At 61.8% G+C, this 52055-nt stretch carries 67 protein-coding genes and 2 pseudogenes (2 of these 69 running past the window's edge); 21 read left to right on the top strand and 48 right to left on the bottom strand.

What is annotated here, in order from left to right:
* The 4 genes from C4K39_RS07730 to C4K39_RS07715 all read right to left on the bottom strand — a co-directional run.
* A protein-coding gene (locus C4K39_RS07730; RefSeq protein WP_068586110.1) for a D-2-hydroxyacid dehydrogenase crosses the window boundary here: on the bottom strand, positions 1–812 show its 5' portion. 121 nt of this gene lie to the left of the window's left edge; only the first 812 of its 933 coding nucleotides appear in the window; its start codon is at positions 810–812; its stop codon lies beyond the left edge, outside the window.
* Between the two features lie 119 nt (positions 813–931).
* A complete protein-coding gene (locus C4K39_RS07725) occupies positions 932–1225 on the bottom strand; it encodes a YcgL domain-containing protein (protein WP_068586113.1) in 294 nt (97 codons plus the stop codon).
* A complete protein-coding gene (gene rnd / locus C4K39_RS07720) occupies positions 1222–2355 on the bottom strand; it encodes a ribonuclease D (protein WP_124346042.1) in 1134 nt (377 codons plus the stop codon). The genes C4K39_RS07725 and rnd overlap by 4 nt, the downstream gene beginning before the upstream one ends.
* 121 nt (positions 2356–2476) lie before the next feature.
* Positions 2477–3139 (bottom strand): class I SAM-dependent methyltransferase, encoded by a 663-nt coding sequence (locus tag C4K39_RS07715; RefSeq protein WP_068586164.1) that lies wholly within the window; start codon positions 3137–3139, stop codon positions 2477–2479.
* A 175-nt stretch (positions 3140–3314) separates the two neighbouring features.
* Here C4K39_RS07715 and C4K39_RS07710 point away from each other — a divergent pair, with 175 nt between their 5' ends.
* On the top strand, positions 3315–4097 hold the full coding sequence (locus C4K39_RS07710) for a transporter substrate-binding domain-containing protein (RefSeq protein ID WP_068586118.1): 783 nt from the start codon (positions 3315–3317) through the stop codon (positions 4095–4097).
* On the opposite strand, the gene cynR is transcribed toward C4K39_RS07710, so the two are convergent.
* The gene (gene cynR, locus C4K39_RS07705; RefSeq protein WP_124346041.1) at positions 4076–4963 is read right to left on the bottom strand and encodes a transcriptional regulator CynR; all 888 of its coding nucleotides are present in this window, start codon (positions 4961–4963) and stop codon (positions 4076–4078) included. The genes C4K39_RS07710 and cynR overlap by 22 nt on opposite strands.
* Before the next feature lie 108 nt (positions 4964–5071).
* On the opposite strand from cynR, the gene C4K39_RS07700 reads away from it, so the two are divergent.
* The 5 genes from C4K39_RS07700 (at position 5072) to C4K39_RS07680 (ending at position 9666) form a co-directional block, all read left to right on the top strand.
* Positions 5072–5731, top strand: a complete 660-nt coding sequence (locus C4K39_RS07700) for a carbonic anhydrase (RefSeq protein ID WP_124346040.1) — start codon at positions 5072–5074, stop codon at positions 5729–5731.
* A 35-nt stretch (positions 5732–5766) separates the two neighbouring features.
* Positions 5767–6237, top strand: a complete 471-nt coding sequence (gene cynS / locus C4K39_RS07695; RefSeq protein ID WP_068586127.1) for a cyanase — start codon at positions 5767–5769, stop codon at positions 6235–6237.
* A 185-nt stretch (positions 6238–6422) separates the two neighbouring features.
* Positions 6423–7607, top strand: a complete 1185-nt coding sequence (locus tag C4K39_RS07690; RefSeq protein WP_068586130.1) for a cyanate transporter — start codon at positions 6423–6425, stop codon at positions 7605–7607.
* A 31-nt stretch (positions 7608–7638) separates the two neighbouring features.
* The gene (locus C4K39_RS07685) at positions 7639–8547 is read left to right on the top strand and encodes a DMT family transporter (RefSeq protein WP_124346039.1); all 909 of its coding nucleotides are present in this window, start codon (positions 7639–7641) and stop codon (positions 8545–8547) included.
* A 180-nt stretch (positions 8548–8727) separates the two neighbouring features.
* Positions 8728–9666, top strand: a complete 939-nt coding sequence (locus C4K39_RS07680; protein ID WP_068586165.1) for a LysR family transcriptional regulator — start codon at positions 8728–8730, stop codon at positions 9664–9666.
* A gap of 48 nt (positions 9667–9714) precedes the next feature.
* On the opposite strand, the gene C4K39_RS07675 is transcribed toward C4K39_RS07680, so the two are convergent.
* The 7 genes from C4K39_RS07675 to C4K39_RS07645 form a co-directional block, all read right to left on the bottom strand.
* Positions 9715–10080 carry a 5-carboxymethyl-2-hydroxymuconate Delta-isomerase gene (locus C4K39_RS07675; RefSeq protein WP_068586135.1) on the bottom strand — a complete coding sequence of 122 codons (366 nt, stop codon included), beginning with the start codon at positions 10078–10080 and terminating at the stop codon, positions 9715–9717.
* A gap of 85 nt (positions 10081–10165) precedes the next feature.
* Positions 10166–11347 (bottom strand): low temperature requirement protein A, encoded by a 1182-nt coding sequence (locus C4K39_RS07670; RefSeq protein WP_124346038.1) that lies wholly within the window; start codon positions 11345–11347, stop codon positions 10166–10168.
* 93 nt (positions 11348–11440) lie between these two features.
* The gene (locus tag C4K39_RS07665) at positions 11441–12367 is read right to left on the bottom strand and encodes a LysR substrate-binding domain-containing protein (RefSeq protein WP_068586141.1); all 927 of its coding nucleotides are present in this window, start codon (positions 12365–12367) and stop codon (positions 11441–11443) included.
* 130 nt (positions 12368–12497) lie between these two features.
* Positions 12498–13835 (bottom strand): MFS transporter, encoded by a 1338-nt coding sequence (locus C4K39_RS07660; RefSeq protein ID WP_178083953.1) that lies wholly within the window; start codon positions 13833–13835, stop codon positions 12498–12500.
* 76 nt (positions 13836–13911) lie between these two features.
* Positions 13912–14844, bottom strand: coding sequence for a 3,5-dioxohexanoate:acetyl-CoA acetone transferase (kce, locus tag C4K39_RS07655; RefSeq protein WP_068586146.1), 933 nt, complete (start codon positions 14842–14844; stop codon positions 13912–13914).
* Between the two features lie 98 nt (positions 14845–14942).
* Entirely contained in the window at positions 14943–15731 is a 789-nt protein-coding gene (locus C4K39_RS07650; protein WP_068586149.1) for an SDR family oxidoreductase, read from the bottom strand.
* Positions 15728–16441 (bottom strand): GntR family transcriptional regulator, encoded by a 714-nt coding sequence (locus C4K39_RS07645; protein ID WP_068586154.1) that lies wholly within the window; start codon positions 16439–16441, stop codon positions 15728–15730. Before C4K39_RS07645 ends, C4K39_RS07650 begins: the two co-directional genes overlap by 4 nt.
* A 661-nt stretch (positions 16442–17102) precedes the next feature.
* On the opposite strand from C4K39_RS07645, the gene C4K39_RS07640 reads away from it, so the two are divergent.
* The 3 genes from C4K39_RS07640 (at position 17103) to C4K39_RS07630 (ending at position 19450) form a co-directional block, all read left to right on the top strand.
* Positions 17103–17816, top strand: a complete 714-nt coding sequence (locus C4K39_RS07640) for a hypothetical protein (protein WP_124346036.1) — start codon at positions 17103–17105, stop codon at positions 17814–17816.
* Between the two features lie 639 nt (positions 17817–18455).
* Positions 18456–18743 (top strand): hypothetical protein, encoded by a 288-nt coding sequence (locus C4K39_RS07635; protein WP_053136741.1) that lies wholly within the window; start codon positions 18456–18458, stop codon positions 18741–18743.
* Between the two features lie 2 nt (positions 18744–18745).
* Positions 18746–19450 (top strand): hypothetical protein, encoded by a 705-nt coding sequence (locus C4K39_RS07630; RefSeq protein WP_124346035.1) that lies wholly within the window; start codon positions 18746–18748, stop codon positions 19448–19450.
* Positions 19451–19568: 118 nt separating this feature from the next.
* Here C4K39_RS07630 and C4K39_RS07625 read toward each other — a convergent pair.
* From C4K39_RS07625 to C4K39_RS07610, 4 genes and pseudogenes are all read right to left on the bottom strand, one after another.
* Positions 19569–19661 (bottom strand): annotated as a pseudogene (locus tag C4K39_RS07625) (DNA adenine methylase); the annotation flags it as partial.
* A 21-nt stretch (positions 19662–19682) separates the two neighbouring features.
* A complete protein-coding gene (locus C4K39_RS07620) occupies positions 19683–20204 on the bottom strand; it encodes a lysis system i-spanin subunit Rz (RefSeq protein ID WP_124346034.1) in 522 nt (173 codons plus the stop codon).
* A complete protein-coding gene (locus tag C4K39_RS07615) occupies positions 20201–20752 on the bottom strand; it encodes a glycoside hydrolase family 19 protein (protein ID WP_124346033.1) in 552 nt (183 codons plus the stop codon). Before C4K39_RS07615 ends, C4K39_RS07620 begins: the two co-directional genes overlap by 4 nt.
* A gap of 27 nt (positions 20753–20779) precedes the next feature.
* The gene (locus tag C4K39_RS07610) at positions 20780–21823 is read right to left on the bottom strand and encodes a phage late control D family protein (protein ID WP_124346032.1); all 1044 of its coding nucleotides are present in this window, start codon (positions 21821–21823) and stop codon (positions 20780–20782) included.
* 79 nt (positions 21824–21902) lie between these two features.
* Between C4K39_RS07610 and C4K39_RS07605 the strand changes: the two genes are divergently transcribed.
* A complete protein-coding gene (locus tag C4K39_RS07605; RefSeq protein WP_124346031.1) occupies positions 21903–22373 on the top strand; it encodes a hypothetical protein in 471 nt (156 codons plus the stop codon).
* Here the strand turns inward: C4K39_RS07605 and C4K39_RS07600 are convergent.
* The 32 genes and pseudogenes from C4K39_RS07600 to C4K39_RS07450 form a co-directional block, all read right to left on the bottom strand.
* Positions 22370–22576, bottom strand: a complete 207-nt coding sequence (locus C4K39_RS07600) for a tail protein X (protein ID WP_124346030.1) — start codon at positions 22574–22576, stop codon at positions 22370–22372. The two genes, C4K39_RS07605 and C4K39_RS07600, sit on opposite strands and share 4 nt — an antisense overlap.
* On the bottom strand, positions 22551–23396 hold the full coding sequence (locus tag C4K39_RS07595) for a phage tail protein (RefSeq protein WP_164487268.1): 846 nt from the start codon (positions 23394–23396) through the stop codon (positions 22551–22553). Before C4K39_RS07595 ends, C4K39_RS07600 begins: the two co-directional genes overlap by 26 nt.
* A gap of 9 nt (positions 23397–23405) precedes the next feature.
* Positions 23406–26024 (bottom strand): phage tail tape measure protein, encoded by a 2619-nt coding sequence (locus C4K39_RS07590; protein ID WP_124346029.1) that lies wholly within the window; start codon positions 26022–26024, stop codon positions 23406–23408.
* Between the two features lie 136 nt (positions 26025–26160).
* Positions 26161–26463 carry a phage tail assembly protein gene (locus C4K39_RS07585; RefSeq protein ID WP_124346028.1) on the bottom strand — a complete coding sequence of 101 codons (303 nt, stop codon included), beginning with the start codon at positions 26461–26463 and terminating at the stop codon, positions 26161–26163.
* A gap of 11 nt (positions 26464–26474) precedes the next feature.
* A complete protein-coding gene (locus tag C4K39_RS07580) occupies positions 26475–26984 on the bottom strand; it encodes a phage major tail tube protein (protein WP_124346027.1) in 510 nt (169 codons plus the stop codon).
* 12 nt (positions 26985–26996) lie between these two features.
* Complete coding sequence (locus C4K39_RS07575) at positions 26997–28163, bottom strand: phage tail sheath C-terminal domain-containing protein (RefSeq protein WP_124346026.1); 1167 nt, start codon at positions 28161–28163, stop codon at positions 26997–26999.
* A gap of 79 nt (positions 28164–28242) precedes the next feature.
* Positions 28243–28632 (bottom strand): hypothetical protein, encoded by a 390-nt coding sequence (locus C4K39_RS07570; protein ID WP_124346025.1) that lies wholly within the window; start codon positions 28630–28632, stop codon positions 28243–28245.
* Positions 28633–28641: 9 nt separating this feature from the next.
* Positions 28642–29109 carry a gp53-like domain-containing protein gene (locus C4K39_RS32160; RefSeq protein WP_437179378.1) on the bottom strand — a complete coding sequence of 156 codons (468 nt, stop codon included), beginning with the start codon at positions 29107–29109 and terminating at the stop codon, positions 28642–28644.
* Positions 29110–29613: 504 nt separating this feature from the next.
* Positions 29614–30081: pseudogene (locus C4K39_RS32155) on the bottom strand (phage tail protein); the annotation flags it as partial.
* Positions 30078–30683, bottom strand: coding sequence for a phage tail protein I (locus C4K39_RS07560; protein WP_124346023.1), 606 nt, complete (start codon positions 30681–30683; stop codon positions 30078–30080). The gene C4K39_RS07560 and the pseudogene C4K39_RS32155, both read right to left, overlap by 4 nt.
* Before the next feature lies 1 nt (position 30684).
* Positions 30685–31566 carry a baseplate assembly protein gene (locus tag C4K39_RS07555; RefSeq protein WP_124346022.1) on the bottom strand — a complete coding sequence of 294 codons (882 nt, stop codon included), beginning with the start codon at positions 31564–31566 and terminating at the stop codon, positions 30685–30687.
* Positions 31563–31889, bottom strand: coding sequence for a GPW/gp25 family protein (locus C4K39_RS07550; RefSeq protein WP_123430153.1), 327 nt, complete (start codon positions 31887–31889; stop codon positions 31563–31565). The genes C4K39_RS07555 and C4K39_RS07550 overlap by 4 nt, the downstream gene beginning before the upstream one ends.
* Positions 31890–31893: 4 nt before the next feature.
* Positions 31894–32109 (bottom strand): hypothetical protein, encoded by a 216-nt coding sequence (locus C4K39_RS07545; protein ID WP_124346021.1) that lies wholly within the window; start codon positions 32107–32109, stop codon positions 31894–31896.
* A 43-nt stretch (positions 32110–32152) separates the two neighbouring features.
* Positions 32153–32743, bottom strand: coding sequence for a phage baseplate assembly protein V (locus C4K39_RS07540; RefSeq protein ID WP_124346020.1), 591 nt, complete (start codon positions 32741–32743; stop codon positions 32153–32155).
* Positions 32740–33267 (bottom strand): hypothetical protein, encoded by a 528-nt coding sequence (locus C4K39_RS07535; protein WP_124346019.1) that lies wholly within the window; start codon positions 33265–33267, stop codon positions 32740–32742. Before C4K39_RS07535 ends, C4K39_RS07540 begins: the two co-directional genes overlap by 4 nt.
* Positions 33260–33913 carry a hypothetical protein gene (locus tag C4K39_RS07530; RefSeq protein ID WP_124346018.1) on the bottom strand — a complete coding sequence of 218 codons (654 nt, stop codon included), beginning with the start codon at positions 33911–33913 and terminating at the stop codon, positions 33260–33262. Before C4K39_RS07530 ends, C4K39_RS07535 begins: the two co-directional genes overlap by 8 nt.
* Positions 33910–34224, bottom strand: a complete 315-nt coding sequence (locus C4K39_RS07525) for a head-tail joining protein (protein ID WP_124346017.1) — start codon at positions 34222–34224, stop codon at positions 33910–33912. The genes C4K39_RS07530 and C4K39_RS07525 overlap by 4 nt, the downstream gene beginning before the upstream one ends.
* 2 nt (positions 34225–34226) lie before the next feature.
* Complete coding sequence (locus C4K39_RS07520) at positions 34227–35222, bottom strand: major capsid protein (RefSeq protein WP_124346016.1); 996 nt, start codon at positions 35220–35222, stop codon at positions 34227–34229.
* 63 nt (positions 35223–35285) lie between these two features.
* The gene (locus C4K39_RS07515; protein ID WP_068577821.1) at positions 35286–35630 is read right to left on the bottom strand and encodes a head decoration protein; all 345 of its coding nucleotides are present in this window, start codon (positions 35628–35630) and stop codon (positions 35286–35288) included.
* Positions 35627–36769 (bottom strand): head maturation protease, ClpP-related, encoded by a 1143-nt coding sequence (locus C4K39_RS07510; RefSeq protein WP_124346015.1) that lies wholly within the window; start codon positions 36767–36769, stop codon positions 35627–35629. Before C4K39_RS07510 ends, C4K39_RS07515 begins: the two co-directional genes overlap by 4 nt.
* A complete protein-coding gene (locus C4K39_RS07505; RefSeq protein WP_124346014.1) occupies positions 36766–38247 on the bottom strand; it encodes a phage portal protein in 1482 nt (493 codons plus the stop codon). The genes C4K39_RS07510 and C4K39_RS07505 overlap by 4 nt, the downstream gene beginning before the upstream one ends.
* Positions 38247–38453, bottom strand: a complete 207-nt coding sequence (locus tag C4K39_RS07500; RefSeq protein ID WP_124346013.1) for a phage head-tail joining protein — start codon at positions 38451–38453, stop codon at positions 38247–38249. Before C4K39_RS07500 ends, C4K39_RS07505 begins: the two co-directional genes overlap by 1 nt.
* A 1-nt stretch (position 38454) precedes the next feature.
* A complete protein-coding gene (locus C4K39_RS07495; RefSeq protein ID WP_124346012.1) occupies positions 38455–40467 on the bottom strand; it encodes a phage terminase large subunit family protein in 2013 nt (670 codons plus the stop codon).
* Positions 40468–40471: 4 nt separating this feature from the next.
* Positions 40472–41044 carry a terminase small subunit gene (locus tag C4K39_RS07490; protein WP_124346011.1) on the bottom strand — a complete coding sequence of 191 codons (573 nt, stop codon included), beginning with the start codon at positions 41042–41044 and terminating at the stop codon, positions 40472–40474.
* Between the two features lie 174 nt (positions 41045–41218).
* The gene (locus tag C4K39_RS07485; RefSeq protein WP_124346010.1) at positions 41219–41563 is read right to left on the bottom strand and encodes a phage holin family protein; all 345 of its coding nucleotides are present in this window, start codon (positions 41561–41563) and stop codon (positions 41219–41221) included.
* A gap of 274 nt (positions 41564–41837) precedes the next feature.
* The gene (locus C4K39_RS07480) at positions 41838–42317 is read right to left on the bottom strand and encodes a hypothetical protein (RefSeq protein WP_124346009.1); all 480 of its coding nucleotides are present in this window, start codon (positions 42315–42317) and stop codon (positions 41838–41840) included.
* A complete protein-coding gene (locus tag C4K39_RS07475; RefSeq protein ID WP_124346008.1) occupies positions 42314–42697 on the bottom strand; it encodes a hypothetical protein in 384 nt (127 codons plus the stop codon). Before C4K39_RS07475 ends, C4K39_RS07480 begins: the two co-directional genes overlap by 4 nt.
* 248 nt (positions 42698–42945) lie before the next feature.
* Entirely contained in the window at positions 42946–44439 is a 1494-nt protein-coding gene (locus C4K39_RS07470; RefSeq protein WP_124346007.1) for a primase-helicase family protein, read from the bottom strand.
* Positions 44440–45477, bottom strand: a complete 1038-nt coding sequence (locus tag C4K39_RS07465) for a PriCT-2 domain-containing protein (protein WP_124346006.1) — start codon at positions 45475–45477, stop codon at positions 44440–44442.
* Positions 45474–45680 (bottom strand): TraR/DksA C4-type zinc finger protein, encoded by a 207-nt coding sequence (locus tag C4K39_RS07460; RefSeq protein ID WP_124346005.1) that lies wholly within the window; start codon positions 45678–45680, stop codon positions 45474–45476. Before C4K39_RS07460 ends, C4K39_RS07465 begins: the two co-directional genes overlap by 4 nt.
* Positions 45673–46161, bottom strand: a complete 489-nt coding sequence (locus tag C4K39_RS07455) for a phage regulatory CII family protein (protein ID WP_124346004.1) — start codon at positions 46159–46161, stop codon at positions 45673–45675. Before C4K39_RS07455 ends, C4K39_RS07460 begins: the two co-directional genes overlap by 8 nt.
* A 314-nt stretch (positions 46162–46475) precedes the next feature.
* Positions 46476–46703 carry a transcriptional regulator gene (locus tag C4K39_RS07450; protein WP_103326989.1) on the bottom strand — a complete coding sequence of 76 codons (228 nt, stop codon included), beginning with the start codon at positions 46701–46703 and terminating at the stop codon, positions 46476–46478.
* Between the two features lie 96 nt (positions 46704–46799).
* Between C4K39_RS07450 and C4K39_RS07445 the strand changes: the two genes are divergently transcribed.
* From C4K39_RS07445 to C4K39_RS07395, 11 genes are all read left to right on the top strand, one after another.
* A complete protein-coding gene (locus C4K39_RS07445; protein WP_103326987.1) occupies positions 46800–47450 on the top strand; it encodes a S24 family peptidase in 651 nt (216 codons plus the stop codon).
* Positions 47451–47587: 137 nt separating this feature from the next.
* The gene (locus tag C4K39_RS07440) at positions 47588–47773 is read left to right on the top strand and encodes a hypothetical protein (protein WP_068577853.1); all 186 of its coding nucleotides are present in this window, start codon (positions 47588–47590) and stop codon (positions 47771–47773) included.
* On the top strand, positions 47770–48366 hold the full coding sequence (locus C4K39_RS07435) for a deoxynucleotide monophosphate kinase family protein (protein ID WP_225926566.1): 597 nt from the start codon (positions 47770–47772) through the stop codon (positions 48364–48366). The genes C4K39_RS07440 and C4K39_RS07435 overlap by 4 nt, the downstream gene beginning before the upstream one ends.
* Positions 48367–48376: 10 nt before the next feature.
* Positions 48377–48652, top strand: coding sequence for a phage antirepressor KilAC domain-containing protein (locus C4K39_RS07430; RefSeq protein ID WP_103326978.1), 276 nt, complete (start codon positions 48377–48379; stop codon positions 48650–48652).
* Positions 48649–48993: a hypothetical protein gene (locus C4K39_RS07425; RefSeq protein WP_124346003.1), complete on the top strand. Its 345-nt coding sequence runs from the start codon at positions 48649–48651 to the stop codon at positions 48991–48993. Before C4K39_RS07430 ends, C4K39_RS07425 begins: the two co-directional genes overlap by 4 nt.
* Positions 48990–49232 carry a pyocin activator PrtN family protein gene (locus C4K39_RS07420; RefSeq protein WP_124346002.1) on the top strand — a complete coding sequence of 81 codons (243 nt, stop codon included), beginning with the start codon at positions 48990–48992 and terminating at the stop codon, positions 49230–49232. The genes C4K39_RS07425 and C4K39_RS07420 overlap by 4 nt, the downstream gene beginning before the upstream one ends.
* A gap of 50 nt (positions 49233–49282) precedes the next feature.
* A complete protein-coding gene (locus tag C4K39_RS07415) occupies positions 49283–49627 on the top strand; it encodes a YfdP family phage-associated protein (protein ID WP_124346001.1) in 345 nt (114 codons plus the stop codon).
* A gap of 33 nt (positions 49628–49660) precedes the next feature.
* Entirely contained in the window at positions 49661–50482 is an 822-nt protein-coding gene (locus tag C4K39_RS07410) for a YfdQ family protein (RefSeq protein ID WP_124346000.1), read from the top strand.
* Positions 50483–50560: 78 nt separating this feature from the next.
* Positions 50561–51172 (top strand): hypothetical protein, encoded by a 612-nt coding sequence (locus C4K39_RS07405; RefSeq protein WP_124345999.1) that lies wholly within the window; start codon positions 50561–50563, stop codon positions 51170–51172.
* Complete coding sequence (locus C4K39_RS07400; protein WP_124345998.1) at positions 51169–51582, top strand: hypothetical protein; 414 nt, start codon at positions 51169–51171, stop codon at positions 51580–51582. The genes C4K39_RS07405 and C4K39_RS07400 overlap by 4 nt, the downstream gene beginning before the upstream one ends.
* A protein-coding gene (locus tag C4K39_RS07395; RefSeq protein WP_124345997.1) for a DNA cytosine methyltransferase crosses the window boundary here: on the top strand, positions 51579–52055 show its 5' portion. Its footprint extends 1605 nt past the window's final position; only the first 477 of its 2082 coding nucleotides appear in the window; its start codon is at positions 51579–51581; its stop codon lies off the right edge, out of view. The genes C4K39_RS07400 and C4K39_RS07395 overlap by 4 nt, the downstream gene beginning before the upstream one ends.

Below are 52055 nucleotides of genomic sequence, written 5' to 3'. Positions count from 1 at the left end.
GTCAGCAGCAGGCCCCAGGCAGTCCAGAACGGATGGCGCTGTGGCAATGGTTCCTGGCGACAGACATCGATCACCGCGCCAGCGAGGTGGCCGTCCTTGAGGGCCTGCACCAGGTCCGCATCGACCACCGACACACCACGTCCGACATTGATGAACAAGCCCGTTGACTTGAATTGCTTGAACAGCGCCGCATCGTACAAGTCATGGGTGCTGGGCGTGTTGGGCAACAGGTTGACCACGTAATCCACCTCGCCCACCAGCCGTCCCAGGTCCTTGAGGCCGGCGACCTCGATAAAGGGCGCCTGTTCACGGGCCTGGCTGGCGATGCCATAGAGCTTGACGCCGAACGGCACCAGGAATTGCGCCACGCTCTGGCCGATATCACCGGTACCGACGATCAAGACCTTGCGCCCTACCAGGCTCTGGCCCAGGCGGTTGTCCCACTTGCGTTCCACCTGGCTGACCAGGCGCGCCAACACTTCGCGCTCGTGGCCCAGGATGTAGGTCAGCACGTACTCGGCCATCACCTGGCCGAAGATCCCCACCGCCCGGGTCAGGCGATAGTGGCGAGGCAGGCCATCGGCCAGCAAGGGCGTGATGCCGGCCCATGTCGATTGCAACCACTGGGGCTTGTGCCCCTGGCGCAGCAGGGTCGCCAACAGGTCTGGCTGGCCGAGCCATACCGGGCAGTCCACTGCCAGGCGAGCCAATTCGGCGGAATCGCCACTGGTCAGAACATCCAGGTCCGCAGCCGCCTGACGCAACAGGCGGGCATAAATAGCGTGGTCGTGTTCGGCAATCAGAACGCGCATGGTTCAAACCTTAAAAAACGGTGCAGGCCACCGTCGATGGAGTGTCGCTCCATCGTTCAGGGTGGCCAGGTCAGTCAAGTGCACAGCAAGGGCGCCCGGGACCGAGCGCCTACCAGGAGTCAGACCGGATCATTGCGGCGTAGCAACTCTTCGGGCAGGTGCTCGATGTACTCGTCTTCGGCCGGTGGCATCTGCAGGTGATAACCCTGCTTGTCGAGATTCTCCAGCACTTTCTGGATATCTTCCCGAGCCAGCTTGCGCTCCGGGGTCAACACCAGGTCGAAGGCATGCTGCGGCTTGCCGAACGCCGCCAGCAGGGTTTCCGGCACGCGCTCCAGGGCTTCGCTCTTGAGCACGTAGAGGTACATCTCGTTCTTGCGCGGGCTTCGGTAGATGGAGCAGATATGTTTCAAGGCTGTTCTCCGGCAGTGGCCAGGCTGTCCAGCAGCGCCTGGCCCATCAATTCGCGGCGCCAGCCACGCAGCGAATCAGGCAATTGGTAAGGCCCATTGGGAAAGCCGCTCTTGAGCAGGCTTTCCAGGGTTTTCTTGCGCAGCATCACTTCCGGCGCGATGTCCAGGCGCTCCGCTTCGGCCTGGCCCACCGCCTTCAGGCGCTTGAGCAGGGCCGACGCTTCGATCGGCAACGGCTCGGGCAGGGCCGGCGGCCACTGCTCCGGACCGAGCTTGGCGGTGCGCTTGATCAGGTCCAGGAGGAACTCGCCATCCTGGCGTACGGTCCGTGGGTGCATGTCTTCGATCTTGGCCAGCGCCGACAAGGTATCGGGCTGGGTCCTGGCCAGGGGCCAGAGCGCATGTTCACGAACGATTCGATTGCGCGGCAAGTCGCGGGCTCGCGCCTCACGCTCGCGCCAGGCACACAGCTCGCGCAGCACCGCCAGCTGGGCACGGGACAGTTTCCAGGCCAGCTTGGCATCGCGGTAAACCTCGTTGGGGTCCACTTCGCGACGCAGGTTGGCCACCAGCTCGGCACCGTCTTCAAGCACCCAGCGGTACTTGTCGTCGGACAGCTTGGCACGCAACTGGCCGAATACCTGGGCCAGGTGCACGGCATCTTCGGCGGCATAGCTGACCTGGGTTTCCGAGAGCGGGCGTTGCAGCCAGTCGGAGCGGGTCTCGCCCTTGGGCAACTCGATGCCCAGGACTTCCTGCACCAGGCGCGAATAACCCATGGAGAACCCCAGGTTCAGGTAAGCCGCCGCCAGTTGCGTATCGAACAACGGCGCTGGCAGGCTCCCTGTCAGGCGCAGCAGGACTTCGAGATCCTCGCTGCAGGCGTGCACCACCTTGACCACTGCCGGGTTCTCCAGCAGCTCGGCCAAGGGTTGCCAGTTGTCGATGGTCAAAGGGTCAATCAGGTAGGCGCGCTGCCCATCACCCACCTGCAACAGGCCGGCGATGGGATAGAAAGTGTCGACCCGCATGAATTCGGTGTCGAGGGCGACGAAGGGCAGGTGCTGCCATTCGGCGCAAAACTGACCGAGGCTATCGTTGTCGCGAATCCAGTGTATATCGATGGCCACACGGCTCTCCCTTGAAGAATGGCGCGCAGTATATATCGCCCCGGCCATTTCCGAGCATTGGTCCGATAAGAGCCTGCGAGAAACCCCGGGACGAAAAACAAGAATAGTCCGGGAGCCTGGACTAGCCCTGTTTACTCAACACGTAGATCCGTGAAGGGGCGCATCCGGGAAACAGGTCATGGTGGCTGAGGACGTCGAATCCGGCTTCGGCGAACTCGGCCTCCAGCTGCACCTTGCTCACCAGGGGCAGAGCACCGGCAGCCGTGGTCGCACGCTGCCAGGACTGGAAGAAGTACTCGACCCGGGTCGCGACGATCACCGAGTCACGACTGACCCGGTGGAACTCGCGCAACAGGGCCAGGCGGTCCTCGCCATGGGTGACATGGGCGAACAACTGCATGCAGATGATGCTGTCCACCGCGTTGGCCGACAGGCCGATATCGAACGCCGAGCTATGGAAGGTCTTGATCCGCTTCATCAGGCTGACCGGATGATGAGTCTGGGCGTGGCTCAGCATTTCCTCGGAAGGGTCCGCCGCCAGGATCACCCGGTTGCCATGCTCGGCCAGCACCGGCCAATAACGCCCAGCCCCACACGCCACATCCAGGATCAACCCAGGCTCGCCAGCCACGCTCAAGGCATGGCGCACCAGCCGCGTCGTACGCCAGAGCGCCAGGCGCGTGCCCACCCCGGCAGGCCGGGGCTCACGGCAGACGCGCGCATGCTCCTGGTCGTAGCGCCGAGCGAACTCCAGCTCTATGGACGGTGGGGGGTGGGACGACATGACTGGCAAACTCTTGTTGGAATCCAGGGGCCACAGGTTAACCAGCCATACGTGAAAAAAAGGTCGAAAGCCGGTCAAGCCGCCATTGGCCACGGCCGCGCGGCAATATCCAGGCCCTTGCCCGCCCCGACAAGGCTCCTGCACTATGCCCAGCCGCCATTCAAGGAACGACTCGATGCTCCCACGCCTTCTGCTCAGTACCCTGTTCGGCCTCGCGGCCCCCGCCCTTGCCCTTGCCCAGGAGTCGACCTCGCACCTGGACCAGGTGCTCGAACGCGGCCACCTGACGGTCTGCACCACCGGCGACTACAAGCCCTACAGCTACCTGCGCGATGACGGGCACTACGAGGGCATCGACATTGCAATGGCCGAATCCCTGGCCCAGAGCCTCGGAGTCAGGGTGAAGTGGGTCAACACCACCTGGAAGAGCCTGATGGCGGACTTCCAGAGCCAGCAATGCGATATCGCCGTGGGCGGGATCTCGGTGTCCCTGGAGCGTCAGAAAAAGGCCTTCTTCAGCCAGCCCCTGGGCGTCGATGGCAAGATTCCCCTGGTGCGCTGCCAGGACCTCAAGCTCTACCAGAGCGTGGAGCAGATCAACCAGCCTTCGGTACGCCTGATCGAACCGCCGGGAGGCACCAACGAAGTCTTCGCCCGCACCCGCTTGCCCAACGCCGACCTGACGCTGTTCGCCGACAACGTGAAGATCTTCGACCAGTTGCTCAGCCACAAGGCCGACGTGATGATCACCGATGCCTCGGAGGCGCGCTTCCAGCAACGACGCAAGCCGGGACTGTGCGCGGTCAACCCCGAGCATGCCCTGCAGTACAGCGAGAAGGCCTTCCTCCTGCCCCGGGACGATGTGGCCTGGAAGAGCTACGTCGACCAGTGGCTACACCTGAGCAAGGCCACCGGCGCCTACGACCAGGTGGTCAATCAGTGGTTGGCGGCGCCGTAATCCTGCTCCAGTAACTGCCGGAAAGCCTGGCAAGCCGCGCTGCGATAGGCGCCCCGGCGCCCCAGCAACACCACGCTGCGCGGCGCCAGGGGTGAGGCCAGGGCCAGTGCGCGCAAGCCCGGCTGCTCCCGGGCAATGGCACTGGGCAACAACGTCACCAGCTGCCCGCGACGCACGATCTCCACCAGCGCACTGACCGAATTGGCCTCGATGGCGATGCATGGCGCAATACCCTGCTGGCGGCAATACAGGTCGATATGGCGGCGGGTGGCGAAGTCGCCACTGAGCAATGCCAGCGATTGACGCCCCAGCGCCTCGGCATCCAGCGGCTCTTGCTCCCGGGCCTGGTACTGCGGGCCGACCACCAGGCTCAGGGTCTCGCTGAACAGATCCTGGGGCTCGATTTCCAACAGGTGCTCGCCGGCGAAGGCAATGCCCAGGTCCAGGCGATCTTCAGCCAGGGCCGCCTCCAGGCGATCCTGGGTCATTTCCTCGATGCTCAGGCGGATGCCCGGATAGCGCTGGTTGAACCGGCTGAGCAAGGGCCCGGCCAGGTAGGCGGTGAAGGTCGGGGTCAGGGCCAGGCGCAATGAACCCCGGCTCAGGTCCTGCACGTCGTGCATCGCCCGCCGCGCGGCTTCCAGGTCCTGCAGGGCACGCCGGGCATAGGCGACATAGGCCTGGCCGGCATCGGTCAGGCGCACGCTGCGCCCGGACCGATCGAACAACGGCGCCCCCAGGGACTCCTCCAACTGCTTGATCTGCTGCGACAGGGTCGGCTGCGACACGTGCAGCGCCTCGGCGGCGCGGGTGAAGTTGCAGTGCTCGGCCACGGCCAGCAGGTAACGGATATGACGCAAGAGCATGGCAGCCCCAACTATAGGCATGACTTATGGAAAGCATAATAAACCGGTCTTGGACGCTATAGTTGCAACCGCCCATCCTTGCCCCATCAGCGACGCAAGGAGACTCCCATGCAGCACATCATCGACGGCTTCCTCAAGTTCCAGCGCGAAGCCTTCCCCCAGCGCAGCGAACTGTTCAAGCAACTGGCCAGCGCCCAAAGCCCCGGCACGCTGTTCGTCACGTGCTCCGACAGCCGGGTGGTGCCGGAACTGCTGACCCAGCAAGAGCCTGGCGACCTGTTCGTGATCCGCAACGCTGGCAACATCGTGCCCAGCTACGGCCCCGAGCCCGGCGGCGTATCGGCCACGGTGGAATACGCGGTGGCGGTACTGGGGGTGAGCGACATCGTCATCTGCGGCCACTCCGACTGCGGCGCCATGACCGCCCTTTCCACCTGCAAGTGCCTGGACCACCTGCCTGCCGTGGCCAACTGGCTGCGCCATGCCGAATCGGCCCGAGTGATCAACGCCGCGCGGCACCATGCCTCGCCCGCCGAACACCTGGACGCCCTGGTCCGGGACAACGTCATCGCCCAGTTGGCTAACCTGAAGACGCACCCCTCGGTGGCCCTGGCCCTGGAGCAGGGCCGGCTGAACCTGCATGGCTGGGTCTACGACATCGAGAGCGGCGCCATCGCCGCCCTCGACGGCCCTGCCCGGCGCTTCGTGTCCCTGGCCGAGCCCCCGTATACCTGTGCCCTGGCCAGCCGCCCTTCGACCGCTGCCTGAGCAGCAACCTTCACTCACCCAAGAGGAATCCACCCATGCTGCAATCCCAATTCGCCCAAGCCCCACGCCTGGCCCTGGCCGACACCATCATCGACGCCAAGGCGCGCAAGAACCTGTCCTGGCAGGACCTCACCGACGGCACCGGGCTGAGCCTGGCCTTCGTCACCGCCGCCCTGCTGGGCCAGCACGCCCTGCCGGCCGCCGCAGCCGACCTGGTGTGCGACAAACTGGGCCTGGACCAGGACGCCAGCCGCCTGCTGCAAAGCATCCCCTCGCGCGGCAGCATCCCTGGCGGCATCCCCACCGACCCGACCGTGTACCGCTTCTATGAAATGCTTCAGGTCTACGGCTCGACCCTCAAGGCCCTGGTCCACGAGCAGTTCGGCGACGGCATCATCAGCGCCATCAACTTCAAGCTGGACATCAAGAAGGTCGAGGACCCCGAAGGCGGCTCCCGCGCGGTGATCACCCTGGATGGCAAGTACCTGCCGACCAAGCCGTTCTAAGAGCAGCGGCAAGCCTCAAGCCTCAAGCGCATGCTTGCGGCTTGGAGCTTGCCGCTTGCCGCTTGCCGCTTGCCGCTTGCCGCTTAAGTCTTATTTAATTTTTAAATAGTGCGGCAAACTTTCTGATTTGCCCCCGGCACGCACGGCACCGCCTAATCAGCCCACTGCTTACTGAAGGTCTGGTTATGGAAAGCGTTCGTGCAACCTCCCGCCCCGCACTCTGGCTGATGGCCAGCGTAGTCCTGGTGGCCCTCAACCTGCGGCCGTCGATGGCCGCTGTCGGCCCGCTGCTCTCGGGCATTCGTGGCGATATTCCCCTGAGTTTCAGCCTGGCCTCGTTGCTGACCATGCTGCCGGTCATGGCCATGGGCCTGGCGATGTTCTTCGGCATGGGCATCAGCCAACGCCTGGGCGAGCACCGCACCGTGGTCCTGTCCCTGCTGATCATCGGCCTGGCCACGGTGTCGCGGTTGTTCATGGACTCGGCTGCAGAGCTGATCCTCAGCGCTGTCCTGGCCGGGATCGGCATCGCCCTGATCCAGGCGTTGATGCCGGCGCTGATCAAGTCACGCTTCGCTGACAATGTCTCGCTGTTCATGGGCCTGTATGTCACCTCGATCATGGGCGGCGCAGCCATCGCCGCTTCTTTCGCCCCCCTGGTGATGAACCAGAGCGGCAGCTGGCGCCTGGCCCTGGCGATCTGGGCGGCCCTGGCCTTGTTGGCCCTGGTGTTCTGGTATGCCCAGCGTCGCTCCCTGCCCAGCCTGCCGGCCGCCCGTGGTGGGCGCGAATCGTTCGCCAGCAACCGCCGGGCCTGGCTGCTGGCGGTGTTCTTCGGCCTGGGTACCGCCTCCTATACCTGCGTACTGGCCTGGCTTGCCCCTTATTACGTGGAGAACGGCTGGAGCGAACAGAATGCCGGCCTGCTACTGGGGTTTCTCACCGCCATGGAGGTGATCTCCGGCCTTATCACCCCAGCCATCGCCAACCGCAGCCAGGATCGCCGCCTGGTGCTGGTGGCCCTGCTGACACTGATCATCGCCGGCTTCTGCGGCCTGATCCTCAGCCCGCAACACCTGAGCCTGCTCTGGCCCTGCCTGCTGGGCCTGGGTATCGGCGGGCTGTTCCCGATGAGCCTGATCGTCTCCCTGGATCACCTGGGCGATCCGCGCCGCGCCGGTGGCCTGACAGCCTTCGTGCAGGGCATCGGCTATCTGATCGCCGGGCTGTCGCCACTGCTGGCAGGCATGATCCGCGACCAACTGGGCAGCTTCGAATGGGCCTGGTGGTCGCTGACCGCGGTGATGCTGCTGATGATCCTCATGGTGCTGCGCTTCGATCCCCGGCACTACGCCAGGCACATTCGTTGAGCCGCCTTGTACCCCGGCCCGGGAGGCCTGCATGAACCCTGTGAACTTCACCCAGGCCAACCTCGGCATGCTGCTCTGGGCGGCCTTGATCGCCGCCTCCTTCTTCGCTGCCGCCCAGGTCAGCCGCGCCATCGATCCCGTGCTGCTGACGGCCCTGCGCCTGCTGTTTTCAGCCTTGCTGTTCGTGCCCCTGCTGTGGTCCCGCGGCCTGTCCTCGATGACCCTGGCAGCGCTGGCGGCCCATGGCGCGCTCGGCCTGCTGCTGGCGCTGTACTTCGGCTCGTTGTTCGAGGCCCTGCGCCACACCTCGGCGGTCAATACCGGAACCCTGTACACCCTGGTGCCGTTGCTGACCCTATTGTTCGAAGGGTGGTTGTTGCCCGGCGACAGTCGCCGGCGCCGGTTGCTGCCAATGCTGACCGCCGCCGCAGGTGCGCTGCTGCTGATCCTCAAGGGCGGTGCGCCGGACCAACTGCCGTCGTGGTACGCCATGGGTGTCTATGGCCTGGGTTGCCTGGCCATGGCGGCCTATCCACCCCTGAGCCAGCGTTTCAAGGCGGGCAGCTTGCAGGGCCGCAGCCCGGCAGCGATGACGTTCTGGAACATGCTTTTCGGCTCCTTGTTCCTGTTCGTCGCCTGCCTGGCCAGCGGTGGTTGGCGCAGCGCCAGCCTGCTCACTGGCAACGACCTGCTGTGGCTGCTGTACCTGGCGATGTTCGCGACCCTGGCGACCTTCTGGCTGTTGCACCGGGCCATTGGCGTGATCGCCCCTTCGACGGTGATTTCCTATGTGTACCTGAGCACGTTGTTCCTGACTCTGTTCCATTGGCTGTGGCTCGGCCAGGCACCGCACCCGGGGGAACTGCTCGGCGTCCTGCTGGTTGCGCTGGGTATGCTGGGCCTGGTGCGCAGCAGCCGCCCCAAGGCGATAACAGCCTGAAATCAGGCTGGGACACAGGGCGCTTTTTTGCGCGAAACTGTGCAGGTCGTGTTATCGGAAATTAATGTCCCGATGCTGTCCGCGAATCCCGGCTCCGGGCATTTAACTAGGACGATCGTTCCGCTAGCATCGATCCGGTTTGCGCGCCACCGGCGCCAGGTGCCCAGTGGGATGAAACGGATGCTCATCAGCAATGTGCTCAGAAAACTCGACATGCAAGACCTCATGGTCTTTATCGCGGTGTACGAGCAAAGCAGTGTCACCGGGGTTTCGGAAACGCTGTGCGTCAGCCAGTCCACCGTCAGCTATTGCCTGAAGAAACTGCGCAACAGCTTCCAGGACGAGTTGTTCGTCAACACCCGCACAGGCATGCGCCCGACCTACAAGGCCACCAGCATGTACAGCCATGTGCTGAAGATCCTGGAGAGCATCAATCTCTGCCACAGCGGGGTGGCGGCCTTCGATCCGACCCGCCAGGCAGTGACCTTCAACCTCTGCGCTCCGGAATACTTCGAGCTGCTGATCCTGCCGCGCCTGCTCAAGGGTTTCGACTACGCCGACCTGCCGGTGACAGTGAACGTACAGAAGCTGGAAACCGATATCCCGGCCGATGAGCTGCGCGATGGCAGCCTCGACCTGGTGATCTGCTTTGGCCCCAACTTCCATCGCAGCCATGCCGATCTCAAGTCACAGATGCTGCTGGAGGACGATCTGGTGTGCGTGTTCGACAAGCGCGCGACGCCGCCCGAGGAACCACGCTTCAGCCTGCAATCGTTCATCGAACGACGGCATGTGTTCCCCACGCCCTGGACCTCGGACAGCAACATGGTGGATGGCTGGTTGGCGCGCCAGGCCCAGAAGCGCCAGATCGTCGCCCGCTCCAATAGCTACAGCGCAGCCTTGAAGATGATCACCGGCACCGATTTCATCCTCACCCTGCCCCGACGCATCCAGGCCCTGCTGGCCAATGAGGCTGTGTTCAATCACTGCGAGGCGCCCAGCGGCCTGCCGGGATTTACCCTGGACATGCAGTGGAGCCAGGACACCGATCAGGACAGCGCGCAGACCTGGTTCCGTGAGCAGGTGGTCAAGGTCTGCGCCGAGCAAGGCCAGCTCTAGGCTCCCGGGATACCCGCCCCGAGAGCCTGGGCCTGGCGCCTGGCAGCGTCAGAGACCGATGGCGGCCTTGGTGTAGGAAGCGCGATCGATATCCAGGAGTTCCACGCACAGCTGGACCTGCAACTCGGCCGGCCAGGGGGCCAGATCCTGCAGTACGGCCAGCAGGCTTTCGGACAGTTGCTTCTTGATCTCCGGCGAACGGCCACTGAGCAGGGCCAGCTTGACGTGGACAAAGGCCCGCTCGCCAAGACCGGTGCCGACCCGGAACGACTCCACTTTCACCGCGCGGCTCTTGATGTCGAACTCATCGGAAAACTGCCCGGACGCCACCAGCGCGTGATTGAGTCGCAGCAGCGCCTTGTCGGTGTCCAGCTGAGGCAGGTTGGCGGTGTATTCCATATGCAGGTGCGGCATGGTGGAGCTCCCAGTCAGTCAGGGGAAAAAGGCGCTACATACTACACAAGCCCCGGACCGGATGAATCCTCCATTGGCCGTATGGCTACACCGCGCCTCGCTCGCGCAGGACCAGGGTCTCCCAGGCTGCGACCACCAGCATCACCAGGCTGGTCAGGCTGCCCAGGGCCAAGGCGGAAAACACCTGGCTCCAGGCGAACGGCAACAGCAGCGCCAGGCTCCCCAGCCCCGCCAGATGCGATAACGGTGGCAGCGGCCGGTCGTTCATCACCCACTTGAACAAGGCGCAGCCCAGCAGGAACAGCCAGGGCCCGGCGACGATCACCAGCACCCCCGCCTGGCTGGCATGATCCGGATGGACCAGCACCAGTTCATCGGCCACCGCACTGACGATGATCCCGGCGATGATCAGCAAGTGGATGTAGGTGTAGGCGATCCGCGCCTGGCGTCCTGGATCGGCGGAATGCGCGATGCGGTGGTGGGCACGCTCGGCGCCGCTGTCGAAATACACCCACCACATGGCGATGCTGCCCAGCACGGCGACCACGAATCCCAGCAGTCCCTGGGCCGTGGTAGCCAGCTCGGCGAAGGTGGCACCGGTGACCAGCAACGACTCGCCCAGGGCGATGATCACGAACAACGCACAGCGTTCGGCCATGTGGTTGCCTTCGATATTCCAGTCATCCAGGGTCGAGCGGCCCAGCCCCGGCACCCAGAAATACACGGACGGCGACAACACTTCGATGCCCAGTGCCAGCACCCAGCAAACCAGGCGGCCAGGCCCTTGCAGCAGTCCGCCAGCGATCCAGAACACGCCGGAGAACATCAACCACAGGAGAATCCGCTGGAAGTTGCGGGTCATGTTCAGCGGCTCGCCCCGTACCGCCCACAGCGAATAGGCGGTACGCCCCACTTGCATGAACACATAGGCGCCGGCGAACAGCAGGCCCCGCTCGCCAAACGCGTGGGGAATCGAGGACGACAACAGCAGCCCCGCGACCATCAGCACGAATAGCCCGAGGCGGATCGGCAGGGTTTCCGGGTCCAGCCAGTTGGTGATCCATGAGGTGAAGATCCATACCCACCACACCGCCACCATCAGCAGGGCAACCTGCAGCGCCCCGCCCAGGGACAGGTGCGCCAGCAAGGCATGGGACAACTGGGTCACGGCAAACACGAACACCAGGTCGAAGAACAGCTCGACCATGCCCACCTTGCCGCTGTCTTGGCTGCCGCGGCCACGCAACAGGGAACGGTTTGGACTCATGGACATTCTCCGCGGTTAGGACTTGCACAAGGGCTTCACTGAGCAAAGCAGGTGCCATCGACAATGCCAGGGCAGCGATCACCAGCGGGGCATTCAGGTGGCGAGCGGCAGCGGTGCTCGTTCGCTCATGAATGCCTCCAGCCGCGAGCGCAGCCAGCGCTCGGCAGGATCGGTGTCGACATGGCTGAGCCAGACCATCGACAGGTCCAGGGTCGGGGTCTTGAACGGGAACGGCTCGCAATGCAATTGCCCCGAGGCCGCCATGGCCATGGCCGCGTAGTCCGGCAGGCTGGCGATCAGCTTGGTACCGGCCAGCAGCGCCGGCAGGGAGCTGTACTGCGGCACCGACAACACCACCTGGCGCGTACGGCCGATTTCCGCCAGCCACTCATCGGCGAAGCCGGCGACATTGGCGGTGTGGGACACCAGCACATGGGGCCGCGAGCAGTACTCATCGAGGCTCATCGGCGTGTCGCTGGCATCGGCGCGCAACACGCTGGGTTGGATATGTCGCAGCAACTTGCGCTTGGCATTGGCCGGCAGGCCCCGGGTCTGGCTGATGCCGACCGTGATATCGCCAGAGGCCAGCAAGTCGGGAATCCGCCAGTAGTCCACATGCTGGACCACGACCACCACCTGCGGCGCTTCCTGGCGCAAGGCCCGCAGCAAGGGCGGCAGCAAGCCGAACTCGACATCGTCGGACAGGCCGATGCGAAAGGTCATGGTGCTGCTGGCGGGGTCGAAATCATGGGTCAGGCTCAAGGCCGAGGACAGGGCATCCAGGGCGGGCGACAGGTGCTGGATCAGCTGCTCGGCACGGGCGGTAGGCTCCATCCGGTGGCCGACACGAATGAACAGCGGATCGTTGAACATCGCCCGCAATCGGTTGAGCGCGGAACTGATGGTGGGCTGGCCGAGGAACAGTTTCTCCGCCACCCGAGTGACGTTGCGCTCCAGCATCAGCGCCTCGAACACCACCATCAGGTTGATGTCAGCCTTGCGCAGTTCATTGCGATTCATCGGCGATGCCCCATTCCCCAGATGCCGTGCAGTGTAGAAAGGCCCGGGGGTTGGCGTCCAGCCAAGGCATTGCGGTTGCCACTGCACTCAATCGGACATCACGCACCGGCCCCGAGCCTGGCGGGCCAGTTCATATCGAGTGCTGCTTCGCCGACCTGGCCACTGCTCCATGACACGGCTGCCGATCTTCCTGCCCCTGGCGCAAACGCAGCGCCACCAATGCAGCCAGCAACAGCACCAGGGCGATCACCTTCAGACCGTTCATGGCATCGCCGGTGGTCATTTCGATCGCGCCCATGACCGACGGCCCGACAAACCCACCCAGCAGGCCGCAGCAGTTCACGAAGCCCAAGCCACCGGCCAGGGCGGCGCCTTTGAGTCGCGAGGCCGGGTACAGGAAGATGATCGACTGCACGACAAAGAACATCAGCGCCGCCACGCAGAACCCCAACAGACTCAATACCGGGCCAGACACCGCGGCCAGCAGCACTCCTGCGGCCATCACCAACAGGCCCATCACCAACAGGTGTCGTGAGCGCCGAGGGTTGGTAGCCAGCCGGGGCAAGGTCAGCGCCCCCACGGCGGCCGCGATCCATGGCAGCGAGTTCAACAGGCCGACATGCATGATGCTCAGGCTGCCGTACTTGCCGATGATGCCGGGGAGAAAAAAGATCACGGTATAGATGGTGATCTGGTGGCAGAAGTACACAAAGATCGCCAGCAGGATCTGCGGGGTGAAGCACTGCCTGAACGAATGCCCGCCCTGCCCTGCGCCTTCATCGGCTTCCCTGGCCAGGCGCTGCTCGACGGCGCGGGCCTCTTCGGCGCTGAGCCAGCGGGCCTTGCCCGGACGATCCGGCAGGTGCCGCCAGACCACCCAGGCGAAGAGCACCGCGGGCAAACCTTCGAGCAGGAACATCCATTGCCAGCCATGCCAGCCCAGCAAGCCATCCATCTTCATCAACGCCGCGCCCAACGGGCCACCGATGATATTGGCCAGGCACACGCCCAGCAGGAAGTAACCGGTGGCCCGGGCCCGCTGCTGGCGATCGAACCAGTAGGTCAGGTACAGCATCACCCCGGGGAACAGCCCGGCCTCGGCGATCCCCAGCAACAGGCGCAGCACGTAGAAGGAAGTCTCGCCCTGGACAAAGGCCATGGCAGCCGAGATCAAGCCCCAGGTGGCCATGATCCGGGCGATCCAGAAACGCGCGCCGACCCGGTGCATGATCAGGTTGCTCGGCACTTCGGACAGCGCGTAGGTGAGGAAGAACAATCCGGCGCCAAGGCCATAGGCCGCGGCGGAAATTCCCAGGTCGACATCCAGCTGGTGCTTGGCCAGGGCGATGTTGGTGCGATCGAGAAAGCTCAGGACATAGGCGGCGATCAACAATGGCATGAGCTTGCGGAACATCAAGCGGGTCAACTGCTGCTGGTCCCGGGGAGCGGCGGTGGTAGCGGTACTCATGGGCATATCCCTTTGTAATTGTTATGCGGGATGGCCTGCGCCCGACGTTACGCGGTGCAGGCACTCAAGCGTCGACTCAGAACGCGACCTGGTCACGCCCCTTGAGCCCGAGCAGGGTCCGCGCCTCATCCGCAGTCGCCACGCGGCCACCCAGGGCCTCGATGACCGTGCGGATACGGCGCACCTGGTCGGCATTGCTGGCGGCCAGCTTGCCCGGGCCATCCCAGAGCGAGTCCTCCAGGCCCACCCGGACATGGCTGCCCATGGCCAGGCCCATGGTCCCCAGGGGGATCTGGTTGCGTCCGGCGCCGAGAATCGACCAGTGATAGGCATCGCCGAACAGGCGGTCGGCGGTCCGGCGCATATGGGCCAGGTCCTCGGGGTGGCCACCGATACCGCCACGCAAGCCGAACACCGACTGGATGAACAACGGCGTCTTGAGCAGCCCGCGCTCAAGGAAATGTGCCGCGGTATAGAGATGGCCGATGTCGTAGCACTCGATTTCGAAGCGGGTGCGATTCGCGGCGCAGGCCCCGAGGATGTGGGCAATATCTCTAAAGGTATTGCGGAAGATCCGATCGTCGCTCTCCGCCAAGTAGGGCTGCTCCCAGTCGTGCTTGAACTCGCTATAGCGACTGAGCATTTCGTACAGGCCGAAGTTCATCGAGCCCATGTTCAACGAAGCCAGTTCCGGCTTGAACTCCAAAACCGGCTGTAGCCGCTCCTCGACCCCCATGGTCGGCGCACCGCCCGTGGTGAGATTGATCACCACATCACTGGCCGCCTTGATCTGTGGCAGAAACTGGCGAAATAGCCTGGGGTCCTGGCTCGGCCGGCCATCCTCCGGGTCACGGGCATGCAGATGGACGATGGCGGCTCCGGCCTCGGCCGCGGCGATGGCCTCGCTCGCGATCTGCCCGGCAGTGATCGGCAGATAAGGGGACATGGAGGGGGTATGGATCGCACCGGTAACGGCGCAGGTGATGATGACAGGGGTTTTTCCAGGCATGACGGTGCTCCGACTTTTATTCTTGAAGAAAAAAATCCCAGGGTGTCGCTGATGGAATCCGCCGCCGAGTCCTTCGGCGGGGCTGGCCGCCGAGGCGGCTAGAGGTACTCGACGTTGCCGTCGACGCTGATCGCCTGCCCAGTGACATTGCGGGCCGCCGGCGAACAGAGGAACAAGGCCATGGCCGCCACGTCCTCGGCGCTGACCATGCGCTTGAGCGAGATCTTGTCCAGGTACTCCTGGCGCATCTGCTCCATGGGTACGCCGGTCTGTTCAGCCCGGGCCTGGATCACCGCCTCCATGCGCGGCCCTTCGACGATCCCCGGCAATAGCGCATTGACGCGGATATCGCTGGCCCCGAGTTCGGCGGCCAGGGACTTCATCAACCCGACGATCGCCCACTTGGTCGCCGCATACGGGGTGCGCCAGGCATAACCCAGGCGTCCGGCCACCGAGGCGATATGCAACAGATGAGCGTTCTGCGAGGCCTTGAGCAAAGGCACGGCATGGTGGGCGAAACGGTATTGCGCGGTGAGGTTGATATCGATGGTGCGTTGCCAGTCGGCATCGCTGACCGCATCGATGCCCGCGGTGGGCCCGGCGATACCGGCGTTGTTGACCAGTACATCCAGCCCGCCGAAGCGCTGGACCTGCAGTTGGAACAATGCCTCGATCTGCTGCGGGTCACCGACATCGGCCCGGCTGGCCAAGGCCTGGGGGTGGCGATCGCGAAACGCCGCCAGGGCCGCCTCGCTGACATCGCATACATGGACCTCGGCCCCAGCTTCGAGATAGGCGCGGGCAAGCACTTCGCCGATACCCGCTGCACCGCCGGAAATCATTACCCGCAGGCCCGGATAAGGCTGCAAACGTTGCAGGATGCTCATGCCCGGCCTCCTTTGACCACCGCCTTGGATGTCTTGGCCAGCAAACGGCCCAGGGAGTCGGCGGCCTGCATGATGTCGTCGGTGACCGCCGCCCGGGCAGCAGGTGCATCAGCAGCCGCCAGGGCCGCGACGATCCGGTCGTGGGCCTCCATGGAACGTTGCAGGTGAGCCTTGTCGGGGGCCACCAGGGCGAAGCAAGGCCCCATGTGCAGCCAGAAGTTCTCCACCGCAGCCATGGTCAGTTCGGCCCGAGCCACGGCGTAGATACGCCGGTGGAAGGCGAAGTTGGTCCATAGGTAGCGGGAAACATCCACTTCGTCGGCGGCCTTGCGCATCTGCCGACAGAGTTCGGCGATTTCCTGCATGTCGCCCTGCTGCAAATGCTGCACTGCCTTCTCCGCCAGCAGCCCTTCCAGCGCCACCCTTGCATCACGAATCTCCCGCAGACGCTCTACGGTCATCATTCGTACCCGCAGGCGAGAGGTCTCGGTAACTTCAAAGGCGTTTTCCGCACTCAGGCGCTGCAACGCCTCGCGTACTGGCATCGGGCTGGACCCCAAGGCTTCAGCCAGGCCGCGGATGGTCAGCTTCTGGCCGGGCTGGAAACGGCCGCTCATCAAGGCCTCGCGAATTTGCCGGTATACCTGCTCTTGCAAGGTATCGCGCGAAACCTGACGCAGCGTAGGAAGAGGGATTGGACCTTCGGACATGGGGCGCACCTGTATTGTGATTCTTGTGCCCGACAATATGTGATCACAAATCAAATATGTCAAATATCCGATTCAGGTTCCGGAAAGATTTTTCGATCGAATGCCGACCTTCACTCCGTGCCCAGGCAACTCAAAGCACTGCGTGGAAAACACGGAAAAGAAAAAGCCCCCATGATCGATGATCACGGGGGCCTTGCGAGGCCATCAACCAGCCCACCAAGATCAAGCACATGGACCTTATCTGACTGGCATTACAGATGTTTCTGGCGTCATAGCACTTCCCAACACCCAGCATTGATAGCGAAGTTACTCATGAAACCTGAGAGTCACTGAGGAACTGCAGCCAAAGAGGTATGGATGAATAATGCATCTGCAAGCAAAAAGCCCCTGTAACTCATCGAGCTACAGGGGCTTTTCTATGTATGGCGGAGAGATAGGGATTCGAACCCCTTCCTGTTGATCGGCAGGCCGGCACAGGCCAGCAAATGCTAGGTATCGAGCCAAGGCGAGCAGCCTAAAACGGCCAGTAGCGGCCTCGGTTTTGCCCTAAATTTGCCCTAAACATTCCCCCCCCTCCACGCAATTCGTCGGCTGAAATCGCAGACTGCTTGCGCATCAATTACTGTATATAAAACCAGTATCAGTTATGTAGTCTGATCCCATGAATACCCCACCCCTTGCCCACGCGAAAGCCGAACGGCTGACAGACTGGCGGCGCTATCTTGACGACCACGAAAAGCGTTTTAACCATCCCGAGGCGTACCGCAGTATGTGCCGCCTCCTCTCGCAAGACATGCTCAACGAGCAGATCATCAGCGCCGCCGAGAAATTCGAACTCGACGAGCTGGCTGACTCGGCGTACTGGCACGCCGTCGAAACGCTGATCGATTGTGAGCCCGATTTTATGCCGTCGGCGTTCTATGATCTCGTTGCCAGGGATGGTGGGCCGAGCATTGGTCAGCTTTACGGTCGGATCTACTACCCAGCCGACAGCAAGGACTATGCCGCGCAAATCGTAGGGGAAAGGGGAGACAGGCGCCTGGTGTTCCGCATGACCGGCGCCGTTTGGAAAATGGACGGTATGACGATCACGACCCCGGACGGCCGCGTACATGACCTTGTGATTACCGGGCAACGGATAAACGGCATCGAGTACACGAACATCGATGATCCGGACGCCTATCGAGCGCTTGCGGAGTGCGCTCAGGTGGCCCTGGAAACTCACGACTTCGGAGCGTACCAGCGCGCCCGGCCACTACTTCTGGCCGCAGCGTTCAGGAAGTGCAGCGAATGCCTTGACCGCTTCGCGGTGCGGGAAGACTGCCCTGCCTGCAATGGACGCGGATTTTTGCTAAGAAAAGAGAGCTTAAAATAAGAAACACGACCACCGGTCGGATTTGGCCAAGATCAAGCATGAGCCACACCAACCAAGAATGACCAACCGTGAACCATGATGAGAGCTGATCCGCTTAGGCAGCAGCAGCACTGAAAAAACAAACGGCAGTCCCCCTAGACCGGGAGACTGCCGTCATGCAATATGGCTTCAGCTTTCACTGACCCATATCTTGATACTTAGCAATATAAAGATATTCGGGCTTGAACATGTAGTCAACTGTTTGTTGAAGACTTCGGTCAGCGAAAGCATTTTTTCATTCTATAAATGGAGCTACTAATGCTTTTAATGATTCGACTAATCCTTGAAATCGCTTACTCAGGCCTTGAACTGCTCAAGCTAATCCTAGAGTTGCTACCGATCATCCCATTGGGCTAGATAGACGGCCAAGCCTCGCACTGCGGGGCTTGGCCTCACACGCCCCCTGTCATGCAGCCTGCGCGAGCAACCCTCTGCCACCGCCTCTGGCGATGTGCCATTCAAAGGTTCGCTACCAGGATGTAGGCCTTATCAAACCGATAGACGGTCATCGCCTCCAATTGATAGCGCGAATCGCGCTATGTATAGTCTAATCATCAGCACGGCAATCAAGCTAGCGCTGTACCTCCAACGGAGACGATTATGACTACCACCATTTATTCCTACGACTCACGCAAAGCGGATGCCGGCGAGGTCTGGGGAGTCATTCAAGAAACTACCAGCGGGAAGCTGCATGTTGTCACTAAACCCGGTAGCTGTGAGGAAGGGGCCAAGCTGGTCGATTTTAAGAGCATCGACAACCCGGGCCGGGGAAAGCGTCCTGAACAATGGGTCAAAGTCGATACCGGTTACGTTGTGACCGGCTTCGGCAAAGAGTACGAAATCAACAAGAAGACCCGCGTAAATGCCTACATCGCGGAGGCCAAATAATCATGGCCTCGGCGTTCCACTCCGGCCCGTTTACCCTGGTTCCCCTCCGAAAATTGAAGGTGGCAGGCGTCGATAGCACCTCATGGGAGCTTAAGTACGATCACACCTATCTGGCTGACCGAGTGGCGCCCTCCTCGGCGACCCAGGCCCAGGTGCGGGCACTATTTGAAAGCGATGTAGGCCGGTTCATCAGTGAAATGTCAGCCCAACACGCCCCCGAAACTGTGCACCTGGTCAACGCCGATACAGACGAAACCGTCGCAACCGTTGCGGTTGTTGGCGACCTCGGCCTAACTCCTGGCCTGATCGATGATCGCTCGACATTCTGGCTACGCAGCTCAAACCGCAAGCGCTCCAAGGACATTTGCCTAGCGGACTTTCCGAATTGGGTTGCAAAGCATAAGGCCCCAGCCCGGGCCTGGATCTGTGACTTGCTCCCAGAGGAAGTTGTGACCGAAAACCCCGCCGAATGGCGAGCCCCCACCAGTTGGGAGATCCGACACATTGTCGGAGAAGGAAGCCTCACAGGGGTTCCTGGCTCTACTGCTGCTGGCATGGTAGGTGTCACCCCACAAAATTTCAGGAAGTACACCGCCGCCGACGGAGCCTCAACGAAGCAGAACATGAGCTTTGCAATGTGGCACCTGCTGATGCACAAGCTAGAGGTTAAGTCGCTGCGCATTGACAGAGGCCCCAAGGGCGGCTAAAAAAGAAGCTGCTACAGCCCACTGCCGAATAGGCAGCTTAGAAAGTACCTGTGTCACTCTAGAGTCAACTGCCGAATAGGCAGAAAAAAAGCCCCGGTCAGACCGGGGCTTTTTATTTTCAGAACAACCCGCCTAGTGCTGAAGGCTCCCAGTTCATAATCACCAGCTCGCCGGTCACATCTGCCTGGCCGTGCCGCTGGTTCGCCGTCGCATCCCACCGGGCCGCCCCTTTTCACTTCGTTGAAACAACTCCCTTCACGTAGTCCTGGCACGCCGCCAGGGCGATCAGTCCTTCGTCGCCGTCTCCGGCGATGGCGACAATTCGTTGAGCAGCCGCTGGGTCAAGTTCGGCTCTCGCCGCTCCATGATCCATGCCGCCGGCGCCGGCGGTGGCTGGCACCCCACAGCGACCAGCCGAGGCGGCGGTGTTGAGTAGGAGTGACAGCCGCAACTCAGTAGTAGCAAGCTTGTCACGCAGGCGAACCTGGTTCGATTGAACATCGCGCAATTCCTTGTAGTGAGTTTCATCGCTTGCTTTCTGGCGATCCTCCAGCGCCCGGCGGGCGTCCTGCTGCTCGCCCTGCCAGTCGATCACCGCCGTAGCGGCCTGCTCCCGGTCTGTGCTGTACGCCTCGGCCTGTTCGGCCAGGGCCTTGCTGTAGGCGTTGGCCTGCCAGGACCACGCTAACCAGCCGCCCAGGGCAAACCCCAGCACCAGAGCCAGGGCTGGCAACAACCAGCCCGGGGCCTTCACGCCAGCACCTTTAATGCACGCTCATACAGCGCCTGGCGATCCGCCAGGCCGTTGATGCCGCCGTTGATGCGCTTGGTGATGGTGAGAAAGTCGCCCTTGTCGGCCAGGGTATTCAGCGCGGCCTTCTGCCAGAACCAGCCCGCCGACAGCGCTGCATAGACCGGGTTTTCCAGCAGCTCAGGGGTATTGAGCAGTCGCGAGTCACCAAACAGCGCTTCGCTGCACGCCTCATAGTTGGCCCGGCCGGTGACCTGTATCAGCCCCCGCCCCCGATACTTCTGGCCGTCACCATCGGCCTGCGGGGTATTGCCCAGGCGAGCGGCCAGGGTGCCGGTATCGTACTTGCTCAAGTACTGGTCGCCCCCCAGCTCACGGACATACCGCAGTTGGCCGGACTCGTGGCCGATCTGGGCAATGAACGCTGCGATCCGCAGCCGGGTGATGACCGCGTACTTGCTCATGGCCGCATTGAGCCCAGGAACAAAAACGCCGGCTTTAGCGCCGGCGTTGGGAAGGATTTGCAGCAACTGCTGCTCGGTGATTGGCATATGTCGTGTCTCCAGTGGTGATGGGGTTTAAAGCTGCTCGACCCTGAGCGGCTTGGTGGCTTTCTTTTTCTTGCCCTTGGCTTTCGCTTTGCCCTTCTTGCCGCCGTTGCATTCGACGGTGGTACTCCAGCCCGACTGGGTGAATACCTGCTCGACCGAGTCGACCAGGTATTCACCATCGAGCCCAACCTTGAAGCCCTGGGCGTTGATCATGCGTTCGGCGAACAGGTCGGTACGCCCGGGCATCTCCAGACGCACGCCGGCGGTGCTGCGGTTGAATGCCGCCAGCCGGGCCTTAGCGGCCTGCTCTGCGGCGGATTTGTTGGGGTAGATATGGCGGTCTGTATGCACCGGTGGCAGGCCATCCGGGGAGTCGTCGTTACCCAGGTCGACCACCCTCAACTTGCCGTTCTTCTTGTCCTGGTGCTTGGTCTGCACGGCCTTATGCGTACTGCGATCGCCAAAGCGGAACTGGTAGCGGCTCACGTCCCGGCGAGTGATAGTGACCATGCCGAGGGCTTTACCACTCGCGCTTTGGCCGGCCTGGCGGGACAGCACCAACAGCTTGCCGTCGGCCACCTTGGCCGTGCAGTCGTACTGTTTTGCCAGGCGGGTTATGAAGTTGAAGTCTGACTCGTTGAGCTGGTCAACCCGGGGCACCTTGGTTGTGACCGGGCACACAGGCGTCCAGCCGTTGCGGGCGGCAATGTCGCGCACGATCTGTTGCAGCGGTACATCCTCCCAACTGCCACTGCGGGTGGTCTTGCCACTGCCTCGCATGTCGCTGGCCTTGCCGCGTATCTCGATGGTGTCCGGCGGGCCGCTGACCACCACTTCATCCACGGTATAGCGTCCGAGCCGGGCCAGGGCTTGGCCGCTGTAGCCCATGAACACCTCGATACCGGCGCCACGACTGGGCAGCGCCACGGCCTGGGCCCGGTCATCGATGCGCAATTCGAACTCGTCCGACTCCATGCCCGGCTTGTCAGAGGTGCGCAGGGTTATCAGTCGGTCATTGATCAGAGCCGTTATGTCGCGACCATCGGCGACAATTCGGAAAATGGGTGTCATGCAATAGGCCTCCCCCAAGTGACGGAGCCGCCAGGACTGCATAGAATCCGGCAACCATTGCCCTACAGGAGTTGAAGGAATGAAAAGGATTGTTGGATTGACGCTCTGCCTGCTGGCTGCCTCGATGGCTCATGCCGAGCAGAAGCTGCGAGTTATCGACCTAAGCGACGACGCCCCCGTCAGCGCCGAAGCCGCAGAGCGCGGAAGGCAGGCCATGGCGGCCCAGGAGGCTGCTAAGAAGATCAAGCCCGAGGTGGCGCGCGATTTCCTCAAGCGCCTGAATAAGGCGGTGGAGCATGGCCAAAACCTAGCATTGTCGGGGAGCATGGACGGCAAACAAGCTCGGGAGCAGGCGATTGCCCTTCGCAAGCTGCAAGACGAAAGCGACCAGTTCGGCTCACTGTTCGCTCCCTTCGCAAAATGCCGCGCTGCTGCGATTGATGCCGCAATGTCGTGGCAGGGCATGATCGCCCAAGACGTCCGCCAGTATTCCGAAAACAACACCTCCTACCAGGCCAACGCCAAGGAATGCGCCCAGGCTGCGGGCTAATCCCAGAGCAGCACCTGAGCATCGACCGCCGCCGGCAGATCTGGCAGCACGATCAGCACCCCAGCCCGGAATGGCTGGGGTACATCGCCCAGCCCCTGGTTGGCATCCAGCACTGCCTCCACACTGCCGTTCAGGTGGCCGTAGAACTGATAGCAAATCGTGTCGAGCAGATCCCCGCTAGACGTTCTGCAGGTCGTCGCCATAGCTCACGAACTCCAATGAAAAGCCCTGTTTGCGCGGCACACCGCCAGCCAGTAGATGGCTCTGTTCTTCTTCCAGGCTGGTCAGGCACCAGGTGCCTAGGACCTCGCCATACCCCGTGGTGAGGCTCAAAGGCTGGAGCCGCCGGCCAATGCTGCGCAGCTTCTGCAACTGGCCGAGGCCGGCCTTGAAGCCGGGGAACACCGCGCCCTTGAGCGTGATCTTGTCGTCCCCCTGCCCCACAGCCTGCTGGGCAATGCTGCGAGTCAGACGCTCCTGACCCGCCCAGCGAAACGCCGTCTGCCGGCGCAGTTCGTCGAAGGCCGCCGTGTCCAGGTTGAAGTAGTAGGGCTGCGCACCAGGGCGCAGCGGATGAATGATCAGCAGGTGCGGGAACGGCTTCACTGCGGCCGCTGCTGGCGTGCCGAGGCCGCCCAGGGCACCGCTGGGCAGGATGTTCCCCAGGGCCGGGCTGACCTGCCCGCCTATGCGGTTGATCGCTGCCCCCGCCCTGGCCGTCTGCTCCTGCAAGGACCCCAAGCGCTGCTGGATCTGCCCCGCCGCCGATACGGCCTGGCTGTAGCCGGCGGCGACCTGGCCCACCACTGATTGTGCAGCCGTGATACCGCGCAAGGTTCGTTGCAGCTTCGCGCCAATCTCCGGCCCCACGAACGGCACATTCTCCAGCTCGGACGCAGCCCCCGTAATATCGCCGATGGCTCCGTTCAACGGGGTCAACATGCCGTCTGCGCTGGTGCGCCCGGCCTCCCCGGCTGCAACCAGGGACTGGAGCCCCGATTGCAACTGTTCCATATAGGCCATAGGGTCTCCTTAGACGTGTGGTTCGTCCGACAACTGCCGGGCAGCGGCCTGCCGGCTGTATTCATCGAACTGTAAACGCAGATGGGGGGTCAGCTCCCGGGCCAACTGCGCCGGGTCCTTAACATCACCCTGGACCGTGACCGATAGCGCCGGAGCAAAACTGAATTGCTGGTCGACCTTCGGCGGCAATGGTTTCGCCAACTCAGGCGGCTTGATCATCGCCGGCGTTGCGACTGGCGACTCTGTCCCCGCCATCGAGCGCACCACCTGCCCCATCACTGGTTTAGCTGCCTCGGGGACCTTGAGCATCAGCGGGGCCGGGCTGGCCTTGAAGGACTTGGCGATATCGCCCAGGACGGGCGGAATGTTCTTGCCGGCATCGCGCATCATCAGCGGGCCCGCATAGGGCATTCGTTTAAGCGAGTCGTCAGAACCGAACAGCGCTTTCCCGGCTTTTGCGCCCAAGGCATCACCGCCCCAGTAACCCAAAGCGCCGCCCACCACGGCCCCCACAGCCCCGCCAATGGCAGTCCCGAGCCCCGGCACAATCGTGCCAATGGCAGCACCAAACGCCATGCCTGCCTTGGTGCCGATCATGGCACCGGCTAATCCACCGGCTGCGCCGCCATAACCTTCTGCTTTTTCGTCCTTGGTCTTTGCGTTTTGGAAGGTGTCTGCAATCTTGATCCCAGCACCCAGCACCGCCAACGCACCGCCACCTTTCACCCAGGGCGACATGCCCTTGACCAGCCCGCCGACACTTTTCAATGCCGACAAGCCCAAGCTGGTGGCGCCCCTCAATGCCGCGCCACCCAGCCGCGCCGTGCGACCCAAAACGCCCGGCCGGATCGCAGAACGCAACGCACGCCCGACCCGACCTAGCCGGCCACGTACACCGCCGCCCGCCTTGCCGCCCTTAGCGCCTTTTCCGCCCTTCTTGTCGCGGCCTCCATCGAAGTCGTAATCACCGCCCCCCATGGCACCGGCATTGGTGACGAACACCCGTTGGATCACATTCGGGTTGCCCATCAGCGAGCCCCGGGCAACGTTGAACAGCCCCTTTCCCATCTTGAACATGCTGAATGCTGAACCCAGCGCGACTAACGCCGCACCTACACCCACCACCCCGGCGACCACACCCGGCATCTTTTCCGTGAGCCCGGTCAACGACATGGCCACCGTTCGAACACCCTTGGCCACCGCATCCGTTGCCGGCCGCAGCGCATCACCCACAGCACGCATGCCGTCGTTAATCGCCTGCATGGTTTCGGTCCAAAGCTGGGCGGACGTCTCGCGGCGTTCGGCAAGGTTCTTGTCGAGGATGCCCTTGGCATTAAGCGAGTCTTTCTTAAGCTGCTCGTACAACTCACGGTTTTGCGAGTACGCCATAAGCGCCGCCTTGACCTGCATGTCTGCGAACAGGTCGCCCGTGCGCAGGGACTGCTCCAAGGCATTCAGCATCGCCTTGGCCTTGGCGGGGTCCGTCTCCTTGCTGATCTTCGCTTGTGCCTCGGCCATCTTCGCGGCCTTGGCGGGGTCGGTCGCCTTGATGTAACGCATAGCCAGTTCGAAGCTGGATTCCAGGGTCGACTTTTTATTCTGAATACCCGTGGCCAGAGACGCTTGGTAATCAATACCCACGTCCTTGTATGCCTTGACCACCTCCCCGGAGCCTATTTTCTCCATCCAGTTTTTCAGGTTGTTGGCCGCTTCATCGGAACCGCCGGCAGTCTTCATCTGCACTTGCAGCATCGATCCCAACTGAGTCACCGCGTCCATGCCGGTGATTTCCATCTTGCCCATCCCCGCGAGCAGTTGCGGGAACCAGCGGGCCATGTCCGAGGCTTCAAAGCTACCGGCCTGGCCTTGCAGCGCGACAGCCTCCAGCGCCTGCTCCATGACCTTGGGGTCGGTGATCTTGGCGTTCTGCTCCAGGGCCTGGATCATTTTCGCCGTGTCCTCACCGCCCGAGCCTTGGCCAATTGCGAACTTCGCCGCTACCGGCGCGTAGGCCAGCGCCTTGTCCAGCTCCATGCCGGCGCCCACAAGCTGGTTGACCAGTTCGGCCACGTCGTTGCGCGCCATGCCGGTGTCTTTCGAGGTCTGAATGACCGTGCGTGTCATCTCGGCTTCTTCGGGGGCATTCGCCACGTTCCCTTTGATCGCAATGTCCCGAATGATCGCCTGGTAACCCGCACTGATTGTTGTCGGAATCGCTACAGCAGCAGCCCCGGCCACGGCCTGGCCAATGCTCGACTTGACCCCTTCTTTCCCTTGCTGGATTTGCTGGTGTCCCTTCAACTGCAAATCTGCGCCCTTGGCCACCCGGCCGAGGGCCTGGTATTCCTGGCGCAGCTTGCCGACCTGAACGCCCTGCTTCTGCAAGCTGGAAAGGTTGCGCTCCAGCTTGCTCAGCAGGCCGGCGGCCGAGGCCGCGCCGCTGTCGTGGGCCCGCTTCCATTCGTCCCGCAGGCGCATGGTTTCGCCGATCGTGCTTTTCAGCACCTTGGCTTTGCTGCCCTGCTCTTCCAGCTTCTTGATGCGGTTTTCAACAGTCTTGAAGGCCGCGCCGACTGTTGCACTCACGGCGCCGCCGATCACCAGACCCAGCGAAATATTGCGTGCCATCTGACCTCCTATGCCCCGTGAGGCTCAATCCGTGAGCCACCAGACCATGTCGGAAAAGCGCATGGTCATAATCTCCTCGGCGGAAAAATGCAGCTCGCTCGCGAGCCGCTTTGCCGCCATCTTCAACACCGCCGGGTCAAAGTTCGTCGTCTTGCACCAGGCGAAAATAGCCGGCCTGCAAACGCTGATAGTCCTTAAGGGTCATGCCCTCCAGGTCCTTGCTGCCGACCTGGGCCAGGCTGGCGAACAGCGCCAGCTCGCGTTGTTCGTCATCACCACCGGCGGCGGTGCTCGCTGCGCGCACGTCGCGCACGGTGGGTGCCCGCAGGGTGACCTTGTCGCACTGCACACCGTTCAACTCGACAGCCTTGGTCAGGGTCACCACTACGCTATCGACAGCCAGATTCATCCAGGCCGGGGTTTTCTTTGCTTGAGTCATGAGGGTTTTCCTTACAGGCCCAGGGCCGAACGTTGGGCGGCGAGCTGGTCGACACCGTTAATCACGCGCTTCATGCCCAGGGCATCGATCTCGTAGACCAGGCGGCCGTCGACCTCCAGCTTGTAGTAGGTCAAGGCCACGTTGTGCTTGATCTCGGCCTTGTCGCCCGCCTTCCAGTCGCCCATGTCGACCTCTTTCAGCATGCCGCGAAGGGTCACAATCACCGGGGTGGTCTTGCCCTTGAGGCCCTTGAAGGCGCCACGGAACACGCCGTTGAACGCGGTCCCATCCGACAGGCCGAACATGCGCAGCGACTCGCGCCGCACGCCGGTGGTGGTGAAGCCGGCCTCTTGTTTCTCCATGCCCATGTCCAGCTCCACCGGAAGATCCATACCGCCAACCCGGTGTTCTTCGGTCTTGAGCGTGAGCTTGGGCAGGGTCAGGCTCGGCACGTCGCCTTGAAAGCTGATGCCGTCGACAAACAAATTCATGTTCGCCAGGGTTTCGGGAATCATTGCCATTGCTGCGGCTCCTTAAGCGGCTTTATCGAGGACTTCGGTCAACCATTGGTTGGTGACCTCGACCCGGAAATTCGGGTTCTCGGCGGGCGGCACGTCGGTGAAGCGGATATTCCAGTACACCTTGCCCTGTTCCAGTTGGCTGGCGGTGTTCAACTCCGGGTCGGCATAGACCTCGAAATTGATAATCGCCCCCTGGTTCTTGAGGTCGCGCATGAAGGCTTGCAGGCCCTCGGTGACGTCCTTCACATAGGTGGCCGTGATCGACCGATCCACCGCCCACTTGTGGCCGTAGAGAATCGCGTCCATGACGATGTCCATGGTTCGCACGCGGGTGACGAACGCCCATTTCGGATCACTGGACAGCGTGCGGTTACCCCACAGACGAAAACCGGCGTCGCGAATAATGGTGGTGATGTTGGCGTTGTTCAGCAGGTTGGCGCGGCAGGTCTCGTCGCCGTCCAGAAACTCAACAGGCCGACCTGTACCTGTGATACCGACGAACTCCTTGTTCGAAGGCGAGGCCCAGAAGCCGTACTCGCTGTCAGTCCAGGCGAACAAGCCAGAGACCCAGGCCGAGGCCGGGGCGTCGACGGTGGCGCTGGCCTGGCCATCCCAATACTGAACACCTGGGTCAACCAGGTAGGCGCGCTTGGCGCCAAAGTTCTTGGCGTACTCCATGGCTGCCTCGTCGGTGGTGCTGGGCCCGTCGATGATGGCCAGGCCGCGCAGCTTGTCCCCAAGGGCCACCAGGGCCGTGCCGACTGCCAAGGTCGCGCTGTGCTTGGGCGCGATCAGCAGGCGCGGCTGGGCGTTGAAACGGCTTTTGCCGTCCAACAGCGCCTGCAAACCAGTACGCTTGCCGCTGGCCAGGACCCCACCAATGATCGCCGAGGTCTGCTGCGCCGCGTCCGCGACCTTGGCCACACCACAGGCGACGATCACCGCCTTGGCTCGCTGGTAGATGGCCTGGCACGCCTTGGTAATCGCCGCATCCGGGCCCCAGGCGGCAATCGCCTCGCGCTCGCTGGTGATCAACAACAGGTCGTTGGCCTTGGCACTAACGCCCGGCCCCTCGGTGAAGGTGTCCACCAGGCCGATGATCGAGGACGTGGGCAGCGCGATGGTGCGCGCGCCGGTGTCCACGTTGGTGACGGTGACGCCGTGGAAAAAACCGCTCATGGATAAACTCCAGACATAAAAAAACCCCAGAAGGGGTCGGGGGGTCATATCAGTTGTTGAGAATTCGAAGGGTCAACAGTCAGGTTTTCGAAGCACTCTCAGCCCAGGGGAACCGCGCTTGTATTTCGTTGAAGCGTGCAATACCGGCATCCCTTACCGCCTCCCAGCCGGCCTCTCCCATAACCTGCATCCGGTTGGCTTCGGCGAAGTAGCGATCAGAACCAAAAACTGGCTCTGCATAAGCCGCAAGCCGCAATCGCTCGACGTCTTCGCGAGTCTGCGGCGCTGGGGGTAACAATTGTTTAGTGATCTTTCCATCAGCACCAATCGACCAGATGCCGTCGCTTTCACGAATGAGCCGTAACCATAGGGCGTCGTCGACCTCAACTGCACCTTTAGGAATTTCGTGAGTGCCTTTTATCAAGCGCTGGTGAAGCGTCCCGTCGGAGTGAAACGTTGCGTAGTTCATCGTTAATCCTCAAGTACCTACCGCAATAAAACTCAAACCCGCAGAGCCCGTTACTCCGTTGTTCCAGGTCGTAAAGCGATCTAGATACAAGGCCCCCGTGGCACCACCCACACCATCGCTCAAGCGAACACTGTAATCGCCTGTGGCATTGTTGTTGTACGCGCCAACGACTACAGCACCGACATCGGTCGGGAATGGGATCGGAAAGTAGGTAGTGCTGATTGCGGAGCCTGTCAGCGTGACCCCCGCACTCCACTGAACAATCCAGCCCCCCAGCCAGGTCGGGAAGACGATGTATCCGACCCGGCCAATCAAAATCCGGAATCCCCAGCGCTGTTTCTTCGGCGTCACGATTGTGCTGTCATCTGTGCCAGCGTTGACCGACGCCTGGGAGGCGATCCTGGCTATGCCCAGGACGCCCTCGGTAGCCTGAATGACCTTCGCGGCAATGGCTTGAAAGACACGCAGAGCGTTCATCGGCTTGCTTGTGTCTGAGCCGGCCTCGGCTTCGGGCTGGCTGGCGAATGAAACGCCGTACCCGGCCAGGGTGCTAGGCAACCCTGTTAACGCCGAGAACTTGAGCCCGGTCAGGCCTGACCCGATGCCGGTGATAGGACCTGTGATATCTACGCCGCCAGAGGTGACGCGAATTCCGTTACCAGCCGCCCACGGGACCGGGCCTATACCCATGAAAATAGAATTGATCGTGCTGTAACTCCCGGTAAAACCGAGACCGCCTTTCTCACCGCCGTTGCTCCCTGCAATGAGGCCGCTTGCCCAAGACGGGGACGCTACCGGCTGAATGTAGATCGCCTTGGCATCAGCAAGGTTGATGGCGTCAAACAAGGTTCCACCCAGGAGGCCCATATCTTGAAAGGTCGACGGGTTATCACCGCCAACCACAACGCCCCGCTTGTTGATGTTCACCCGCGTGTACCTGCCCTCGGGCCGCGTTTCAGGCAGCACGTTGAGAAACCAGGTGTCCACATATTCACGCGTTGCAAGAACCACCGAGGGATCAATCTTTAACTCGATGTTCGACGTGCTGCTAACGATCAAGTTGATTCGAATAACTTGTGTGCGCCCCGAGCCCTGTGTGAGCAGGGGCTTGAATGTTGGTGCGCAGTTGGCGATGGCGACCAGGTCGCCGGCGGCATCGTAGAGGCCGATTTCCCGAACCCACCAACCCCCAATGTTCTCCGGGATGATCTGCTCTGCAATGATCACGTTGGCATTTTTCGGATCAACTTTGACTTGATTCAGCGGCGCACGTCGGCGCTCGTTGATCAGTTTGGTTTGCGTCCGGCTTGGCATTGGGTCGGTGCCGTTGGCATCCCCGACCCCCATCTGCGCGAACGTCCACGGCACGCCGAGTGCATCCGCGTTAGCTTGCTTAGCCTCTCCGACGGCGGTCAGAATCGCGAAAAATTGGCTGTTTTGGTCAGTCATGGGTAGATGTCCATCGTATCGATTTGATGTTCGCGGCCACCGACAGCGAGGCACCCGCTGACATTGATGTCACGTTGAGTTGGTGGGTAAACACTGAGTTCGTCGCCTTCGTAAACGCTGACGCCGACAAACACTTTGCCCGTGCTTTCCAGGCTGATCGCCAGCCCCGTCATGTGCCGGCTGACTGGTTTGGCGTCATCTATGAGCCAGGTCAACTCCTGGTACATTTCCTCGGTGATGCCGGTTTCCAGCACACCGACTTTTAAGGCAAAGGTGCCCGGCACGCCGGGTGGTGTCGTCTGCCACCACTCCAGCACTTCGATCAGGTAACCAAGCGGCTCCACCACCCGGCGTAAAGCGCCGATGGTCCCTTTGTGGGCATGCACGTAAAACGCCGAGCGGATGGCCGAGCGCTTGACCGCTTCCGACCATTTGTTGTCCCAGCGGTCCACCGACCAAGCCCACGCTAGCTGTGAGAGCAGATGCGCCGGGCAGGTGTCGGGGTTGTACAACGTGCGCAAGATACTGGCCGTGTCCTGGGTCCGGATTGCCTCCAGACCGCGCTCCAAGGGCGTGCTGTTGATGGGTAATAAGCTCGACATATCAGGCCCCCAGCTTGATGCTGTAGCCCGTGCAATACGCCGCCTGGGCCGGGGTCGGGGCCAGGTCCTGCCATCCTGGCAACTCCACCCTGGCCACGCCGGCAACGTGTAGCTGGGCATCGATGGCCGAACGCGCCACCTCGACACCCAGCCGCTTGCGGGGGTTCATCCAGGCTTTCAACCGACGCTCTGCCTCCACCAGCGCCGCATCACTTTCCGGGCCCGGGCCTTTCATGTGCAACACCGCATCCACGCGGTAGCGCAGGACCTGGGCGCTTTGCACCGTGACCCGATCCGCCACCGGTCGCACATCGTCATCATTGACGGCCCGGGCAACAGCAGCGAGCAGTTCAGGCCCGGCAGTGCCGTCACCCTCCAGGCTCAGCACTGACACCGTGACGCAGGCCGGAGCCGGGCTTTCTGCCGAAGCGTCCGCCACCAGCGCCGAGGCGTTGCGGGCGTGCAGGATGTAGCTGTTGCGAGGGCCCGCCGTGGTCAATCCCTCGTAGGCCAACTGGACGCGCTCGCGCAAGGCGTCGTCGGACTCCTTGACCTCCTCGATGGGCGGCACAGCCTGCGGATCTCCGGGCTGGATCACCAGCCTAATCAGCTTCACGTTGGCCGCCAGGTGGTCGAGGTCGCTGCCTTGGGCATGAGCCAACAGCAACGCCTTGGCCGCGTCGTTGATCCGGGCGCGCATTTGCATGTCGCCATACGCTGCCAGCTCCAACTGCTTGACGACCGGGTCACTCTCGAGCGCTGCGGTCCAGTTCTCGCCCATGGCCAGGCGGAACAGCGACAGCTTGCGCTGATACAGCTCCTCAAAATCCAGGGCCTCCAGCACCTGCGGCGCCGGCAACGCCGACAAGTCCAGTATGCTCATGCCGTCACCTCCAACACTGCGCTATCCCCCAGATACTGGCCGATCAATTGAAAGCTGATCTGGCCACCCACGACCGCAACCACCTGCACCCGCTCCAGCTTCAAGCGCGGCTCCCAGCGCAACAGCGCCCGGGCCACCTCGGCCTGCACGGCGCTTTTCCAGCCACCGGTAACGGGCAAGTCCACGTAGCGGCGCAGGTCGCTGCCGTATTCCGGGCGCATCCGCCGGCTGCCCAGCGGCGTGGTCAGGATGTCCTCGATGGACTGCCGCACATGCTCAAGGCCCGACAGCGGCTGGCCCGTTCGGCGATCCATTCCGATCATCGTGTCACCCCTGAGGCTGTAGGTCCGGATGCGAACGCAGGTAGTCCAGCGCCACCTGGTCGCCTGCCTCGGCCGTTACCTGGCCCCGCTTCACAGCCAGTTGCCGGCCATCCGGCAGGATCAGCACGCGGGAGGTATAGAGGGTGTCGCGGAATACTGAGGTGCCAGGCGCTGCTGGCTCCCAGCCGATTTGCTCAGCGGGTTTCTTGGTTGTGGTCATGTTTGCTCCAGGCGAAAAAAAGCCCGCTGTTGCGGGCTGCTGGTTACTGAGGCACCGCGGTCGATCCACCGCCGGGCATTACGCCCGAATGGGTATGAGTCGAACCGACGTTGACCCCGTTGTGCTTGAGGCTCGCGCCGTTGATTTGTACGTCACCGTTCAAGGTGATTTGCCCGGTCAGGGTGATGGTGTTGGCCTTGCCGGTGATCGCGCTATCGGTGATCACCGCCGAGCTACCACCAACCTGGATGTTCACCGTGCCGCTGGGTAGGTTGATGCTGTAGCTCTTGGCCTGCCAGTCGTAGACCAGCGAGCCGCCATCGTCGAAGCGCCAAACCTCGACGTGGTCGCGGTTGTCCGGCTGGGCCCCAGCATTACCGTACAGCCCCGGTACAAAGGTCCCCTGGGCAGGCTCGCCGCTGGGGCTGATCAAAGCGCCCTGCTCGCCCAGGCTCGGCGCCCGCCAGTGCCTGGCCTTACCAGCGGCCTGGCTGTGCCAACGCACCCAGGCGCTGGTCCAGCCGGCACCATCAGACACCCGCACCATGGCGGCGGCCAGATCGACCGCGACCACGCTACAGGGAATGATCAGGCCGGCGATCATGCGGTCATGCGCTGCTGAAACGTAGCTCATGCCATCTCCTCCGGGCCCAGGTAACCGCCCTGATGATCCGGGCCGATGTCAGGACTGAACCCAAACACCAGGTTTCCTGGGGGCTGGTTGGGCCATGGCCACTCCTCCTGGCCGAGGTAAAAGCCCTGGGTCCATTCCACAGTCCAGATTGTGTAGCCGTCCAGCTCGGGCCGCGTCCAATCCTGGCCAGAGCGGACAAACCGCGCAGCCTCTACCGGCTGACCCCAGGTCTGCATGCGTAGCAAAACCGCAAGCTGCGAGGCAATGAACAGCGCCTGCCGTTGAGATTGAGGTTGCTCCGCTCCCACCATCACCCGCGCTTCAAAGCGGGCTTCCAGCGCCGTCTCACCGGTCAGCGGATCGGTTCCAGGCTCCAACTCGTTCAGCTCAACAATCACGGCTGGAAGTGCCATGCGCCCAAGCTTGTCAGGCATCACGGCTACATCAAACAGGCCGGGGATAGCCTCGCGAATCTGCTGCTCGATGGCCTGGTAGAGCTGGTCTAGATCGAGGGGTTCAGACACCTTTGCTACCTCTCAAGTATTTTTGCAGCTCAAAGTTCAGCTCCTGCTCCAGGATCTCCAGCAGCCGCTGATCTGCCCGTTTAACCCATTCATCGAAGATGGGCCGCACGTCATCCAGCGATACCTTGGCCTTGGCCAGGGGGAAGCGGTTGTCGTTCTCGTTGATGAAGCCCGAGCGCCGTCGCCCCTCGCGGGTTTCGGGATAGTCAGCTGGGTCATAGTGGCGGCTGCCGGTACGAATCCAGATATCCGCCTGACTTCCATAGACCTGCTTGTAAAACGCCCCCTGATAACGCCTGCCCGCCACCGACACACCCGACCGGTTCTGGCGGGCGCGGCCGATTCGGCTGGACTCAATCGGGTTGATACCGAACCAGAGCTTGCCCTGCCCGGCGCTGTTGATCGGATAGGCCCGCAGGCGCTGGCGAACAGCCCCCACCGCTATGCGCTCCTTGCTGCTAACTCCCCGGGAAATGTAGGTGCGCAGCCAGCGCAACGTCTTGTTGATCGCCCGGCGCTGGGCCACCGCCGCCGCCTTCGGGACCATGGCAGCAAAGTCCTGGAACGCCTGGAGATCCGCAGGCGACGACTGCAAGGTGATAACGCCATCGCTGGCGGCCACCCGTGCATAGCTACCAACGTTCATGGGTTGATCCTCAGAACAAGCGTCACCAGGCCATCCCCCGTCGGCTCCACCTCGATCAGGGTGTAAACCCCACCGCCATCAGGCTCCGGCAGGTCGATCCGCACCTGTTGCCGGATCTCTACGCCCTCGGCGTCTGCCACACGAATCACCACATGCGGCTCGCGCAGGGCCGTAGACATCTTGCCGAGCCTGGGTTGCAGCCAAGGCGCGGAGAACATCCCCCGCACCTCGCGCCCCTCGATGTAGGCGGTGTCCGCGAGCACTTCAAACACCACCTCGTCGACATCCGCCACCAAGTCGCGAATGCCCACGGTCACATCTCCAGCAGGATCTGCGCCAGCGGCCGCGTGCACAGGTGCAGCGGGTTCGACTGCGCTTCGCCCTCAATGCCCTTGTTGAACGGCAGAGGTTCGATCTTGCTGTAGTACGGCAAGCCCTCGGTGTTGACCGTTTCCATATAGTCCGCAGGTGCAAAGGAGGAGATGTACAGATCAGGGACGCCTTCGGGGATCAACAGAGCCTTATCGTCCTGGACGAACGAGACACCTGCCACTTTGCCGCGATAGCGCTCCCAGACAATCCCGCCGAATTCGAAGCTCTCACGAGCATCACCACGCAGCGATGCAGCTTGCATGGTGTTGAGGTAAGTCTCTTTGACCGAACGATGCACGATCAGTTTGTTCCAGAAGTTCTTGCCGCAAAAGGCGCGGGAGCCCGTGCTGGTGATACTGCCCAGCGCGTCCTCTTGCATGTCGAGCGCCTCACCGGCGCGAACACGCAGTTCAGTTTCCGGGTTGCCCAAGCCCATCGGCAGCTTCTTGCGAATGACACCAAACGACTTGTAGATGTCCAGCAGCGAAGTCTTGCCATCGGCATCGAGGATTTGGCCGTTCAGAGCCCCCATGCGCTGAAACTCGTGCGTAGCATCCAACTGACGACGGGCCCTCGCCAATCGCTTGTTGACCACATCCTGCACCGCCTGCAACTCGCTGCGGGTGCCAAAAGCGCGAATGCCCTGGATCTCGTCCGCCTTGATCGAGAAGCGCTGCGGCAGGTGCACGGTGTTGAACGGGATCATCGTACGCTTGGTCCCGGGCACCACCAGACCCGACGTACCACGATCACCCGCCGGCACCAGAACCAGGGTGTCTCCGTCCTTCTCGATCTGCACGGTCACGGTGGGGATACCTTCCTCCCTGAACAAACCCAGGCTGCTGATGCGACCCGGCAGGTATTCCTGCTCGTTGATCGCCGCAGTCAGCGAGGAAACCGAAAACGCGTCGTCGTTAAAAATCTCAATGTCAGCCATGAAGCAATCTCCAGAAAGCAAAAAACCCGCAAGGGCGGGTTCGATAAACGAGGGTGAAGGGTCTTAGCGGACGATCACGAAGTGACTGGCCAGGGCCTTTTCAGCCGCCATGTCGAGGCCGGTCAGACATGCCTCGCTGACCTCAGCAAGGCGCACCACGGCGCGGCCACGGCGGACTACATCCGACTCGCCCAATGGGCCGTAGAGGATGGCCTGGGCGTTCTCGCTGCCGTCTTCGGCAGTTGGCTTATAAGGCGCGAACTCACCGGTAGCAGTGACCAGGCCGAGGATCTGGCCGGGCTCCAGGGCCGGGCCGGCGGCGACGTTAATGGCTTCACGGGAGATGTTGCCGGCGCCTTCGGACAGCAGGAATTCACCCGCATGCATCGGCTCACGTTGAACAGTCATGGTCTGGTTCCTTTTGCGGAGGGTTGTTGTGCAGCTTGGCGAGCAGCCCAGATTGAGGGCTGGTCGATTTTCTTGGCCTGTACCTTGGGCGGCGGGTCGTTTTCCAACGGCAGGCTGTTATCGATTTCGAAGCCCTTGCCCGTGCCCACCAGCTTGTCGAACAAGCGAGCGCGAACACTGGCCGCGTCCAAGCCAGCGGCCACGAACTCGGCGCTGAACTCCGGCAACCGAGCGGCTACGCACAGATCGTTGATGGTCTTGGCCCGGGCCAGGCCAGCTTGAACAACCGCTTCACTTTCCAGCTGGGTGGACTTGAGCAACGGTTCTACCAGGTTGCTGATACCGGATTCAGCGCAACGCTGGGTGATCAGCAGAGCCAGCTGGGCAGCATCCACCACCGGAGCCGGCTCGGGCGGTGTTGCTGGTTCGCCCGGGACCGCTGGCGGTTGCTCGTCCAGCTGGGCCAGCAGCCCAGGGGGAGCGTTGCGAAAGCGCCGCAGCGCATCGCCATGGCCCAGACAGGCGCTGACCTTGACCCCGTCGCCTACTTCGTCCGCCAGGCCCAGCGCTAAAGCCTCGTTGGCGGTCAGCCAGGTTTCGGCATCGACGAGGCGCCGCAGCTCGGCATCGTCGATGTCCGGCGCCTTGGACTTGTAGGCCGCGATGATCGCTTCCAGGGTCTGGTCCAGCACATCGGCGACCTTGCGAAAGTCCTCGGCATCGCCCGCCGCATAGGTCCACGGGTTGTGAATCATCAGCATGGCGTTGGCGGCGATCACCACTCGATGCGCGCCGCACACTGCCACGCTGGCGGCGCTGGCGGCCAGGGCGTCAATCCGACCGGTACAGCGCTCGCCCAAACGCGACAGCGCGTTGTGCATTGCCAGGCCGTCGAACAGATCCCCGCCAATGCTGTTGAAGGCGACCACCACCGGCGACACCCCGTCGTCCAGGGCCCGCAGGTCCTGCACAAACTGATTCGCGGTCACGCCCCAGGCACCGATCTCGCCGTACACGAACACCTCGATGTTCTGTTGCTCGGCTTCGCCGCTGGCTCGCAGTGTGTACCAGGTCTGGTCCTTCACCGGCACCAGCACGCCGGCGGCGTCGTAGACGCGGACCTGAGTTTTCTTGCTCATGGTTGCTCCTTGTCGTCGAGCAGCTCGACGCTTTCGAGGGTGTTGTAGTTGAGGCCCAGGCCGTTCGCCCGCTCAAGATCAGCGGCGTTTTCCGCGTCGACCGTTTCAGCGTCGTAGCCGGTACGCAGGCACATTTCGCTGCGCGAGGCGAAACCGGCCTGCACTTCCATACGCCGTGCTTGAACGTCCTGCACCGGCTGGAGGTACGGCCAACCCTGCGGCACCCAGCGGGTACGCAGATATTCACGGCGGCGCTGGGCGTAGTCAGCCAATTGCACAGCACCGGACAGCACCGCCATATCCAGCCAAGCGGCACGCACAGGGCGGCACAACTGGTGCACGTAAACGCCGAACTGCAATTGTTCCAGGCGCCGGCGAAACTCGTTCAGCACCACCCGCATCACACGATCGTTGATGTCCTTCATATCGCCGGTAACGATCTCGTAGGGCACCCCCGCGCCGGCAGCAGCAGCCATGAGTTGCTGGCGCATGAAGTCCGGGTAGTTGTTGCCCGCATCCGGCGGCGTGGAGAACTCGACCTCCTCCCCGGGCCCTAGCTCCTGCATGGTCCCCGGCTCCAGCGCCACCATCGGCGTGAACCCGTCTCGATCCAGAGTAAACGGCTGGCCGGTGACGGGATCGAGTGCCGGCGGACCACCTTCCGGCGTGGGACGGGTGATAAAGCCCGCGAACAGGTTGGCGACCTCCTGCCGGAACAGCACCGCATCATCGTAGTTATCGAGGCTGCGCAGGCGTTTCAACACTGGCGACAGGCGCGGTACACCACGCAACTGGCCGGGCTCCAGCGGGTCGAAGATGTGCAGCACCTGGGCGGCCGGCACTCGCACTAGCTGGTTATAGCCGCCGGTCAATGAGGAGGATTCCCCTGGGTGCGAGCGATACATCCAGTACGCCACCCGCTTGCCTATGCCGTTGAACTCGATCCCGGCCCGAATGACGTTGCCGTCGCGGGTGGTTTCGAATTTGTCATGGGGCACAAACTCCGGCGCCAGCAGTTGCACCTGCAAGGGCACCGCCAGCCCATCCTCGGTTCGACGGGGTCGCAACCGCACGAAGCATTCCCCCGAGGTTTCAACGGTCCGGGCGACCAGCGCCTGCTGGCCATAAAAGTCGGTCAGTTCGTCGGCATCCGACTCGTCCACCCAATCCTCCCACAGGACATGCAACAGCTTGCGCAGGTCGTTGTCGACGGTCTGGGCCCGAGGGGTAATGCCAGTGCCGATCAGGTTACTGACCCGCTTGTCCACTACGTTGAAGGCGTAGGGGTCATTACGCACCGCCGCCCTGGAGCGCGAGCGCAAGTTGCGCAAGGCCGGGGTGTTGATGCTGTTGAGGCTACTCTCCGGGGCGTCCCAGCCCGCCGACCGGCGCCCCTCCCCGGCGCCTTCGTAGCTGGCTTTGATGTTCGATGGCAGCAGGAAGCCTTGACGGCTCAACGTTGGGTAGTGGCGAGCCATTACAGTCCTTTGCCCCCGTGGTAAAGCCGAACCACGCGGGGGCGTGGACCAGCAGTTGCGGCAAGACTGCCTCGGATCTCCTCGCGAGCCCTGAGCAGTTCGTCCACCGTCCGGTATTCCACCGTGCGGTCGCCATAGCGCACGGTTTTTTCACCGCGAGCGATAGCCGCCTCGATAGCGTCGAGGTGTTTCTGGGTAAAGGACATATCAGCGTCTCTTGAGATAGCCGCTGGTAGACATGCGGCGTTGAGGTTGCGGCGCGACGGGTTGGGCCCGGGCAACAGGTGCCGCAGGTGTCGGAGCCGGACGCTCGATGGCCTCTGGTTCCGATTCATCGGTCGCAGGTGCAGGCGACACCGCCTGCTGGCCGGCCTCGTCGTCGAACAATCCGCCCTGTGCCAGCGCCTGCCGGACCCGTTCCCAATCAGCGTCTAGGTAGCGATTGATGCCCAGGTAATGAGCCATCGCCAGGCAATACACCATCAGGTCGAGCGCTTCGTTTCGGTCTGCCTTGCCCTTCACCCACTCGATGCGCTTGTAGCCTTTGACGTAGCGGGCCACTTTGCTTTCGGCCACGCACTGATCGAAGAACTCATCGGGCAAGTCGTTAGCGAAGTGCAACGCCCCCGGGCCGTCCGGGAACGGGTAGCGGTTGTAGATCCAGTCCTTGGCGGTGTCGGTGCCGACAAACCACAGCTCGGCGCCGTTGCGCTCGGTCTGCCCGCGCCAGGTGACATCGACCATGGACGGGCGCTGGGCAATGACCGGACGCCCGGGCTTGCTCGCCCCCTTGATAGCGAAGATGTTGCGCCACCGACGAAGGCGGCAGAACTGGTAGACCTCGTCCGTGTGGTGACCACCGGAGTCGACACCCGCAGCCAGGATCGCCAGCGCGACACCGCAAGGATGCCGGTAGCGGGCCTTAAGCTTCTCGTCCAGCACATCCCATGTCTTCTGGTTCGCCGGATCACCCCAAATCACTTGGTGGTCGATCACCCAGCGCTCCAAGCCAACACCGAAGCCCATCACCATCAGCTCCAGGCGGTTGGCCTGCACGTCGACCGCAGCGGTCAGCATCAACACACCGGCCGGCATCGAGCCGAGGCTGTAGCGCTCAAGACGGGCCCGATCCCGTAGGACGTGGGCCTTGGTTTGCTCCTGGGCGCTGTCCCAGACCTTGGCCAGGCGGGTGTTGTAAAACACCTGCATCGGCTCCAGGTTGCCAGCGGCCTGGGCCTTCTTGGCCTTCTCGTACTGCCGGGCCAAGGTCCGCCAGTCGGTCCAGCCGGAAGGGGCGTACAAAGCGTTGAGGTAGAACCCCACCGTTTCCCCGTCGCCCTCGGCGTGCGCCCGCCACTGTCCGTTAGCCAGCATCCATCCTTTGTGGTGTTCCTCGATCAGGACATCACACTCAGGACCTGCACACTGGTAGTGCGCCACGCTGAAGTCAGCGGAGTACAGCAGGCGCTCCCACTCCAGCACCTGGTGATGCCCGCAGGTTGGGCACGGCACGTAGTAATGCCGCTGGTCGCTGGACTCGAACAGATCGCTGATCCGCGAGGCTCCCTTGATGGTCGGCGAACTGGAAAAGTAGAACTTGGCGTTGCGGCCGAAGGTACTGCCCCGGGCTTCCGCCAGTTCGATGGGGTCGCCCTCCTCGCCCACATCAACCTCCCACCGGTCAACCTCGTCACCGTACACATACCGAGCCGATAGCTCGGCAAGGTTGGCGGCAGAACCGGCCGTGGTCACATACAGCGAGCCACCTTCGAACTCCTTGGTGTCCATGGTGTTGCGGGAGTCGCGGGAGCGGCTGGACGCCACCCGCTTGTTCAGCTCCGGGGTGGCCTTGATCGTCTTGCCGATCCGCGACGAAACCCGCTTGGCCAGGCCGAGGCTCGGCAGCAAGGTCAGGATGTTGGATGGAGCCATGTGGATCAGGCCGCCGATCCAGTTCAAGGCGATTTGGGTTTTCATCAGCTGCGAGGCCACCATGGTCACCACCCGTTTGCAGGGGTGGGCCGGGGACAGGCAGCGCATGGGTTCTCGTGCGTACGGCGTCCGGTCCGTGCGGTACTTGCCGGGCTCTGCGGCTCCCGTGTCGCGCGGGATTCGCATGTATTCATCTGCCCATTCGTCAACCCATAGTTCAGGGTCTGGCTGTAGCCCTCGGCAATACGCATCGCGGTACACCTCTGCACCGTTTGCGTATTCGGGCATAGGTTCAGCTCTGTGTGATGGCTTGTTGTAGGTCGGCGTCGGTCATGCGTCCGGCGTCTTCAAGGGCTCGGCGAAACGCCCCTGTCAGGTGCCGCTCGATTTCCCAGGGATCGCTCAGTGCCGCGACCTCGGCAGCCAGTTGCGGCGACATGCCGAACAGCAAATCACGAACCATGCGCCCCGCGTTGTAGGCCGCAACCGTTACCGCTTCGCGGCCAACAAGGTCGCCCTGGACCTTGTGAAACTCAGCTTCGGCCAGCTTGGCCAGGTAATGCTCCCGGTGGGCTCGGGACTTCTGAAAATCCGGGCCTTTGCTGGGGAGTTGCGGCACAGAATCGGTTTCAGTAGTCGGCACCAGGCCGCTGCGCACATCGCGATCAATGCGCGCTTCTTCATGCCGAGCAGCCACCGCCGCCTTGCTGGGGTCTGCCGATTCAGCCAGCAGGGCCTCGGTTGCCTCCAGCTCGACCTTGCCGTCTGCGGTCAGCACCAGCCGATCTTGCTTGGCCAGCTTGGATACGTAGGACTTGGCCCAACCGCGCCGCGCCGCAAAGTCCGACTTGCTGATAACGGTCATGTGTTTGACGTCCAGTTAACCCAATAAATACGGGGTGTTCACCAGTTCACCGCCAGTTCACTAAGCGGGTGAACCAGCCGCTAACAAAGATCCGCGGGTTTCCGACCCCGTGTCCGGGAACGGCTCCCAGGGTCCCCGCCGGTGATTTTTCGACCTGGGCCGGACGAATCACCATCACCCCCTGCCCTCGCTGGTCGGTGGCACATCATCGACACCGATTCGCCTGGCCGCCCAACGCTCGTACAGGCCAATGGCGACATCCGCCCCAGCCATCGCGGTCAGGCAGCCGAAGGCGCCTGCCGTCCAGATCGAAACGCCGGCGCCGATCAGCAGCATTAGTGCCGCCATGCCGCAGACGATGCAGGCGCCAGACCGAAGCGCTAGGCGCCGCAACAGCACCCAACCTCGGGCGCCGTCCTTGTCTGCCCGCCACATCTCGCCGGACACACCGCCCACCAGGGCCAGGACAATTACCAACCAGATAGGCATCTCTGCCAGCGCTTGCTGCTCGTTAGTCATAGGGGGTCTCAAATGAGGGAGCGCGGCGAGCGCCGGAAAAAGAAAACCCCGCCAGGGTGACGGGGTTTTCAGTGTCCCGACCAAGGCCAGGGCTAGGTGCACAGCACGTGCTCGGGTGGAGCGCCTAGGCGCAGGTCGCATATCGTGGTGACTTTTTACCCCTCTCCGGAAAAACCGAAAAGGGGGTATTTTCGGTTGGTCAGAACGCGACACAAACACGACAACAACGCGACAACAATACGACCACAACACGACAAACCATCCCGACGAACGGTCAGGCTTGCCGGCGCCTCTCCATCGACGCCCGAGTCAGATCCGTTTCAACAGCACCACTACGCCGGCCACCACCTCGGGCAGTGACAGTGCGTGTCGCAAGAATGACCTGCACTTGCTGATGCAGCCGGTGGACCCAGTTCCGGTAGGTTCGATCTGCACTGGTGGGCAGTTGCAACAACGCGAGCTGCGCCTGGACGGTCAACGGCTCGGCATGCCGATAGCGGTTATGCGCAAGCCGGACCAACAAGGCGCCCTTTTCTGACTGGCGTTCAATCTGCGCGAGCGCGGCCGAAACCTCCGATGCGATGTGATCAATCCCAGCACCGCCACCGGGCAAGCGAGGTCCTGGCGTCCCACGCGGTGCACTCCCGCCCCACTCGATGATCGTTGCCATGGGGCTGCCCAAGCCGCCGCCATCCCCAACGCGACCGAGCTGGCGCGCCCAGTGCAACATCAGCTCCTCGATCTCTGGAATCATTGCTGCGAATCCAACTCAGCCCGAACATCATAAGCCCGCTGCTTCGCCCTCAATGCCAGCGGCTGCAACTGGCGAAGTGCTTCCAGGTAATCGGGCAGACTGTCCTCGATCAGGATCAAATCAACATCGTCATCCGATGTGCTGACAACGAATATCCATTGGATAGCGGGCATCCAGCTAAGGAGTCTTTGCTGGCTGGAGTCAAATGCCTGCCGCCGGTAGATGTCGTACACCCCTGCAACTTCGTCATGCAAGACGAACCGGAAGCCACGGAACAGCTCCTCGAAACTATTCCAGTGAACGACGCGGGCCTTGAGCAGTTCCTCGACACGGTCTGCAACCCTGGAAAAAAGACCCTGCTTGATTGTGTAAATCGCCATTTGCTTGATTCCTACTGGAGTTTTTACTGTCGGTTTAATTGTCGGAATACTGTCGGAATACTTTTAACCAATAAAAACAGGTAGTTATGTATAGATTCCGACAATCCGACGGATATTTAGGAAGTTTCTCGCCTGTGTATACGCGCACATGAGCAATCCCAAAAAGTCTGTCGGAATGTCGGAATGCCAATATTCATTGGGCGAAACCCGCGTTTATTAAGTGTCGGAATACTGTCGGAATGTCGGAATTAAAAATCTCCCGGCATGGGCAGTGATCGCCTGTCAAAAGCCGTCGCAAACTTCCGGCATTCAAGCCCAGCCTTGCTTGCCCAATCGCGACCCAGGGTTTGTTTCTCCGCCAGGAATGCAGGCGTTACATAGATCCTGGTCGTCTTGAAATCATCGCTTTTAGTCGGGTAACGAATGTCCGGCCGTGCTTGCTTCAAGTCCCGCACGGCCTCCTGGGTAAAGTCCCGTTGTCGTCGCTTAAACTCATTGGCCCCGTCACACCACCGGCAGAACGCCCGCCATAGATCATCCTGGGTAACGGCCGCCGTCACTGGGAACTCGGTTTCTCCCGCCAACCATCGCCGCACGAAGTAACGCGGCGCAGGCAAGCTGCCATCGATCAGCCCCTGCTTTTCCTCGTTCAAGGGGGGCTTGGAATGCGGCCCGAACCCGCTTAGGTCCAGGTTCATCAGGTAGTGATAAAACGCCTCGATGCCGCCGTTATCGATCTCATTCACCAAGGCGACGAAGTAATCCGGTGGCGGTACTCGGTCCACATAAAGCACCAGGTAGCGCCGATCTCCATCATCCAATGCCAGCGGCACCGTGGAGTTGGACAGGAACACGAAGTTGAGATGATTACGCTCCTCCCGGACCGGCATGTTCTTCTCGTTGATCTGCAACGTCTCACCCGTCACCAGGTGCTTGAGAACGCCCTTGTAGTGCCGCATCTCCTCGCGGCTGACAACCTCTTCGGCCAGGGCAAACAGCTTGCGGCTCTGCCACCCAGTGAACTGGCTTTCGAGCTGGGCCTGGCCAATAGTGGTGCCATAGTCACCGTAGATCCGGCGTAGCACCTTCTCCCATAGCAGGCTCTTGCCCGGACCCTCGGCACCGAACATCACCACCGCAGTAGCCATCTTCGTTCCTGGATGCTGGAGTGGATAGGCAATCCACTTCAACAGGAACAGGTACTCATCAGCCCGGTTGTTACAGAGCAACCCCAGGTGCTTGCGAATCAGCAAACATCCATCTGCGCCGCGAGGGTCAGGTTTCGCGTGAAAGCCGTCATAGAGGTTCAGCATGAGCGGCCCGCATTGCTCGGTGGGATCAAACACAACGTCCTGGGCCATGCGCCGATGATCGCTTTCCTGCCACCACTTGTACCGCGTCCGCCCAACGGCCTCACGGATAGCAGACAGCTTGATCATCCGCGAGCGGGCGCAATCCCACGCAACGTCCATTCCATAGATCACCACGAAGTCCCGGAGCAGCTCCTGCTCGCTGATGCGAAAGCCTCCCCCGTCTCCGGGGGTGTGAGTAAGCGCTTGTACGCCTGGCCCTTCGCACTCGAAAGAAGGGGCGCGGGGAAGAAAGTCATCTACGGATTCGGAAGCATCACTAGAGTCATCAAGCGGCTGCACAGTTGCGCCAGGCTTCAAGGACTCCAGCAGTTGATCACGTACCGCATCCAAACCGGATTTGCAGTGCAGGTCGTTCCAGTCGATTGCCATTTATGCCTGCTCCAGCGAAGTCGGAAAGGCTGCGAACCCACCATTAGCCGAGGCTGCCGCCTCGGCCTTGGTTCTACCTGGATTGCCTTTCGCATCAGGATCATCATCACCGGCCACCAGCAGGCGAGCATCGGGGAACAGCCCCCTTAGCGCCCGCGCAACGGCAGGTAAGTTGCCCGAGTCGACAGCCATCGCCACGGGCCAGAGCAAGGCCATATGCACACTGGCAGACGTGGCATATCCCTCAGCGAGTGCAATGTCCAACGGATCATCGACCGGGCCCAGGATGTGAAAGCATCCAGACTTACGCCCGTATTTGGGAAACAACTTGGTGCCCTGCCCGTTGATCGCCTGCAAGCTCCAGAGCCGACCTGATGCGTCTCTTATGGGCACGGCAATCGTGCCTGGTTTAAACACCAGAAAGCTCAGAGAGGCCGGCCTAGGCTTGGGTAAGTTGTCGAAGAACTGCATGGCGTTGCTGCCCGACCAGATCTGGCAGCGCTTGTTGTGGTCATCAATGGATAGAATGACCGTGGTCTTGAAGAAACCGACGCCGAACGCACCGACCTGTTTTCGCTCCAGGTACGCACTGCGTCCGCTTTCGTGGCAATGCTCGGACCAAATCCGCTGGCACGCATCGGCAACCAACGCCCGCATTTCCTCGAGTAATGCTTCGTCCGCTTCTACCTCGGCCTGTCGGCGCTTACGTCGCTCCTCTTGCTCCGCGGCAAACTTGCGCTTGTCCTCCGCGCTCATCTCGGTTTTGTCCGGACGCCATCCAGCATCGAGCGCCATCTTGAGGACCGTACCCAGGCCTGTGCCGGATTTCTTGAAGGACTTCCAAACCGATAATGCAGCCTTGCCATCGTAGGTCTGGCTGCTCTGGCTCCAGTGGTTCCAATCGCGGTATGCATCCTGACCAAACTCAGCCTTGAGCCCCATCCCAACCTCGACCCAGGTGTCACGCTGATCAGGACTGATGTACTGCAAAAGCGATGGAAGGTCGCCCAGTTGAAGCGGGATTTTATCGCTGCTCATCGCCGGGCCTCCCGCAGCTCCTGGCAACTAACGCAGGTCTGGCAACCCATAACCTTCTGCTGGCGAAGAAGCGGGATAGGTTCGTCACAGTCTTCGCAGAATTCGGCACTGGCGGCGCCAGTCGTCTGGCGCTGGCGGCGCTCCAGCGCGATCTGGAGGAAGTAGTCGGCCTGGTCGTTGGCGATATCAATCACATCAGCCATGGAGGTCTTCCTCCATCGCTGCGCGGGCGCCGGCCATGATGCCCAGGACAGCGCGAATCACGTCCGCGCCGTGCTTCTCCAGGTCCTCTACTTCGTGCGGCTCCCAGATATTGTCGGCGGCACCGCGATGCATGCTTGAGACGAACATGCCGGCTTCATGAAGTAGCCGGCTAACTGACTGCAAGGCTTGGTGCGTTGGCGCGGCAGGTTCGGGCTTGTACCAGACCATCCCCGCTGGGCGCATCAGCGCGTCCAGCAGCACCTCGCTTTGGGTCAGCCGGATAACCTCTTCAAGCTCGTCCGGATCCAACCAACGATGCTCGAAATCATGCTTGAGCTTCTTTTGAAGCGTGTCGTAATCCATGACCATGTCCACCGCCAACGCGGTGACGCCGCCCCGGTAGCTATGGCCGGCGCGATAGAGCGCCTTACGCAATGACAATATCGGCTCGACGGCCGTTGGTTTAGCTGTACGACTCATAACCGTAAATACCTCTTTTACGGTCTAGCCAGATGATAGGGAGCGCCCTATCATCCGACCCACGACCGGTGTGCTGTGCTAATCGTGCTGTGCGGCACGGTTCATCGTTCCAGTCAGCCGGGGAAATCTTGTGGTGAGAAACCCGGTCCGACGTCCTCAGTAACGCGTTGTGTATCTATGCAACTTGTTACGGCCGGCCTGGCTGATCTTGGTGAGAGCAAAAAGGCCGGTGTTTCAAGTGGTGGTATTCATGTGCTGGTGCCACCACTGCTGGGACGGGGGTCTTGTGGTGAGAATCCCCGGACCAGCACCTTTTATGCTGCTTTTGAGCCACGCAGATATGCCCAATCAATGTCTGGGCGAAGCTCTTCACAAGTTACAGCTCCCTTGGTTTCGCGCTCCAGGTTCACAGCCAGACCGCCAGAAGCGCGACGATTGCCGTAAGCAATTTGCTTAAGCTGCCCCATCGTGGTTTTACAGCGGCAGGCCAGATCTTCTACCTGCAATTTGTCGAGACTCTTCATGTATGTATGCAAGCTCATGCGCACCTCCATTTTGCGAGAGACTAGCAGCCGCTAACGCCATTAACAATAGCTGGGCGCAATTTACAAAACGCTAAACGATTCTAAGATGCGTGCATGAATATCAGTCAGCTACGAATTGACACACTCAAGAAGCTAATCGGCGACCTCAAAACCAAAGAGTTCGCGGATCGTTACAACCTGGACGCCTCCTACATCTCCCAGCTCTTGAATGGCCATCGCCCTTTAGGCGATAAAGCTGCCAAGAACCTAGAAGATAAAATTGGCCTCCCTGGTGGAACCCTGTTGATGCCCGCGCTTTCGGCCCAGGAAGGCCTGGTGCCTGGCATTGAAGCTAGCCCCAACGCAGTAAACCCTTTCCGGCGGGTGCCTATTCAAGGACTAGCCCAAGTGAAACCAGATGGATTGTGGGATGAACTGACACCAAGCAGCGGCTGGATTAACGTTCCCACTCTGGACCCTACAGCGTATGCCTTACGCATCAAGGGGGACGCAATGGCCCCAGCGATTCGAAACGGATGGCTTGTTTGGTGCGAGCCGAGGCAGGAACTGGTGCCCGGGGAGTACGTTTTAGTGATTCGCAGTAACGGCGAATCAATGATCAAGGAACTCCTCTATGCAAACAGCGAGGAAGTCAGCCTAATGTCTGTTAACGACACATACGGCCGACTCACGCTGCAACGTTCTGAAATCGCAAAAATTCATTACGTCGGCGGCATCATGCCCCCAAGCAAGATTCAGAACTGACTGATTCCCCTGCACCAAAAAAACCGCCCTGTGCGGTTTTTTTTGCATTACGTAAAAATAATGTAGCCACAGCTATTGTTAATTTAGTTAGCCGTTGCTAACGTTTGTTCGTACACCTCTCACCAAGAGTACGAACCATGCAAACGACTACACAGCACAGCCCCACCCGCTGCCCGGTGTATCTCCACCCCGCAGCCTGCACCAGCCCTGCCGCTGTTGAGGCCATCCAGCGCCAAACCGGCCTGCTGGTGATCGCCACGACTCGCCGTATCGCCACCGCCAAGCCGGTAGACCTCGGCCCATTCGGGGGTGATGCAGCATGAAGCCAATTTTGATCGGCCTCGCCGGCCTCGCTCGCTCCGGCAAAGACACCGCCGCGCAACACCTGGTGAACAACCACAACTTCCAGCGCTATGCGTTCGCCGACCCTCTCCGCGACGGCCTGATGCACATCCTCAACCTGAGCCCGTGCGACTTCGAAGGCGATCGCAAAGAGCTGCCGCTGCCTGCGATTAACCGTTCCCCTCGTGAACTGATGCAACTGCTCGGGACGGAATGGGGCCGTAACCTGGTGCACCCGGACCTCTGGCTGATTCTGGCCGCACAGAACCTCGACCTACTGGCCCGCACCCACGATTCAGCCCAGGGATTTGTTGTCAGCGATCTGCGCTTCGAAAATGAGGCGGCATTCATCCGCGACCGTGGCGGCATCGTGGTCCACCTCAAACGCCCAGACGCCAAAAACGTCAACCCGCACTCCAGTGAAGCCGGCATCGCATATCAAAACGGCGATTGGATGCTCACAAACAACAGCACGGTAGCGGCTCTGAGCTGGGCAATCAGCTGCTGGTTAGCGGCTATCAAGGGCGGCGCCAAGCCTCAAGCAATGCATTGCGGCTCACTGACAATCGCCTGAGGAGCCAGCCATGAACCGCACCCTCGACGAAACAGCGGCACTGCTCGGACTCAAACCCCGCGCCTTCCGCGCCAAGCTCCGCGAACTGCACGTTCTGGCCGCCGATGGGACCCTGGCCAGCCACCACCGCGACCAGGGCAACCTGTATTCCGACCCGCGCTCGGTACAGATCGGCAAGTCGGGCCAGGTACGGCATTACGCCGTGGTGATGGTCACCGAAGCCGGCGTGTCGTACCTCGCCAAAAAACTGGGCATCACCATCGCGAACAAGGAAGCCGCAGCATGAAGACTAACCACCTCCACGCCTTCACCCGCACTACCGACACCCTGGCCTTGGTTCCGATCTTCCTGGGCAGCCTGGCGCAGGGGCAACGGGCTGCTGGCGAACCAGCCTTGACCATCACCGATCTGGCAGAAGTGGCCCACCGCGTTAACAGCGTCATCGCTCCCGGCCTAATGGCCTTTGTCACCCCGACAAACACCCCTGGCATGCCATGGGGCGCAGTGGTTGCCGATGCACACGGCCATGTTTGCGCCACCGCACGTAGCGCTGATGCCCAGGGGTTGGCCGATCTGATCCGCACCAAGCTGCGGCCCCTGGCGGGGTCCGGGGAGGCCAGCCCATGAGCGACACCTTCGACCGACTGCGAAAGGAATGGCCAACGGACCACCCGACACTTACCGCCGTGCGGGAGCGCTACTTCAAGCACCTATCCAGTGATCGCTACCTTCTTCGATCCATCAGCGCAGGCCGTATCGCATTGAAGGTAACTCGACTGGGCGGGACGAACAAAGGCACCCCTACCGTTTACCTGAAAGACCTGGCCGCCTACCTCGATGCCCAGAACAGCAAAGTGGCGGCATAGCAACGGTAGCCCCTGCCGACCAGGGGCAAGCAACCAGTGAGACACAGCACATGACCAAAGCACGACCCTTTATCGACACCTTCCGCGACATCGAGGCCGGCGGCCTGCTCGATGAACTGAGCGAGGCCCAATACCGCCTGATCGACGCAATTCGCCTTTCCGGCAAGGGCGGCAAGCTGGTCATCGAGTTGAACTACAAGCCGGACGGGCGCGGCCAGATGAACATCAAGGCCGATGTGAAGGTGAAGGAACCGACCCTATCCCGGGGCACTTCGCTGTTCTTCCTCACCCCGGAAGGCAACCTCGACCGTCGCGACCCTCGCCAGCAGGATCTGCCGCTGCGCTCCGTCCAAGAGGACGAAGGCACGGCCACCCTGCGCAACGTTTCGCAGTAACCACCTCTCACCACGAAGACTGGAGCACATCCAATGCAAGAAGCCATTCAACAGCTTGTCAGCCTCTCCCAGGCGCTGGGCAAACCCTTTGACCATCCAGGCCTGCATGCCCCGGTTGCCCTGGTACCCAACGGCGTTAAGCTTCAAGACTTGGAGGATCTGTTGCCCGCGCCGAGCCGCATTCGCCAGAAAGTCACCATGCTGGATGCAGACAGCTTTATCGAGTATGTGAACCGGTTCGCCACACCAGCCACGTCGGTGTTCTGCAACGGCCCCGAGGGTCGCACCTTCACCGCTGTACTGGACTACCACCAGCCAGCAACCCCGGCCTGGTCCGATCATACCGCCAGCTATTGCTGCCCCATCACCGTTGAATGGGGGCGCTGGAAAGCCGCCGACCGCAAGCGGATGGATCAAGCCGCATTTGCCGAGTTCATCGAGGACAACGTGAAGGACATCGTCCAGCACGACGACTTCCCAGCCGCCCCGAGCGCTGCCGACATGCTGGAGATCAGCCGCACTCTGGAAGCCAAGAAGAACATCAGCTTTCGACAAGGCACCCGCCTCGATAACGGCCAGGTTCAACTGACCTACAACGAGGAAATCGACGGCCGCGCTGGCGAATCGGGCCAGCTCAACATCCCTGAGCAGTTCTTTATCGGCATCAAGCCCTTTCTGGGCGGCGATGGCTTCCGCATCCCGGCCCGCTTCCGCTATCGCATCGTCGACGGACGCCTGGCCATGTGGTTCGAACTGATCCGCCCGGAAAAGGTGCTTGAGGAGGCCTATAACGCCGTGCGCGCCAAGATCAAGGCCGCGATCAACGAAGTACCGCTGTACGAAGCGACCCGCTAACCACCCTTGCAACACCCCGCCGCCGTCCTCTCACCACGTTACACATCCGGCGGCGGGCTCTATCGAGGATCACAGCACATGCAAGCCCAACACATGATCATGCTCGCAGGCGCCCTACTCGGCGGACTAGCCTTGGCCTACTTCATCCGCAGGGCCTTCTTGCGCGCCCTGGCACGCGCTACGGCCGACTATCGGGACCGCAACCACGCCTTGAGCAACGACCTGGCGCGAACTGCCGAGCGCTGCCAATCACTCGCGGCCCAGGCTACCGAACACCAGGCCCAGCAACAGCAGCTCAAGGCCCAGCCCTTCACCGTGGACGATCAACAAACCCTGATCCGCATGACCCAAGCGCTGGAGCTGGCCACGAAGACGTTCAAAGCACTCAAGGCCGAAGATGCCCACGCAAAAGCTGCCGCGCTCATTCCACAGGCCCGGGAACTGGCTTACCGAGTTTTCCACACCGCCACAGCGGGCGCCGCGCTGAATGCCGATTCGCTCGATACCCGGCTGATCGAATGGCTTAACACCCACGGCAGTTTCTGGGCCGAGCTGGAAACCAGCACCGTTACTTTCCCGCACAAGGCCGACACCGAGGGCTATCCGCATCTGCGGGACGCCTTGCGCGAGGCTTACGAGCGGCACCAGCAGCGCGAAGAAGACGAACTGACCATGGAGGATGCGGCGTGAATACTAAGGACAATGCTGCACCTGCCGAAGTGGAAAATGTCGAGGCGGAGGTACTCCGCAAAAACCTGGACACCCTCGCCTGGATACTCGCCGAAGGCGTCCTATTGCTTAAAGAGGACAACCCGAAAGAGGCCCAATGGTTCGCCGAGGCCGACGCAGTTCTTGAGGCAATTAACACCCAGGGCCTGACTGCTGGTCTGCCGCTTGAGTACGATTCAGCTGGCGCAGCGATTGATTTTGCCCTCAAGGACGAAGACGGCTTGATCTTCCTTCGCCTGTGGAATGAAGGCGAGTTTGATGTAATCCGCGCCGAGTGGGAGAACGTGCCCGATGAAGTATTTATCGGCGCAGACCCTCTGTTCCAGCCCTCTGCTGTACTCGCAAAAAACACACTGGAGGACGCGGCATGACCTCCCTGAAAACGCCTCCTTTCGACTTCAAGACCCAGTATTCCCTGAACCTCAACGCCCAGGACGATGAAATAGTGGTCGACTTCTTCTGCGGTGGCGGCGGCGCAGGCACCGGACTCGAAATGGGCCTGGGCCGCAAGGTCGACGTGGCGAAGAACCATAGCCGCGCAGCGATCAGCATGCACACCGCCAACCACCCGCACGCCCGGCACTACACCACCGACGTATTCGACGGCGACCCCGACGAAGAATGCCAGGGCCACCGTGTCGGCTGGTTCCACATGAGCCCCGATTGCACCCACCATAGCCAAGCCGCCGGCGGCCAACCGCGCAAGCGCGAGATCCGCAACCTGTCGTGGATCGGCCTAAAGTGGGCAGGCAAGAAGAAGCCTCGCGTCATCAGCCTTGAGAACGTGAAACAGATCCTGCAATGGGGCCCCTTGATCGCCAAGCGCGACAAGTCCACCGGACGG

It is taken from the genome of Pseudomonas sessilinigenes, from assembly GCF_003850565.1.
Taxonomy (GTDB): domain Bacteria; phylum Pseudomonadota; class Gammaproteobacteria; order Pseudomonadales; family Pseudomonadaceae; genus Aquipseudomonas; species Aquipseudomonas sessilinigenes.
Note: the sequence above shows the minus strand (reverse complement) of the source record. Positions and strands in the feature narration are given on the sequence as shown.

Bases quoted from the DNA above. Each gene is read 5' to 3' on its own strand.
- C4K39_RS07645 (WP_068586154.1), bottom strand. From the start codon at position 16,441: ATGTCCGAAGGTCCAATCCCTCTTCCTACGCTGCGTCAGGTTTCGCGC.
- C4K39_RS07500 (WP_124346013.1), bottom strand. From the start codon at position 38,453: ATGTCCTTTACCCAGAAACACCTCGACGCTATCGAGGCGGCTATCGCT.
- C4K39_RS07450 (WP_103326989.1), bottom strand. From the start codon at position 46,703: ATGAGCTTGCATACATACATGAAGAGTCTCGACAAATTGCAGGTAGAA.
- C4K39_RS07640 (WP_124346036.1), top strand. From the start codon at position 17,103: ATGAATACCCCACCCCTTGCCCACGCGAAAGCCGAACGGCTGACAGAC.
- C4K39_RS07590 (WP_124346029.1), bottom strand. From the start codon at position 26,024: ATGGCACGCAATATTTCGCTGGGTCTGGTGATCGGCGGCGCCGTGAGT.
- C4K39_RS07615 (WP_124346033.1), bottom strand. From the start codon at position 20,752: ATGCCAATCACCGAGCAGCAGTTGCTGCAAATCCTTCCCAACGCCGGC.
- C4K39_RS07480 (WP_124346009.1), bottom strand. From the start codon at position 42,317: ATGATTCCAGAGATCGAGGAGCTGATGTTGCACTGGGCGCGCCAGCTC.
- C4K39_RS07490 (WP_124346011.1), bottom strand. From the start codon at position 41,044: ATGACCGTTATCAGCAAGTCGGACTTTGCGGCGCGGCGCGGTTGGGCC.
- C4K39_RS07510 (WP_124346015.1), bottom strand. From the start codon at position 36,769: ATGAGCAAGAAAACTCAGGTCCGCGTCTACGACGCCGCCGGCGTGCTG.
- C4K39_RS07460 (WP_124346005.1), bottom strand. From the start codon at position 45,680: ATGGCTGATGTGATTGATATCGCCAACGACCAGGCCGACTACTTCCTC.
- C4K39_RS07665 (WP_068586141.1), bottom strand. From the start codon at position 12,367: ATGAATCGCAATGAACTGCGCAAGGCTGACATCAACCTGATGGTGGTG.
- C4K39_RS07550 (WP_123430153.1), bottom strand. From the start codon at position 31,889: ATGATCGGAATGGATCGCCGAACGGGCCAGCCGCTGTCGGGCCTTGAG.
- C4K39_RS07520 (WP_124346016.1), bottom strand. From the start codon at position 35,222: ATGGCTGACATTGAGATTTTTAACGACGACGCGTTTTCGGTTTCCTCG.
- C4K39_RS07430 (WP_103326978.1), top strand. From the start codon at position 48,377: ATGAACCGCACCCTCGACGAAACAGCGGCACTGCTCGGACTCAAACCC.
- C4K39_RS07475 (WP_124346008.1), bottom strand. From the start codon at position 42,697: ATGGCGATTTACACAATCAAGCAGGGTCTTTTTTCCAGGGTTGCAGAC.
- C4K39_RS07710 (WP_068586118.1), top strand. From the start codon at position 3,315: ATGCTCCCACGCCTTCTGCTCAGTACCCTGTTCGGCCTCGCGGCCCCC.
- C4K39_RS07595 (WP_164487268.1), bottom strand. From the start codon at position 23,396: ATGGCCTATATGGAACAGTTGCAATCGGGGCTCCAGTCCCTGGTTGCA.
- C4K39_RS07445 (WP_103326987.1), top strand. From the start codon at position 46,800: ATGAATATCAGTCAGCTACGAATTGACACACTCAAGAAGCTAATCGGC.
- C4K39_RS07715 (WP_068586164.1), bottom strand. From the start codon at position 3,139: ATGTCGTCCCACCCCCCACCGTCCATAGAGCTGGAGTTCGCTCGGCGC.
- C4K39_RS07690 (WP_068586130.1), top strand. From the start codon at position 6,423: ATGGAAAGCGTTCGTGCAACCTCCCGCCCCGCACTCTGGCTGATGGCC.
- C4K39_RS07605 (WP_124346031.1), top strand. From the start codon at position 21,903: ATGAAAAGGATTGTTGGATTGACGCTCTGCCTGCTGGCTGCCTCGATG.
- C4K39_RS07425 (WP_124346003.1), top strand. From the start codon at position 48,649: ATGAAGACTAACCACCTCCACGCCTTCACCCGCACTACCGACACCCTG.
- C4K39_RS32160 (WP_437179378.1), bottom strand. From the start codon at position 29,109: ATGAACGCTCTGCGTGTCTTTCAAGCCATTGCCGCGAAGGTCATTCAG.
- cynS (WP_068586127.1), top strand. From the start codon at position 5,767: ATGCTGCAATCCCAATTCGCCCAAGCCCCACGCCTGGCCCTGGCCGAC.
- C4K39_RS07555 (WP_124346022.1), bottom strand. From the start codon at position 31,566: ATGAGCATACTGGACTTGTCGGCGTTGCCGGCGCCGCAGGTGCTGGAG.
- C4K39_RS07435 (WP_225926566.1), top strand. From the start codon at position 47,770: ATGAAGCCAATTTTGATCGGCCTCGCCGGCCTCGCTCGCTCCGGCAAA.
- C4K39_RS07600 (WP_124346030.1), bottom strand. From the start codon at position 22,576: ATGGCGACGACCTGCAGAACGTCTAGCGGGGATCTGCTCGACACGATT.
- C4K39_RS07675 (WP_068586135.1), bottom strand. From the start codon at position 10,080: ATGCCGCACCTGCATATGGAATACACCGCCAACCTGCCTCAGCTGGAC.
- C4K39_RS07570 (WP_124346025.1), bottom strand. From the start codon at position 28,632: ATGAACTACGCAACGTTTCACTCCGACGGGACGCTTCACCAGCGCTTG.
- C4K39_RS07415 (WP_124346001.1), top strand. From the start codon at position 49,283: ATGACCAAAGCACGACCCTTTATCGACACCTTCCGCGACATCGAGGCC.
- C4K39_RS07560 (WP_124346023.1), bottom strand. From the start codon at position 30,683: ATGTCGAGCTTATTACCCATCAACAGCACGCCCTTGGAGCGCGGTCTG.
- C4K39_RS07545 (WP_124346021.1), bottom strand. From the start codon at position 32,109: ATGACCACAACCAAGAAACCCGCTGAGCAAATCGGCTGGGAGCCAGCA.
- C4K39_RS07420 (WP_124346002.1), top strand. From the start codon at position 48,990: ATGAGCGACACCTTCGACCGACTGCGAAAGGAATGGCCAACGGACCAC.
- C4K39_RS07455 (WP_124346004.1), bottom strand. From the start codon at position 46,161: ATGAGTCGTACAGCTAAACCAACGGCCGTCGAGCCGATATTGTCATTG.
- C4K39_RS07660 (WP_178083953.1), bottom strand. From the start codon at position 13,835: ATGAGTACCGCTACCACCGCCGCTCCCCGGGACCAGCAGCAGTTGACC.
- C4K39_RS07575 (WP_124346026.1), bottom strand. From the start codon at position 28,163: ATGAGCGGTTTTTTCCACGGCGTCACCGTCACCAACGTGGACACCGGC.
- C4K39_RS07670 (WP_124346038.1), bottom strand. From the start codon at position 11,347: ATGAGTCCAAACCGTTCCCTGTTGCGTGGCCGCGGCAGCCAAGACAGC.
- C4K39_RS07405 (WP_124345999.1), top strand. From the start codon at position 50,561: ATGCAAGCCCAACACATGATCATGCTCGCAGGCGCCCTACTCGGCGGA.
- C4K39_RS07515 (WP_068577821.1), bottom strand. From the start codon at position 35,630: ATGACTGTTCAACGTGAGCCGATGCATGCGGGTGAATTCCTGCTGTCC.
- C4K39_RS07470 (WP_124346007.1), bottom strand. From the start codon at position 44,439: ATGGCAATCGACTGGAACGACCTGCACTGCAAATCCGGTTTGGATGCG.
- C4K39_RS07530 (WP_124346018.1), bottom strand. From the start codon at position 33,913: ATGAACGTTGGTAGCTATGCACGGGTGGCCGCCAGCGATGGCGTTATC.
- C4K39_RS07685 (WP_124346039.1), top strand. From the start codon at position 7,639: ATGAACCCTGTGAACTTCACCCAGGCCAACCTCGGCATGCTGCTCTGG.
- C4K39_RS07440 (WP_068577853.1), top strand. From the start codon at position 47,588: ATGCAAACGACTACACAGCACAGCCCCACCCGCTGCCCGGTGTATCTC.
- kce (WP_068586146.1), bottom strand. From the start codon at position 14,844: ATGCCTGGAAAAACCCCTGTCATCATCACCTGCGCCGTTACCGGTGCG.
- C4K39_RS07700 (WP_124346040.1), top strand. From the start codon at position 5,072: ATGCAGCACATCATCGACGGCTTCCTCAAGTTCCAGCGCGAAGCCTTC.
- C4K39_RS07580 (WP_124346027.1), bottom strand. From the start codon at position 26,984: ATGGCAATGATTCCCGAAACCCTGGCGAACATGAATTTGTTTGTCGAC.
- C4K39_RS07505 (WP_124346014.1), bottom strand. From the start codon at position 38,247: ATGGCTCGCCACTACCCAACGTTGAGCCGTCAAGGCTTCCTGCTGCCA.
- C4K39_RS07650 (WP_068586149.1), bottom strand. From the start codon at position 15,731: ATGAGCATCCTGCAACGTTTGCAGCCTTATCCGGGCCTGCGGGTAATG.
- C4K39_RS07585 (WP_124346028.1), bottom strand. From the start codon at position 26,463: ATGACTCAAGCAAAGAAAACCCCGGCCTGGATGAATCTGGCTGTCGAT.
- C4K39_RS07630 (WP_124346035.1), top strand. From the start codon at position 18,746: ATGGCCTCGGCGTTCCACTCCGGCCCGTTTACCCTGGTTCCCCTCCGA.
- C4K39_RS07610 (WP_124346032.1), bottom strand. From the start codon at position 21,823: ATGACACCCATTTTCCGAATTGTCGCCGATGGTCGCGACATAACGGCT.
- C4K39_RS07465 (WP_124346006.1), bottom strand. From the start codon at position 45,477: ATGAGCAGCGATAAAATCCCGCTTCAACTGGGCGACCTTCCATCGCTT.
- C4K39_RS07495 (WP_124346012.1), bottom strand. From the start codon at position 40,467: ATGCCCGAATACGCAAACGGTGCAGAGGTGTACCGCGATGCGTATTGC.
- C4K39_RS07485 (WP_124346010.1), bottom strand. From the start codon at position 41,563: ATGACTAACGAGCAGCAAGCGCTGGCAGAGATGCCTATCTGGTTGGTA.
- cynR (WP_124346041.1), bottom strand. From the start codon at position 4,963: ATGCTCTTGCGTCATATCCGTTACCTGCTGGCCGTGGCCGAGCACTGC.
- C4K39_RS07680 (WP_068586165.1), top strand. From the start codon at position 8,728: ATGCTCATCAGCAATGTGCTCAGAAAACTCGACATGCAAGACCTCATG.
- C4K39_RS07410 (WP_124346000.1), top strand. From the start codon at position 49,661: ATGCAAGAAGCCATTCAACAGCTTGTCAGCCTCTCCCAGGCGCTGGGC.
- C4K39_RS07635 (WP_053136741.1), top strand. From the start codon at position 18,456: ATGACTACCACCATTTATTCCTACGACTCACGCAAAGCGGATGCCGGC.
- C4K39_RS07540 (WP_124346020.1), bottom strand. From the start codon at position 32,743: ATGAGCTACGTTTCAGCAGCGCATGACCGCATGATCGCCGGCCTGATC.